Raw genomic sequence first — 45,217 nt, forward strand, 5'->3', positions numbered from 1 at the left:
GAGCCCGCCGGCGACGTCGCGCAGCAGCGCCCAGCCGACGACGAGGATGACGGCCGTGCTGAGCGCGACGGTGTTGATGACGACCCGGGTGCGCAGCGAGCGCCGCCACAGGCCGATCAGCCGGCGCATCAGGCCGACGCCGGATCGATCGCCTGGTAGCCGACGCCGCGCACCGTACGGATGACGCGCGGGTTGTCGGCGTCGTCCTCGATCTTCTGGCGCAGGCGGGTCATGTGGACGTTGACGAGCTTGGTGTCACCGGGATGGTGGTAGCCCCAGACCTTCTGCAGCAGCACCTCGCGACTGAAGACCTGCTCGGGCGCCGAGATGAGGCACGCCAGCAGGTCGAACTCGAGCGGAGTCAGCGAGACCGGACGACCGTCGCGAGTGACGGTGTGGGCCTGCGGGTCGAGCACGATCGTGCCGAACTCGATCCGGGCCCCCAGTGGGTCGCTGCGACGCAGCCGTGCCTTGATCCGCGCCAGCAGCTCGCTGTTGCGGAACGGCTTGGTGATGTAGTCGTCCGCCCCCACCTCGAGACCGTCGACGATGTCACGCGTGTCGCCCTTGGCGGTCAGCATGATGATCGGGACGCCCGAGACCTCGCGGATCTGACGGCACACGGCCATCCCGTCCATGCCCGGCAGCATCCGGTCGAGCAGGACGACATCGGGCTTGAACTCCAGGAACGCCGCCATCACGGCATCGCCGGTGCGACAGACCTGCGTGCGGAAGCCCTCGCCCTCCAGCACGATCGCGAGCATCTCGGCCAACGAGGCGTCGTCGTCGACGACGAGCACGCGATCGTGCTTGGGGCGGCGCTGGGACATGTCAGTAGCGGTAGTGGTCCGACTTGTAGGGGCCGGCCACATCGACGCCCAGGTAGGCGGCCTGCTCCTTGCTGAGCTCGGTCAGCTCGACGCCGAGGGCGTCGAGGTGCAGGCGGGCGACCTCCTCGTCGAGGTGCTTGGGCAGCACGTGGACGCCCAGCTCGTACTGGTCGGCCTTGCTGAACAGCTCGATCTGCGCGAGCACCTGGTTCGTGAAGGAGTTCGACATGACGAACGACGGGTGGCCGGTGGCGTTGCCGAGGTTGAGCAGGCGGCCCTCGGACAGCACGATGATCTTCTTGCCGTCGGGGAAGATCCACTGGTGGACCTGGGGCTTGATCTCGTCCTTGACGATGCCGGGGATCTTGGCCAGGCCGGCCATGTTGATCTCGTTGTCGAAGTGGCCGATGTTGCCCACGATCGCCTGGTGCTTCATCTTCTCGAAGTGCTCGACCCGGATGATGTCGAAGTTGCCGGTCGTGGTGATGAAGATGTCGGCGGTCTCGACGACCGACTCGAGGCGCTTGACCTCGTAGCCGTCCATCGCCGCCTGGAGCGCGCAGATCGGGTCGATCTCGGTGACGATGACGCGCGCACCCTGTCCACGCAGCGACTCGGCCGAGCCCTTGCCCACGTCGCCGTAGCCGCACACGACCGCGACCTTGCCGCCGATCATGACGTCGGTGGCGCGGTTGATGCCGTCGATCAGCGAGTGGCGGCAGCCGTACTTGTTGTCGAACTTGCTCTTGGTGACCGAGTCGTTGACGTTGATCGCCGGGAAGAGCAGCGTGCCCTCGCGGAAGCGGTCGTACAGGCGCAGCACGCCGGTGGTGGTCTCCTCGGAGACACCCTTGATGTCCTTGGCGATGTTCGTCCAGTGCTGCGGCTTGGTCTCCAGCGAGCGGGCCAGGACGCGCAGCACCTCCTTGAACTCCTCGTTGTCGGTGCTGTCCTGCGGCGGGACGGCACCGGCCTTCTCGTACTCGACGCCCAGGTGCAGCAGCATCGTGATGTCGCCGCCGTCGTCGAGCAGCACGTTGGGCCCGCCCTCGGCGAAGTCGAAGACCTTCTCGGCCTCGTCCCAGTACTCGGCGAGGGTCTCGCCCTTCCACGCGAAGACCGGCGTGCCCTGCGGGTCGTCCGGCGTGCCGTTCGGGCCGACGACGACCGCGGCAGCAGCGTGGTCCTGGGTGGAGAAGATGTTGCAGGTCGCCCAGCGGACGTCCGCGCCCAGCGCGGTGAGGGTCTCGATGAGGACCGCCGTCTGGACCGTCATGTGCAGCGAGCCGGCGATGCGGGCCCCGGCCAGCGGCTTGCTGTCGCCGTAGCGCTCGCGCATGGCCATGAGGCCCGGCATCTCGTGCTCGGCGAGGTCGAGCTCCTTGCGGCCGTACTCGGCGAGGGACAGATCCTTGACGCGATAATCCATTCCACCAGAGTACCGGCGAGTACCGCGCGTCACCGAATCGACGCGACAGTCAGCGGACACCGGGTGGCAGGGCCGGGGGGAAGCGCAGGAACGGGCGCAGACCCCACATCCGGTCGAGCAGCGCGTAGGTGCGATCCGTGCCGTTCGGTCCGGCCTTGCCGAGCATGACCGCGTCGTGCAGGAACGCCGCCTCGGTGGCCAGGCGCTGGTAGCGCCTGACGGCGTCGACGGCCTCGGGGCCGAACTGCTTCGCATGGCGGCGGCACTGGCTGCGGCGGCCGAAGCGTACGAGCCATGGGACCTCGGCGGGGTGGATCCAGCCCCGTGCGGCGATGTCGGTCAGCGCACGAGCCAGCGTGGCGGTCTGGCGCAGGCGCAGGACGATCGCCATGACGACCAGCACGATGAGCATCAGCGACAGCACCGCGTACGCGAGCAGGAACCCGGCGGCGCCGACCATCACGATCGATCCGTTCCACAGGGCGTGCAGCCCCACGCTCACGAGGTAGCCCAGCAGCACGAGGCCCCAGCGCTGGAGGGCCGACGAGCGACCGACGGCCAGGCCCATCGCGATGCCGATCGCTGCCGTGAACAACGGGTGCGCGAAGGGACTGAACAGTCCGCGGATGACGAAGGTGGCCGTGGCCATCTGAGGGCCGGCGAGACTTGGCATGTCCGAGTCGAGGCCGAGGTAGCTGACGGCGTAGTAGCCGACGTTCTCCATCGCGGCGAATCCGATGCCGACCAGGCCCGACACGATGAGGCCGTCGAGCACGCCGTCGATGATCCGGCGCATCCGCACCAGCGTGAGCACGACGAACAGCCCCTTGGCGAACTCCTCGGCCACGGGAGCACCGATGCTGATGAGCCAGTCCTCGCTCATGCCCAGCGCGGACATCGCGATCTCGAGCGGCAACGCGATGCCGACCGCGATCACCGCGCCCCACACGAAGGCCGCGGCGGTGTACCGGAACGGCTCGGGCTCGACCCGGTCGAGCCACCAGTAGGCCAGCAGCACGAACGGCAGCGGGATCAGGGCGTAGACGATCGCCAGGGACGCGCCGGCGACAGACCCGGACCGGGAGGCGATGAACACGGCTCCGGCCGCACCGACCACGGCCGCGATCCACACGAGGACGACCAGCAGCGTGCGCCCACGCTGGCGCAGCGGGTCCACGTCAGAGGGCAGCACACGGGTATCGGTCATCGTCACGCGGACAGCCTAGGGCGCAGGCCCGACACCGCAGTCCGGGCGCAGAACCCACCGATAGTCTGACTCCCGAGGCGCCCGTAGCTCAGCTGGATAGAGCAAGAGCCTTCTAATCTCTAGGTCGCAGGTTCGAGTCCTGCCGGGCGCGCTGTTCCCACCGAAGGAGATCGTCATGGACCTGTTCGAGACCGACCAGACCCAGCGCCTCTCGCGCGAGGACGCAGCCGCGAAGCTGCGTGCCCTCGCCGACGCGCTCTCGCGCCACAACTCCGTGGAGTTCCAGAAGAACGGCCACCGCATCACGGTCGACGTCCCCGACGAGGTCGAGCTCAGCGTCGAGATCGAGATCGGCGACGAGAACGAGCTCGAGATCGAGCTGCGCTGGTGAGCTGAGCTTCCCCGCCAACGACAGACGACCGGCCGCTCGCATCGCGAGCGGCCGGTCGTCGTGGTGCTGGGTCAGGCCTTCTTGGCCGCGTCGATCGCCTTCTGGATGCTCGCGGGCGAGACGTCCTCGATCTTCTTGTCGGCGACGAAGACGGTCGGCGTGCCGGTGACCCCGCGGTCCTGGGCGGCCTCGCGGGCCTCGCCCAGCCACGGCACGTACTCGCCGGAGCGGATGCACGACTCGATGTCGGCGACACCCGACTCCTCGGCGACGGCGCTCAGCTCGGAGGCCGACGGCGAGCCGCCGCCCTCGTAGTACTTCTCGGCGAACAGGGCCGAGTGCATCGACCAGAACGCCGCGGGATCCTCCTGCTCGGCAGCGCAGACGGCTGCGTTCATGACGTCGTGGGCCGGGCCCTCGGACGCCTGGCCGTCCATGATCGTCATCGGCATGAAGCGCAGGACGATCGCACCCGCGTCGGCCTGCTGCTTGAGCAGCGCACCGGTCGAGCTCTCGAACTCACCGCAGTGCGGGCACAGGAAGTCCTCGTACACCTCGACGACCGGCGCGCCGTCGGCCGCCGGGGTTGTGGCCGGGAACTCGAAGCCGCCGTTGTCACCCTCGCTGAGCGTCTTCGGCACCACGACGTCCTGCTGCTTGGCGTTCGAGTTGGACATCGACTTGATGCCCCACCCGGCGGCGCCGATCAGGATGACGACGACCGCGACGATCGCCACGGTGATGAGGTTGCGCTGGCGCTTGTCGGCCTTCTCGCGCTCCTTGCGCATCTGCTCGGCGCGGGCGGCGCGGGCCTGACGGTCGTTGGTCACGTGGGTGCTCCTCGAACGGGGTGGGTCAACCAGCGGAAGCCTACCCGTTGCGGGCCAACGCTCAGTCTCGTCGGCCCGCAACGGGAGCGTGGCCTACGCCTCGTCGACCTTGGTCTGGGTCCACGCGATCGGGTTGGGAATGCTCCCGTTGCTCGCGTTGCCGTAGGAGACGCTGTAGGTGACCCGCGAGCCCTCGGGGAGCTCGAGATTGCGCGTCGTCTTCTCACCCTTGCCCTTCGAGTTGATCAACCACGACGACTTCACCACCGAGGTGTACGTGACCTGGACGGACTTCCCGTCAGCAGCGCGGTCCCACAGCGTGAAGACCTCTCCCGCGGCGGCGAACGACGCTTCCGCGCGAGTGCTTCCGCTGTGCGAGAGCTTCACGGTGGACGAGGCGTTGGCAGTTCCGGGAAGCGTCACCACGAGAGCAACGGACGCGAGGACCACTCCTCCAGACCGGACACCATGCAAGATCTTCATGAAACCCTCCGATTCGAACCTGTTGAACTCGGTGTTCAACTGCGAGTTACGCACACTATCGTGAACTCGTGCCTCCCGAGTACCTCCCTGACGACAGCCGGATCCGGCGCGAAGCGCGTCAGCGCGCAGCCGCCCAGCGCCGCGCCGCTGCCGAGACCAGCGAACGGCGCACGCGGCGGGCTCGCAGGCTCGGCCTGCTCGTCGCAGGACTGTCGGTCGTCGCCGCCGGCGTGATCCTTCACCCTCGGCTCGGACCGAGCACGACGGAGGACTTCGTGGCGGACGTCCGCTCGACCGGCCGAGCAAGCATGTCGCTGGGCGGGTCGGGCGATTCGCGACGAGAGATCGTCATCATCGAGGACTTCGGGTGCGAGGGATGCTCCACCCTCGCCGCATCGACGCGCTCGGACCTTCGTCGCGAGATCGCTGCCGGCACCACATCCGTCACGTTCCAGCCACTGACGTTCCTCGACGAGCTGAGCTCCAGCGCCTGGTCCACACGGGCCGCCAACGCCGCCTTCTGCGCTGCGGAACTCGGTTCGCCGGAGTCCTACGAAGCTGCACGTGCATCCCTGTTCGCGTTGCGCTTCGAGGGCTCACGGGACGAACCTCACGACGACGAGCTCGCGGCAGCGATCGATGCTGTCGTCGGCGACGGAAAACAGGACGAGGTCCGTGCGTGCATCAGCGCCCGACCGTGGAAGGCCGCTCTCGACCGGGCCACGACGACCTGGAAGAGCGAGGACCGACTTCACACCGTTCCTGCTGTGATCGTGGACGGGAAGGAGCTGCAGGGCCCGATCGACCCGCAGACGGGAGAGCCAACGGTCCCCGACCGTGACGCGCTGCTCGAAGCGCTCGCGCATAGGGTGGCGGGGTGAACGACAAGCTGGTGTGGGTCGACTGCGAGATGACCGGGCTGTCCCTGCAGGACGACGCCCTGATCGAGATCGCCGCCCTCGTGACCGACTACGACCTCAACGTCCTGGGCGAGGGGGTCGACCTCGTGATCAAGCCCCCGCAGGCCGCCCTCGAGCAGATGAACGAGGTCGTGACGCAGATGCACACGACCTCGGGGCTGCTCGACCGGCTGGCCGACGGCATCAGCGTGCGCGAGGCCGAGGAGCAGGTCCTCGAGTACGTCCGCGAGCACGTCACCGAGCCCCGCAAGGCCCCGCTGGCCGGCAACTCGATCGGTACCGACCGTGGCTTCCTGGCCCGGGACATGGTCGAGCTCGAGGCGTTCCTGCACTACCGCGTCGTGGACGTGTCATCCATCAAGGAGCTGGCGCGCCACTGGTTCCCGCGCGCCTACTTCGCGGCTCCCGAGAAGGGCGGCTCCCACCGCGCCCTGGCCGACATCCGCGAGAGCATCGACGAGCTGCGGTACTACCGCCGCGCCGTGTTCACCGCCGACCCGGGCGTCGACTCCGAGACCGCACGCGCGATCGCGGCCGAGATCGCGGCGGGCACCCCCTCCGAGTAGGAGCCGCGCGCGGCATCCGGTAGACTCGTCGCGCTGTGCCGCGAGGCGCACATGGTGGGTGTAGCTCAGTTGGTAGAGCACCGGCTTGTGGTGCCGGTGGCCGCGGGTTCAAGTCCCGTCATCCACCCCATGCTCGGCCCGGAATCTTCGATTCCGGGCCGATTGCACTTTCTGGGAGCGCCGCCCGGCTCGGTTGTCGTTGGAGTGGACCATCATGGGTCCATGGCCGCGAACACGACCCAGCCCACCGATGCCGACGTCGACGCGTTCCTCGACGCGGCCACCCCCGCCCGACGCCGCGAGGACGGTCGTCGCCTCGCCGAGATCATGCGCGACGTCACGGGAGTCGACCCGGTGATGTGGGGCCCGTCGATGGTCGGCTTCGGCAGCTACCGGTACATCTCGCCCTCGGATCCGCGCCGCCGGGATGACTGGCCCAAGGTCGCCTTCTCGCCGCGCAAGGCGCAGCTCTCGCTCTACGGCCTCAAGGACCTGCCCGAGGGTGCCGCCCTCCTTCCGCAGCTCGGCACCTACACCGAGGGCGCCGGATGCGTGTACGTCAAGAAGCTCGATGAAGTCGACCTCGACGTCCTGCGCAAGCTGGTGGAGATCGCCTGGAGCCGCGAGGACGACCCCGAGCCCTGAGCCGTCACGCCAACTCGTCGCGCAGCCAGTGCCCCAGCAGGCGTGCGCAGGCGTCGACCACGGCCGGCCACTCCAGCGCGGAGTCGTCCGCCGCGTCGCTGACGACCTTGACCAGCCGGAACGGCACCTGCGCCAGCTGACAGGCGCGCGCCACGGCGAAGCCCTCCATGTCGACCAGGTGCGCACGCTCGGCGATACGGTCACGCGCGCCCGGGTCGGTCACGAACAGGTCGCCGGTCGCGAGCACGCTCCCGTCCCCGCCGGGTACCGCGATCTCGTCGACGGCCTCGTGGCCCAGCGCGCGGATCGCCTCGGCGGACAGGTCGTGGTTCACGACGGTCGACGGCAGGAACACCCCCGTCAGGCCGGGACGCAACGCGCCCGCCGTGCCGATGTTCAGGACGACGTCCGGCCGGGACTCGGCGATCGCCGCCGCCGTCAGTGCGGCCGCCTCGACCTTGCCGATGCCCGTGAGCACCAGCCGCACGCCGTCGGGGACGTGGGCCGCCTCGGCCTTGGTCGCCGCGACGACGAGCACGCGGGAGGGGTCCGGACTCATCCGTGCGCCACCGGCACGACGTCGGGGGCACCCATGCGGGCGGCGTCGGCGGTCTCGTCGTCGGGCATCGTCTGGCTCTCGCGCTCGGCCTCGACGCGCTTGAGGTAGTGGTCGACCTCGCGCTCACGCTGCTCCTGCGACCAGCCGAGCACCTCGGCCATCAGCGAGGCCGCCTCGTCGGCGGACTCCGTACCGCGGTGGAAGGTCTCGATCGAGATCCGCGTGCGCCGCGCCAGGATGTCGTCGAGGTGCCGGGCGCCCTCGTGGGTGACCCCGTAGACGACCTCGGCGCGCAGGTAGTCCTCGGTGCCGGCGAGCGGCTCGGCCAGGTCGGGGCGCTCCGCGATCAGGCCCAGCACCTCGGAGGTCAGGGACCCGTACCGGTTCAGCAGGTGCTCGATCCGGCCCACGCCCACGCCGCTGACCTCGGACAGGGCGTGCCGCTGGTTCCACAGGGCGGTGTAGCCGTCGGCGCCGAGCAACGGGATCTCGTCGGTGCAGCTCTGCGGCACCCGCCGGTCGAGCAGCGTGCCCATCTGCTGCACGGCGGCGTCGATCGCGTCCTTGGCCATCACGCGATAGGTCGTGTACTTGCCGCCCGCGATCACGACCAGGCCCTTGACCGAGGTCGAGACGGCGTGCTCACGCGACAGCTTGCTGGTGGCCTCGTCCTCGCCCGCCAGCAGTGGCCGCAGGCCCGCGAAGACGCCCTCGACGTCCTCGGGCACCAGCGGCTCGAGGAGCACCTGGTTGACGTGGTCGAGCAGGTACTGGATGTCCTTCGCGCTGGCCGCCGGATGGTCCTTGCTGAGCGACCAGTCGGTGTCGGTCGTGCCGATGATCCAGTGGCGGCCCCACGGGATGACGAACAGGACCGACTTCTCGGTGCGCAGGATCAGGCCGGACTCGCCCCGGATGCGATCGCGCGGGACGACGAGGTGGATGCCCTTGCTCGCGCGGACCTTGAACTGGCCCCGCTCCCCCGCGAACGACTGGGTCTCGTCGGTCCAGACGCCGGTGGCGTTGACGACCTGACGGGCGCGGACGTCGATCTCGCGGCCGGACTCGAGGTCCTTGACCCGCGCGCCGACGACACGGTCGCCCTCGCGCAGCAGGTCGATCACGCGCGTGCGGCTGGCGACGTGCGCGCCGTAGGCGGCCGCCGTGCGCGACAGGAACATCGTGTGGCGCGCGTCGTCGACCTGTCCGTCGTAGTAGTGCAGGGCCCCGACCAGGGCGTCCTTGCGCAGCGCCGGCATGATCCGCCGCGCGCCGGTGCGAGTGAGGTGGCGGTGGCGCGGCACGCCGCGCGAGCGACCGGACAGCAGCGCCATCGAGTCGTACAGCGCGACCCCCGAGCCGGCGTAGAACCGCTCCCACACGCGGTGCGTGAGCGGGTACAGGAACGGGACCGGCTTGACCAGGTGCGGGGCCAGCGTGTCGATGAGCAGGCTGCGCTCGCCGAGTGCCTCGGCGACGAGCCGGAAGTCGAGCATCTCGAGGTAGCGCAGGCCGCCGTGCACGAGCTTGCTCGAGCGGCTCGAGGTGCCGGAGGCGAAGTCGCGCGCCTCGACGAGCCCGACCGACAGGCCGCGGGTCGCCGCGTCCAGTGCGGCGCCGCCGCCGACGACGCCACCACCGATCACGAGGACGTCGAGGGTCTGGGAGGCGAGCGCGTCGAGCGCCTCCTCACGATGCTGCGGGGACAGGGCTACCGATCGCATGCCGCCCAGTCAACCAGTCTCAGGCCACCGCCGCCTCGATCGCCCGCGCGATGCGGATGGTCGCCTCGCGCGCCGGGCGACTCACGCCCGTCACGTTGATGAAGGCGTGGATCAGCGAGCCTTCGCGTGCCAGCTCGGTGGGCACGCCCGCCTGCTCGAGGCGACGGGCATAGGCGATCCCCTCGTCGCGCAGCGGGTCGAAGCCGGCGACCGCGACGAAGGCGGGCGCCACGCCGCCGAGGTCCTCGGCCAGCAGCGGCGAGGCGCGCGGGTCCAGGGCGTCGGAGGGGTCGGCGAGGTACCGCTCGCGGTACCAGTCCATGTGCTTCTCGGTGAGGAAGAAGCCGTCGGAGAACTCGCGGTACGACGGGTGCTTGGTGGACAGGTCCGTCACCGGGAAGAGCAGCACCTGCAGGACCGGCGTGACGTCACGGCCGCGCAGCTGCTGGGCCAGCACGGCGCTGATGTTGCCGCCCGCGCTGTCACCCGCGACCACGATGCGCGAGCGGTCCAGGCCCCAACCCGGCGCCCGGTCCACGGCGAAGTCCCACGCAGCCATGGCGTCCTCGATCGCCGCGGGGAACGGGTTCTCGGGAGCGAGCCGGTAGTCGACCGACAGCACGTCGACCCCGGCCTCGCGAGCCAGGAAGCGCACGGCCGAGTCGGTGCTGCGTCGGTCCCCCAGCACCCAACCGCCACCGTGGAAGTAGACGACGAGTCCCTTCGAGTCGGTCGCCGCGCGGTACCGCGTGGCCGGGATCGGGCCCGCGGGACCGGGGATGACGAGGTCCTCCTCGACGGCGAACGGTGGATGCACGTCGGCGAAGACAGCGGCCTCGTCCAGCAGCATGTGCCGAGCCTTCTCGACCGGGTGGTCGCTGAAGTCACCACCCGGGATGCGATTGAGCACCGACAGCGCGACCGCGATCTCGGGCGCGAGCCGCTCGCCGTCGGCATTGACCGGAGCCCGGCGGCCCAGTCGCTCGACGAGGCTCTCAGGCAGCCGGGCGAACCCGCGGATCACGGCGCGCTCGAGCCGCAGCGCCGGTGCGAGCCGGTGCGTCGTCGCGGCGCTCACTCGACCCAGCCCAGCGTGCGCTCGACGGCCTTCTTCCAGTTGCGGTAGCCCTCGGTGCGCTGCTCGTCGTCCCACGCCGGCGACCAGCGCTTCGACTCGGACCAGTGCGCCGCCAGCTCGTCGGTGCTGGACCAGAACCCGACGGCCAGCCCGGCCGCGTACGCGGCGCCCAGGCACGTCGTCTCGGCGATCGTCGGCCGGCTCACCTCGATGTCGAGGATGTCGGCCTGGATCTGCATGCACAGCTCGTTGGCGGTGATCCCCCCGTCCACCCGCAGCACCTCGAGGTCGATGCCGGAGTCGGCGATCATCACGTCGACGACGTCCTTGCTCTGGTAGCAGATCGCTTCGAGGGCGGCCCGCGAGACGTGCGCGACGGTGTTGTAGCGCGAGAGGCCGACGATCACGCCGCGGGCGTCCGGACGCCAGTACGGCGCGAACAGTCCGCTGAACGCGGGCACGAAGTAGACGCCGCCGTTGTCGTCGACTGTCTCGGCGAGCGACTCGGAGTCGGCCGCTTCGTCGAACACCTGCAGCTGGTCGCGCAGCCACTGGATCGCGGAGCCCGTGACGGCGATCGAGCCCTCCAGCGCGTACACGGGGTCCTCGTCGCCGAAGCGATACGCGACGGTCGTCAGCAGTCCGCGCTCGGACCGCACGATCTCGGTCCCGGTGTTCAGGACCAGGAAGTTGCCCGTGCCGTACGTGTTCTTGAGCATCCCGGGCTCGAAGCAGGCCTGGCCCACGAGGGCCGCGTGCTGGTCGCCCAGGTTGCCGGCGAGGACCACCTCGGCGCCGAACGCTCCGTCGGCGGTCGTGCGGCCGAACTCCTGCGACGAGGACGTGATCTCGGGGAGCATCGCACGAGGCACGTCGAAGATCTCGAGCAGCTCGTCGTCCCAGTCGAGGTCCTCGAGGTTCATCAGCATCGTGCGGCTGGCGTTCGTCACGTCGGTGACGTGGATGCCGCCGTCCGTACCGCCGGTGAGGTTCCAGATCAGCCACGTGTCGATCGTCCCGAAGAGGGCGTGCCCCGCGTCCGCGTCAGCGCGGACGCCGTCCACGTTCTCGAGGATCCAGTGCAGCTTCCCGCCCGCGAAGTACGCCGCGGGAGGGAGGCCGGCCTTGGCGTGGATGACCTCGCCCTTGCCGGACTCGTCGAGCTGCTTGGCGAGCTCGGCGGTGCGGGTGTCCTGCCAGACGATCGCGTTGAAGTACGGCTCGCCCGTGCGCCGGTCCCACACGACGGTGGTCTCGCGCTGGTTCGTGATGCCGACGGCGACGAGATCCTCGGCCGTGATCCCGGCAGCCTTCAGCCCCTCGGCGACGACGGTCTCGGTGTTGCGCCAGATCTCGGTCGCATCGTGCTCGACCCACCCGGCCTTCGGCATGACCTGCTCGTGCTCCACCTGGTGGCGACCCACCTCGGCGCCATCATGGTCGAACACCATGAACCGCGTGCTGGTCGTGCCCTGGTCGATCGCTCCGACGTACTGCGTCATGCGCGTCACCCTAACGGCGGAGGGCGTTGCCGTGTCATGCGAAGAGGTGGTCCGGACCGCCGCTTCGTATGAGGAATGCCCCGCCTGTGGAAGGGCGTTCGACGTCCGGCGGCGGACGACGTCACGCTCACCCCATGGATCGGAGCCTGCTCGCCCTCGCCCAGCTCCAGGAGCAACTGCTCAGTCGTCGTCAGCTGTTCGCCGGCAGCGTCACCCGCGCCACCCTCGGAGCCCACCTCAGCGCCGGCCGCTGGCGCAGCTGGGGCAGGCACACGATCGCCCTGCACTCGGGACCGCTGCCGGAGCGCGCGCTGTGGTGGCGCGCCGTCATCGAGGCCGACCGCGAGCGATGCTCGACGGTGTGTCCGCGCTCCAGGCAGCGGGGCTGACCGGCATCGAGGCCAACACCGTGCGCGTCTCCGTCCCTCGGGGCGCGCGGGTCCCGAAGGTGGCCGGCGTGACCGTGCGACAGACCCGGCGATTGTCCCGCGGGGACCTCGCGGGACCCGGCCTTCCACGGGTCAGACCAGACCTCGGCCTGCGAGTCGCCCCCTCCCAGTTCCTCGCCCAGGTCCGGCAGGCACTGATCGACGGCGGTTGGCAACCGACCGCCTGACGTCATGCGAAGCGGTCGCTGGGACCACCGCTTCGGATGACATGTCAGTCGGACCTCCCCGCGGCTTAGGCTGAGGCATGGCCCAGCGCGTCGTCATCGTCGGAGCAGGACACAACGGACTCGTGGCGGCGGCCCTGCTCGCCCGCGCGGGCGTGGAGGTGCTCGTGCTCGAGCGGCTCCAGCGGGTCGGTGGCGCCGCGGTCAGCGCCCCGGCGTTCGACGGGCACGACGCGCGGCTCTCGCGCTTCTCGTACCTCGTCAGCCTGTTCCCACAATCCCTCATCGACGACCTCGGACTCGACCTCGAGCTCCGCTCCCGCGACACCGCGTCGTTCACTCCGTGGCGGCGCGACGGACGCGCCGGTGGGCTGCTCGTCGAGACCGAGGCCGGCGAGGCCACCCGCGCGAGCTTCGCCGAGCTGACGGGCGGTGACGAAGAGCTCGCCGCGTGGGAGCGGTTCTATGCCGAGGTCGGCACGGTGGCCGAGACGATCGCGCCGACGCTGCTCGAGCCCCTCCCCCACATCGGCGACCTGCGCGACCGGGTCGAGATGGCGATCTGGACCGACCTGGTCGAGCAGCCGATCGGCACCGCCATCCGGCGACGCTTCGCCGACGACGTGGTCCGTGGCGTCGTGGCGACCGATGCCCTCATCGGGACGTTCGCGTCCCTCGACGAGCTGTCCCTGGTGCAGAACCGGTGCTTCCTCTACCACCTGATCGGCAACGGCACGGGCGAGTGGCGCGTGCCGGTGGGCGGGATGGGCGCCGTGACGGCGGAGCTGGCGCGGGTCGCGACCGAGGCCGGCGCGACGATCCGGCTCAACTCCGAGGTCGACGGCATCGACGTGAGCGACGTGGACGTCACGGTCTGCGGGGACGGGTTCGTCGAACGAGCCGACCACGTGCTGTGTGGCGCCGCGCCCCACGTGTTGGAGAGGCTGCTGGGGCACTCCCCGGCCTCGAAGCCGGCGGGAGCGCAGCTCAAGCTGAACATCCTGCTGTCGCGCCTGCCCGCGCTCGCGTCCGGTGCCGATCCGCGCGTCGCGTTCGCCGGGACGTTCCACCTCGACGAGTCCTACGACCAGCTGGAGCGGGCTCACCGCGCCGCCGCCGAGGGACAGCTGCCCCCCGCGACCGGCGAGTTCTACTGCCACACCCTCACCGACCGCTCGATCCTGGGCGCCGAGCTGCGCGACTCCGAGGCCCAGACGCTCACCTACTTCGGGTTGCACACTCCTCCCGGCGTACTGGACGTGCCGGGTGCGAAGGACGAGGCGGTCGCCCGGGTGCTCGCGGCCCTGGACTCCCACCTGGCCGAGCCGATCGAGCCGCTCATCCTCGGGCTCGAGGCCAAGACCCCGACCGAGATCGAGCACGAGCTGGCCATGCCGGGCGGGCACATCTTCCACGGTGACCTGGCGTGGCCCTGGTTGGAGGAGGGCGAGCACCCTCGCACGCCCGCCCAGCGGTGGGGTGTCGCCACGGCCCACCCGCGGGTCCTGCTGTGCGGCAGCGGCGCTCGTCGCGGAGGCGCGGTCAGCGGGATCGGCGGCCACAACGCGGCCCGGGCGCTGCTCGCCACGTTGGTGGCGGATACCGCTGCAGGATGATGCGGCCGAGCGAGCACATCGGCCACACTGAGGCATGACCATCGACGACACCGCTGATGTCACCGTCCCTGCCGGGTCCCTCGCCGTCCATCGAGTCGGCCCGGACGGCTCGCCCACCGAACGGATCGCGGTCGCTCGACCCGTGACCTCGAGCGCCGCCCTCATCGAGCCGGACGCCGACGACACGACGGACCCGCCCGGCTTCCTGGACCATCGCCCCGTGCCCCCGGCGCTGCCGCTGGTCCTCGTCGACGACGCGGGTGTCGCCGTTCCCGTGCTGGAGGTGCACACCTCCGATCGCAGTCCCTCGATCGCCCTCGAGACCGAGGAGCCGGTGCTCTCGGTCGTGCCGTCCGACGATGACGAGCCCGACCCCTTGCCCGGTCGGTCGGTCTGGTGCACCATCTTCCCGCGCATGCGGGGCTGCTGAGCGCGTGCGTCGCCACGCGGTGGCGGCTGCCTGCGTGGCCGTCCTCGTCGCCGTCGAACTGCTGGTCTGGGACGGCGACACGTCAAGCCGCTTCGGGGGCACAGTCCCGGCCACCCTGCTGATCGCGCTGGCCTTCGTGAGCGCCGTGGCCGCCGTCGCGACGTGGCGGTGGCCGGTTCCCGCCTCGCTCGTCGTGTGGGCCTGTGCGCTGGTCGCGATCCCGGTCCCGGCGTGGCAGCCCTTCGGTGCCGTCCTCGTCGCCCTGTACGTCGTCGCGCGCACCACGTCGGCCGAGGTCTCGAGGCCGGCCTTCGCGCTGGCGCTCGTCCCACTCGGGGTGAACGCGTGGAACAGCGCCGGATGGCGGTCCGAGGTGACCGCCGCGACGCTCGCGCCGGTCGCCGGCATCTGGCTCCTGGTGGCCTTCGCAACCTGGTGGGCCGGACGGGCGGGCCACCGGTCCGCCTCACGAGTCCAAGACCTCGAGGAGACGCTGCGCAGGACCGAGGCCGAGGTCCGGGCTCAGGAGCGCCGCGCCATCGCTCGGGACCTGCACGACATCGTCGCGCACGCCGTCACCGCGATGGTGCTGCGCTCGGCAGGAGCCCGTGCAGCGACGACCGATCCCGACCTCACGCGCGCCCTGCAGGACGTCGAGGCCTCGGGTGCCCAAGCGATCCGCGAGCTCCACCGCCTGCTGCACACGATGCACGGCACGGATCCCAGCGACGCGGACCGGCGATCCGGACTCGCGGACCTCGGCGTGCTGGTCGACCGGACCCGCGCCAGCGGCCTGGTGGTCGAGTTGATCGAGCACGGCCCGAGGCGCGCCCTGGACGCCTCCGTGGACCTGGCCGCCTTCCGCTGCGTGCAGGAGGCCCTGTCCAATGCGATGCGCCACGGCGGCGCCGGGACCGTGGTCGAGATCGTCCTGCGCTGGGACACGGACCTGCGGATCGAGGTGACCAGTCACGGCGGGTGGGGTGTCGCCCCCGACCTGCCACGGTCCGGCGGGTTCGGGCTCGTGGGCCTGTCCGAGCGGTTGGCCTCGGTGGGCGGAGCGCTCTCGAGCGGGCCGACCCGCGAGGGGTTCCGCGTCGACGCCACCCTGCCGGCCGCGGACGCGGCGGTCCCATGAGTGCTATCCCGGTCCTGGTCGTCGACGACCAGCAGGTCGTGCGGGCGGGCCTGATCATGCTGCTGCAGTCGAGTGCGGGGATCCGGGTCGTCGGCGAGGCCGGGGACGGCGCCGAGGCGGTCCGCCTCGTGGCGGACACGAACCCCTCAGTCGTCCTGATGGACCTGCGGATGCCGGGGACCGACGGCGTCCGGGCGACGGCTGCGATCACGGCGCAGGAGGGCCCCCGTGTGTTGGCTCTCACGACATTCGACGACGAGTCGCTCATGTACGACGCGCTGCGCGCAGGCGCCAGCGGTTACGTGCTGAAGGCGGCGGCCCCGACCGAGCTCGTGGAGGCCATCCGGCGCGTGCACGCCGGTGAGTCCTGGATCGATCCGACGATGGCCGGCGCGGTCATCGCGGCGTTGCGGGAGCGGGTGGTCACCGACGGCGGAGACGCCCACGCCATCACCGGAGTCTTGACACCGCGCGAGCAGCAGGTGCTACGCCTCGTGGCCCTCGGATTGTCGAACCGCGACATCACCGAGAGGTTCGTGCTCTCGGAGGCGACCGTGAAGACCCACGTCGCACGGATCCTGATGAAGACGGGGTCGCGCGACCGCGCCGCGGCCGTCGCGTTGGCGTGGCAGACGGGTTTCGTCCGGCAGGGCGAAGGCCTCGAACCCTGAGCGGGATCGAGGCCTTCGCGCACCTGCGGATCGGTCACCGAGGCAACCAGTCCTGCCAGTCGTCACAGCCGGCGTACGGGCATGGACCCGGAGGGTAGTCCCGGGGCCACTGGACCGCCTGCGCGGACGTGACGCCCACTGCCATGAGGCCGGCGACCATCGCGCCGACCATGGCGGTCCGGCGCCTCACTGGACCGCCTGGCACGCGATGTCGACCCGGTGGCCCAGGAACGAGCTGCTGATGATCGTCGCGCCGGTGCGGGCGTTCGTGTACGTGTGTGTGCCGTTGGCGTTCGCGCTCGTGTGGATCAGGGTGTCGGCGGCGGCGAGCCCGGCACTGGCGAAGATGGCCGAGCCGGCGAGCACGGTGGCGGCGATGCCGCGTCGAATGCTGGTCTTCATGATGTCCCCGTTTCGTTGCGAGGCCGGGCTGTCCGGCCGGTGACACCCACCCTTCCCCGATCCACTGAGCGGGACATCAGCCTCGCGCGGCAAGTTGAGGTACCGCCGTGGGATGACGTCTCGAGCTCGCTCACGGGTGGGCCGATTTCGCGGCGTGCGGGGGTGTGCGCTAATGTTGTCCACGCGTTAAGCGCAAGCACCCCTAGCTCAATTGGCAGAGCAATTGACTCTTAATCAATGGGTTCTCGGTTCGAGTCCGAGGGGGTGTACCAGCATCACGACAGGCCCCGGTTCGCCGGGGCCTTCGTCGTCTCAGCGCACCTCGAAGCCCCTGGTTCCGGTCGGCGACGCCTCGGTGACGTCCGTCCCGTCGACGCTCGCGCCCGGCGGCCCCTGCGCCATCCATGCCAGCACCTGGTCCACCTGCTCGGACGGCCCTTCGAGCTCAGCCTCCACCGTTCCGGCGGGCCGGTTTCTGACCCAGCCGCCGACGCCCGCGCGCTCGGCCACCACGCGCATCGAGTCGCGGTATCCCACGCCCTGCACACGGCCGCGGACGGTCACGTGTACGCGCCTCGCGTCCCGGGTCGCCTGCACCGCAGGACCTGTCAGCCCGGACCGTGCTGCTTGATCGCGCGACTGATGCTGGTGTGCGAGACACCCACCTCGTCCGCGATCTCCTGGTACGACATCCCCGCCTCGATCGCGACCGCGAGGGCCTCGGCCCAGTCCTTGCGCGCCTTCTCCATCGCCCGCTCGTACTCGGACGTCGCCTCGTCGTAGGAGGCGCGTGCCTCGCGCAGTGCGCGCGGCACCGACTCGTCGTACTCACTACGGTGCCGGAACGCCATGTGCCCAACTTACGACCCCGATCGACGATTTGGTGAGGGCACGAATGATCAGTAGGCTCACGATGTGGAACACCGCAACCCCCTCTCCCTCGACGAGCAGGTCTGCTTCGCCCTGTCGGTCGCTTCGCGGGCCGTCATCGGCTGTTACCGCGACGTGCTGGCGCCGCTCGGACTGACCCACCCGCAGTACCTCGTGATGCTGGCACTGTGGGAGAACGACGGCCTCACCCTGCGTGCGCTCAGCGACGTCCTGCGACTCGAGCCGGCGACCGTGTCGCCGCTCGTGAAGCGGCTCGAGGAGGCCGGGCTGCTGCGTCGCGACCGCCGTGCCGGCGACGAGCGCGCCTTCTGCCTGACCGTCACCGACCAGGGCCGTGAGCTGCGCGAGCGCGCCCTCGCCGTGCCCACCACGATGCTCGAGCGGTTCGAGATGGAGCCCTCCGAGCTCGTGCTGGTGAACCGCTGGCTGCACCAGCTGATCGACCGGGCCGACCGCGCCCAGGAAAGGACCCCCGCATGAGTACCCGGATGCCGGATTCGTCGGAGGAGTCGCTCAACATCGTCCGCCGCCGCATCCTGGCGATCACCTGGGTCGTCACCGCGATCCACGGACTGTTCGGCGCGATCGGCGCCGCCTACGCGCTGGGCCCCGACCGACGAAGCGACCAGGTCATCCTGCTGGTCGTCTCGGTGCCCCTCGCGCTGATCATCTACGGCGTGACGGTCGTGATCCTGGACAAGCCCATCATCGGCTGGAGGACCACCCCATGGCTGGTGCTGCTGCTCGGGTTCTGCGTCGCCGGGTTCGTCTGGGTGCTCTGAGTCACCGCTGGAACGCGTCGGGGATCCCGTCGGCGTCGTCGTCGCGGGACTCCTGCTCCTGGACCAGCCGGTAGTGCCGGTTGCGCGACCGCAGCACGACCGCTGCCAAGGTGGCGGCCAGCAGTGAGCCGACGAGGACACCGATCTTCACGTAGTCCTCGAGGTCCTCGCGGACGAACGCGAGCTCGCCGATCAGCAGCGAGACGGTGAAGCCGATGCCGGCCAGCATCGCGACACCCGTGACGTCGATCCAGCGGATGCTGGGGTCCAGCTGGGCGCGGGTCGTCGCCGACAGCAGCATCGAGCTGCCGACGATGCCGATGGGCTTGCCCAGCACGAGACCCGCGACGATCCCCCACGTGACGGCCGATCCGAACGCACCGGAGAGCACGTCCCCCGACACCGCGACTCCCGCCGCGAAGAAGGCGAACAGCGGCACCGCGATCCCGGTGGAGATCGGCCGGACCGCGTGCTCCATCCGCTGGGCCTCGCTCGCGTGACCCTTCGCGGGGACGGTGAACCCGAGCAGGACGCCGGCCACGGTCGCGTGGACGCCGGACTCGTGCATGAAGACCCACGTCAGCACCGCCAGCGGGATCAGCAGCCACCACCAGCGGGGCGCACGACGCACGACGACCGCGAAGACTGCGAGCGGGACGAAGGCCGCCGCGAGCATGACCAGGTCGAGCGAGGCGGTGTAGAACACCGCGATCACCGTGATCGCCAGCAGGTCGTCCACGACCGCGAGGGTCAGCAGGAAGGTGCGCAGGGCGGCCGGCAGGGAAGTTCCCAGGACGGCCAGCACGGCCACGGCGAAGGCGATGTCGGTCGCCGTCGGAATGGCCCACCCTTCCGTCGTACCGTTCCCGCGGTTGATCGCGACGAAGATCAGGGCCGGGACGACCATGCCGCCGACGGCGGCGACGACCGGCAGCATCGCGCGACGCGGGTCGCGCAGGTCCCCGGCGACGAACTCGCGCTTGAGCTCCAGCCCGACGACGAAGAAGAAGATCGCCAGCAGGCCGTCGGCGGCCCAGTGGGCGACGGTGAGGTCCAGGTGCAGGGACTCGGGTCCGATCCGCGTGGCGGCGAGGTCGAAGTACTGCTCGGACCACGGCGAGTTCGCCAGGACCAGCGCGGCGACGGCCGCGACCAGCAGGATCGACCCGCCGACGGTCTCGCGACGCAGGACGTCGGCGATGCGGGCCGTCTCGGGCCAGCTTCCTCGGGAGAACAGGCCAGGAGTGCTCATGGGCTTCCTTCAGGGGTCGGTGGCAGGACGCCGACCAGACTTCCCGGCACACCAGCCTCCACCCTACCGGGCAGGGCGCCGGGGTTCAGGAGTAGATCATGCAGGTGGTCGTGCCGTGCGCGACGAGCTTGCCGTCCGGATCGTGCACCTTGCCCTCGGCCGTGGCCGTGCTGCGCCCCACGTGGATGATCGAGCCCGTGCCGACGAGCGTGCGGCCGTCCACCGGAACCGTGCGGATGTAGTTGACCTTCAGCTCCAGCGTCCCGTAGCCCACGCCGGGTCCGAGCTTCGTGTGCACCGCGCAGCCCATCACCGAGTCCAGAAGCGTCGCGCACGCCCCTCCGTGCAGGGTGCCCAGCGGGTTCGCGGCCGTCGGCAGGGACTGGATCGAGAACGAGACCTCGCCGTCGCCGAGCGAGAGGATGTCCATCCCGAACAGGTCGCCGATGACGGGCGGGCGCTGCTCGCGCGGAAGCGAGAAGGCCCAGCGCAGGAACTCCAGTCCCGACATCTGCGAGACCGCGGCCAGTTGCTCGTCCGAGAGCGGCATGTTCGTCATGGTCGCCACTGTAGACCGATCGGTCTATAGTCGTCGACATGGGGACCCCGGGACCGCGTGAGCGCCTGCTCGACGCCACGATCACGTCACTGCGACGCGACGGCGTCGAGGGCACCGGGATCGCCGGGGTGCTGGCCGCGAGCGGGACCGCGCGTCAGTCGATCTACCAGCACTTCCCGGGCGGGAAGGCGGAGCTCGTGGCCGCCGCCGTCCGGCGCGCGGGCGACTTCATCGCGCGGCGCGGAGCCACGGAGCCGCACGCGCACGTCGACGACCGGATCGACTGGTGGATCGGACAGCTCCGGCGGCACGACTTCGCCCTGGGCTGCCCCGTCGCCGCCGGGGCGCTCGCCGGTGCCGACTCCCCCGACGTCGTCACGGCCGCGGCCGAGGTGTTCGCCCGGTGGGCGGCCCAGTTCGGCGCTCACCTCGTGGAGGCCGGGGCCGATCCCGAGCGCTCGGCCGCTCTGGGCCGCTTCCTCGTCAGCTCGCTCGAGGGCGCGATCATGACGGCTCGGGCCCTGCGCTCGGTCCAGCCACTGGAGGACCTGCGTCCCGTGCTGCACCGACTCATCGATGACCTGCTGCCACACTGATCACATGTGGGTGGGATGGATCGAGTTCGACGTCCGGCTCGGTGACGTGCACTCCCTCAAGGAGAAGCGCAGCATCGTCCGCCCGATCGTCAACGAGCTGCGGCGCCGGTTCTCGGTGTCGGCGGCCGAGACCGACTCCCTCGACCTCTACCGCCGCGCCGGCATCGGCGGGTCCCTGGTCTCGATCGACCGCGCCCACGTCGTCGAGGTGCTCGACGAGGTCGAACGGTGGATGGCCGAACGGCCCGAGGTCGAGATCCTGCAGGCGCATCGCCACATCGGGTCCAGCAGCGACGACGAGGGCGAGCAGGACGAGCTTCCGTTCGCGTGACCCGCGCGCACTGCTTACGCTGACGTGACCCTGGTCACCGACCGCAGGAAGCAGTGCCATGAGCGAGGATGAATCCCGGCCCACCACGTACCGCACGTTCGACGAGGTCCAGGAGACCCTCAGCCCGGCGGAGCAGCGTTTCGAGCGCATTCGTCGCACGACCGGCCTGTTCGCCGGCCCGCTCGTGGGCATCGCGGCCTACTTCGCCTGCAGCTCGCTCGACGAGCCCGCGCAGCGCCTCGCGGGCGTCCTGGCGTGGGTCGCCGTGTACTGGATCTGCGAGGCCATCCCGATCCCGGTCACGGCGATGCTCGCCATGGCCCTCGTGATCGCGCTGGGCATCGCCTCCGCCGACGACGTGTTCGGCTCGTTCGGCAACAGCACGATCTTCGTGTTCATCGGCGGCTTCATCCTGGCCGAGTCGATGAGCAAGCACGGGCTCGACCGGCGCTTCGCGTTCGGGATCCTGAGCCTGCCCGGCGTGGCGACCTCGATGGTCCGGATCATCGTGGCGTTCGGGGTCATCACCGCCGTGCTGAGCGGATTCGTCTCGAACACCGCGACCGCCGCCATGATGATGCCGATCGGTGCGGGCATCGTCGGGTTCATGGCCTCGGCGATGCGCCGCGCGAGTGGCGGGGACGCCCAAGTGCGTCCCGAGCGACTGCAGTTCGCCACCGCGCTCATGCTGATGGTCGCGTACAGCGCCAGCGTCGGCGGCCTGCTGACGCCGGTCGGCAGCCCGCCGAACCTGATCGGCCGCGCCTACCTCGAGCAGGAGCTGGACGTCACGATCCCGTTCTTCCAGTGGATGCTGCTGGCGGCTCCCCTGGTCCTGCTGATGTTCCTCGTGCTGTGCGTCCTGCTGGTGCGCCTGAACAAGCCCGAGATGAAGCACGTGGAGGGCGTGGAGGGCTACATCGCCGAGGAGCGGTCGAAGCTGGGACGCATGGGGGTCGGCGGGCGCAACACGCTGATCGCCTTCGGCACGGCGGTCACGCTGTGGGTGCTGCCGGGCGCGGTGGGCCTGGTCACCGGAGGTGAGTCGGCGACGTACGACTGGCTGCTCGAGCACCTCGACGAGGGCGCCGTGGCGATCTTCGCCGCGTCGCTGCTGTTCCTGCTCCCGCTGGACTGGCAGAAGCGCGAGTTCACCCTGAACTGGAACGACGCGGTGAAGATCGACTGGGGCACGATCATCCTGTTCGGCAGCGGCATCGCCCTGGGCGGGCTGCTGTCCTCGACCGGCCTCGCCGAGACGATGGGCACCTCGCTGGGCGACCTGCTGGGCACCTCGTCCCTCGTGGGCATCACGATCCTGGCCACCGTCATCGCGGTCATCATCAGCGAGACGACGAGCAACACCGCCAGCGTCGTCGTGGTCGCTCCGATCGCCGCCCAGCTCGCGCTGGCGGCCGACCTCAACCCGACGATCCCCGTGCTAGCGGCGATCTTCGGCGCTTCCTTCGGCTTCATGCTGCCGGTGTCGACGCCGCCGAACGCGATCGTCTACGGCACGGGCATGGTGCCCATCACCAGGATGCTGCGCTCGGGCATCGTGTTCGACGTCATCGGCATCGTCATCATCGTCACCGGCGTGACGTTCATGGCGAACCTGCTGGGCCTGGCGTGACCCCGGGCGGGTTGAGCGAGAGCAGTGAGTCAGCGTCCGTTCCCGGCCAGGAATGGACGCTGAGTCACCGCTCACACCGGCCACCGGACCGTCAGGTCGAGGCGGTCCGCTTCGACCTGATGCCCCACTGGGAGAACGCGCACGCGGCGAGCGCCACGATCATCAGCAGCACGAGGCCCACGGTGTAGCTCTGGTCCTCGGCGTTGTAGGTCGCGCCCATCACCAGCGGCGGGAAGAACCCGCCGAGGCCGCCGGCCGCGCCGACGATGCCCGTGACGCTGCCGACCCGCTCGGGCGGGGCCAGCTGCGCCACCCAGGCGAACACCGAGCCGGTGCCCAGGCCCAGGAACAGCGCGAGCAGGATGAACGCCGCGCCGGCCGGGATCTCGGGGACCGGCTGCAGGGCCACGACTCCGGCCATGACGACGGTGCCGAGCAGCGAGACGCCCGTGACGAGCTTCGGCCCGACCTTGTCCGAGAGCGTGCCGCCCAACGGCCGCGCGGCCACGGCCGCCAGGGCGAAGCCGGCGGTACGGGTGCCCGCGGCGGCGAGGTCGAAGTCGTAGACGTCCTTGAGGTACGTCGGCAGGTACGTCGAGAAGGCCACGAACCCGCCGAAGGCGACGGCGTACAGGAACGACAGCTGCCACGTGATCGGCAGCTTCGCGGCGCCGACCAGCTTCGGCACGACCGGATCGTGGTTCGGCGCCCACAGCGGCGAGTCGCGCATCATGAACCACGAGAGTGCTGCGACGGCGACCAGTGCCGCGGCGACCAGGACGTGGGTCATCCCGTAGCCGAACCACTCGACCATGCGCGGGGTGAAGAACGAGGACAGCGCGGTGCCGCCCATGCCGGCGCCGAACACACCCGTGGCGAACCCGCGGCGCGGCTTGTCGAACCAGGCGTTGACGAACGGGATGCCGACCGCGAAGGTCGTGCCCGCGATGCCCAGGAAGAACCCGAACACGAGCAGGAGCGGATAGGACCCCCGGTCCCCCGCGAAGGCGACCAGCAGCACGAAGGGCGCCGACACCAGCATCAGGACGGGGAACATGACGCGGCCACCGAAACGGTCCGTCAGCGCGCCGGCCAGGATGCGGCCGACCGAGCCCACCAGCACCGGCGTCGCCACCAGGAGCGACTTCTCGCCGGCCGTCAGGTCGAGCGCTTCTGCGTACCGCACGCCCAGCGGGGCGATGACGTTCCACGCCCAGAAGCTGATCGCGAATGCGAGGGTGGCCAGGGCGAGGTTGCGGCCCCGGCCTGCCTCGAGAGCCTGCTGATGATCGCTCACCGGTTTCTCCTTCTGCCCGCGTTGTCGCGGGTGCCGACGGGTTCCCAACCGCGCCTCGGGGCGCGAGCGCCGGCCCCGTGGGCCGCGTCTCGGCTGCGGTAGACGATGTAGGGACGGAAGAGGTAGTGCAGGGGCGCCGTGAAGGCGTGGACGAGCCGCGTGAACGGCCACATGGAGAACAGCAGGAACGCCACGAGCACGTGGATGTGGAACTGGATCGGCGCGGCCGCCATCGCGTCGACGTCGGGCCGCAGGGTGAACAGGGAGCGGAACCACGGCGACACCGTCTCGCGGTAGTCGTGGGCGTCGTGACCGGCGCCGACCGCGACCAGCGTGGTCCACAGACCCAGGATGATCGCGGAGACCAGCACGACGTACATGGCCTTGTCGTTCTTGGTGGTGGCCATGAAGACCGGGCCGGTCGTGCGGCGGCGGTAGATCAGCAGCGCCAGCCCGCCGAGCGTGGCGATGCCCGCCAACGTGCCGAAGAAGAGCGCGTTGAAGTGGTAGAGCCCTTCGGAGATGCCGAGCGCCTCGGTCCAGCTCTTGGGCACCACGAGGCCACCGATGTGGCCGAACAGCACCATCAGGATGCCGAAGTGGAACAGCGGTGATCCGATGCGCAACAGGCGCGACTCGTACAGCTGCGAGGAACGCGTCGTCCAGCCGAACTTGTCGTAGCGGTAGCGCCACACGGTGCCACCGACCAGTACCGCCACCACCACGTAGGGCAGAACGCCCCACAGCAGGAAGTTCATCGTCGTGCTCCTTCTGCCAGCGGCAGCAGCCGCGCATCGAACGGCTCGAGTCCGACGGACTCGACGGGTTGGACGGGGCCGGCCAGGGCCATCGCCTCGGTCCGGGTGCGCGGGGAGGCACCGGGCAGGGTGGCGCAGACGGCGCGGACGGCGCCGGCCCACGGGGAGCGATCGTCCTCGAGCTCGATGCGCAGCAGCTCCAGGCTCGCGCGGTACTCCTGCAGCAGCTCGGCACCACGCGCCGGATCGACCATGGCCGCGAACTCCAGCACGACCGGGAGGTGGTCGGGCAGTTCGCCGCCGAGGCTCACGACCTGGCCGCTGTCGCGGTAGACCTGCTTGAAGGCTCCCAGCACCTCACCCCGGCGCCGCGTGTCACCTTCGGTCCAGTAGGACAAGTGCAGCGCATGGCGCCTCGTGAGGTCGAACGTGTCGACGTACATCTGGCGCAGCTTCTCCGGCGTCTCCTGCAGGAGGAGCTCGATCACGTCGAGCAGCTCCCGGACCGCCTCGGTGGGCTTCTGCTCACGCAGGGCCGCGGCCAGGTCCGGCAACGCCTCGACGACGTCGTCGTGCGGGTACGACAGCACCCAGGACGCGACCTGGTGGACGATCGGGGTGCTCATTCGTCCGCACCCCGTTGCGGGAACATGCCGGACGGCGTGCCGTTGCCGTCCCAGTTCAACAGGTTGACCCGACCTCGCAGCTGCTCGTCGCTGGCCAGCGTGTTCCCCTCCTGGCGGTTCTTGAGGGCCTGGAACGTCTCGACCGCGACCGGGACGGGACCACCGCTCGCCTCGCCGAACGGACCCGAGCCGCCCATGCCCGGGCCGTCCTCGAAGTCGAGCGAGCAGCCCATCTCCTCGAGGTTGTGGGCGTCCTCGGCGTGGGCCTTGGGGATGACGTAGCGCTCGTCGTACTTGGCGATCGCCATGAGGCGATACATCTCGTACATCTCCTCCTCGGTCATCCCGACGGCCTCGGGGATCGACGCGTTGCCCTCGCGACCCAGGCTCACGTCACGCATGTACGAGCGCATCGCCGCGAGCTTGCTGAGCACCTCCGAGATGATCGTGGTGTCGCCGGCGGTGAACAGCTCCGCCAGGTACTCAACGGGGATGCGCAGCGAGTCGATCGCGCCGAAGAGGTTCTCGGGCGCCTCGGCATCGTGGCCCTGCTCGCGCAGGAGGTCCACGATCGGCGACAGCGGCGGCACGTACCAGACCATCGGCATCGTGCGGTACTCCGGATGCAGCGGCAGCGCGACACGGTACTTCTTCGCCAGCGCGTACACGGGCGACTTCTGGGCCGCCTCGATCCAGTCCTCCGCGATGCCCTGCTCACGCGCGGCCCGGACGACCTCGGGGTCGCTCGGGTCGAGGATGACGTCCATCTGCGCCTCGTACAGGTCCTGCGGATCCGGCGTCGACGCGGCCTCGGTGACGGCGTCCGCGTCGTACAGGAACAGTCCCAGGTAGCGCAGCCGTCCGACGCACGTCTCGGCACAGACGGTGGGCAGGCCCACCTCGATGCGCGGGTAGCAGAACGTGCACTTCTCGGCCTTGCCCGACTTGTGGTTGAAGTAGATCTTCTTGTACGGGCACCCGGTGATGCACTGACGCCAGCCGCGGCACTGGTCCTGGTCGACCAGGACGATGCCGTCCTCCTCGCGCTTGTAGATCGCGCCCGAGGGGCACGACGCCATGCACGAGGGGTTGAGGCAGTGCTCGCAAATGCGCGGCAGGTAGAACATGAAGGTCTGCTCGAACTCGAACTTGATCTTGTCCTCGCTCTCGCGGCGGACCTTCTCGACGATCGGGTCCAGGTGACCCATCTCACTCGTGCCGGCGAGGTTGTCGTCCCAGTTGGCCGACCACGAGATCTTCGTGTCCTCGCCCGTGATGAGCGACTTCGGGCGCGCGACCGGGAAGTCGTCGCCCAGGGGCGCCTCGATGAGCGTGGAGTAGTCGTACGTCCACGGCTCGTAGTAGTCGCTCAGCTCGGGCTGGACGGGGCTGGCGAAGATGCCGAACAGCTTCTTGAGCCGGCCGCCCGCCTTGAGCTTGAGGTGGCCGCGCTTGTTCAGCTCCCACCCGCCCTTCCACTGCTCCTGGTCCTCGTACCGGCGGGGATACCCCTGACCGGGACGCGTCTCGACGTTGTTGAACCACACGTACTCGGTGCCGGCCCGGTTCGTCCACGCCTGCTTGCACGTGACCGAGCACGTCTGGCAGCCGATGCACTTGTCCAGGTTCATCACCATGCCCATCTGGGCCATGACCTTCATCAGTACGTCACCTCCTGCGAACGGCGACGGATCGTCGCGATGATGTCTCTCTGGTTGCCCGTAGGGCCGAGATAGTTGAACGCGTAGGACAGCTGCGCGTACCCACCGATGAGGTGGGTCGGCTTGACCAGCACGCGGGTGACGCTGTTGTGGATGCCGCCGCGCTTGCCGGAGAACTCCGACTTCGGCACGTCGATCGTGCGCTCCTGCGCGTGGTAGACGTACGTGACGCCCTCGGGCAGGCGATGCGTGACGATGGCCCGGCACACGAACACGCCGTTCGCGTTCGAGCACTCGATCCAGTCGTTGTCCTTGACCCCGATGGCGGCCGCGTCCTCCTGGCTGAGCCACGCGGTCGGACCGCCTCGCGAGAGCGACAGCATCAGCAGGTTGTCCTGGTACTCGGAGTGGATGGACCACTTCGAGTGCGGCGTCAGGTAGCGCACGGTGATCTCGCGATCGCCGTTCTCACCCAGTCGCGGACCACCGAACAGCTTGCTCATGTCCAGGGGCGGGCGGTAGATCGGCATCACCTCGCCGAGGTCACGCATCCAGTCGTGATCGAGGAAGAAGTGCATGCGCCCGCTGAGCGTGTGCCACGGCTTGAGGCGCTCCACGTTGACCGTGAACGGCGCGTACCGGCGGCCACCGGTCTCCGAGCCCGACCACTCCGGGGACGTGATGACCGGCATCGGCGCCGCCTGCGTCTGCGCGAAGGTGATCCGCTTCTCCTCCGACCCTTCGGCCAGATCCGCGAGCCTCTTGCCGACGCGCTTCTCGAGCGTGTGGAAGCCCTGCGTGGCCAGTGCCCCGTTCGTCGTGCCCGAGAGCGTCAGGATCGCCTCGGCGAACTTCGCGTCGGTGTCGATCGCCGGACGGCCAGCGGCCGGACCGGAGTCGAGCACGCCACCGGACTGGGCGAGGATCTCGAGTGCCTCGGTGACGTCGAACGGCACGTTCTTGACGCCCAGGCCCAGACGATCGGCCAGCGGGCCGATCGCCTTGAGCTTGTCGGCGACCGCCGTGTAGTCACGCTCGATCATGTGCAGCGCCGGCATCGTGCGGCCGGGGATCGGCTCGACGTCGCCGCGCTTCCAGTCCAGGACCGTGCCGCTGGGCTGGGCCATCTCGCCGGGGGTGTCGTGCTGCATCGGCACGGCGACGATGTCCTGGCGGACCCCCAGGTGCGTCTTGGCCAGCTCGGAGAACTTCTTCGCGACGTGGTGGAACATCTCGAAGTCGGTCTCGGACTCCCACGGCGGGTCGATCGCCGGCGTGAACGCGTGCACGAACGGGTGCATGTCCGTCGAGGAGAGGTCGTGCTTCTCGTACCAGGTCGCCGCGGGGAACACGACGTCCGACAGCAGCGTCGTGGACGTCATGCGGAAGTCGGCCGACACGAGCAGGTCGAGCTTGCCCTCGGGTGCCTCCTCATGCCAGACGACGTCCTTGGGGCGCACCGCGGGCTCGCCGTCGACTGCCTTGGCGTTGGAGTGCGTCCCCAGCAGGTGCTTGAGGAAGTACTCGTTGCCCTTGGCGGAGGACCCGAACAGGTTCGACCGCCACAACATCAGGGTTCGCGGCCAGTTCTCGGGCGCGTCGACGTCCTCGATCGCGAACTTGAGCGACCCGTCCTTGAGCCGCTGCACCACGAAGTCATTGACGTCCGTCGCGGTTCCGGCCTCGACCGCCGCGGCGGCCTCGTCGGCGAGGTCGAGCGGGTTGCGGTCGAACTGCGGATAGAACGGCATCCAGCCCATGCGCGCCGACTGGGCGATCGTGTCGGCCGTGTGCATGCCGGTCAGGTGGCCCTCCGCCAGCGGCGACGCGAGTGCGTCGGCCTGGTAGCCGTCGGAGCGCCACTGGTCGGTGTGCATGTACCAGTACGAGGTGCCCGTCATGGTGCGCGGCGGCCGGGCCCAGTCGAGGTTGTTCGCCAGCGAGATCCACCCGGTGATCGGACGGCACTTCTCCTGGCCGACGTAGTGCGCCCAGCCGCCGCCGTTGCGACCGATGCAGCCGGTGAGCATCAGCATCGACATGATCGCTCGGTACGTGGCGTCGGCGTGGAACCACTGGCAGACGCCCGCGCCCAGGATGATCATCGAGCGACCGTTCGAGTCCTCGGCGTTCTTCGCGAACTCCCGCGCGACGCGCACGCAGGCCTCCGGGGTCACGCTGGTGACCTCGGCCTGCCACGCCGGCGTGTACGGGGACGTCGCGTCCTCGTAGCCCGCGGGCCACTCGCCCGGCAGGTCGGGGCGGCCCACTCCGTGCTGGGCCAGCATGAGGTCGAACACCGTGGTGACGAGGTGATCGCCGACGCGAGTGACCGGCACGCCGCGACGGATGATCTCTCCCGTTCCGTCGACTCCGGCGAACGACGGCAGCAGCACCTCGGCCGATTCAGGATCGACCTTCGCGTCGCGCAGCGACAGGGCCGGGGTGACGCCCTGCAGATCGAGGTTCCACTTGCCCTCGCCCGACTCGGAGTAGCGGTCGCCCAGCGTGCCGTTCGGGACGACGGGCTCGCCGGTGGCGGCGTTGACCAGGACCGTCTTCCACGCACCCTCGGGCGTCTGGTCGCCCAGGTCGCGCGACGTCAGGAACTTGCTCGGCACGAGACCGCCGTGCTCCTCGTTCTGCTTCAACGTGATGAGCATCGGAAGGTCGGTGTACTGCTGGACGTAGTCCACGAAGAACGGCACGCGCCGGTCGACGAAGAACTCCTTGAGGATGACGTGGGTCATCGCCATCGCGAGCGCGCCGTCGCTGCCGGCCTGGGCGGGCAGCCACTCGTCGGCGAACTTCGTGTTGTCGGCGTAGTCGGGACTGATCGTGACGACCTTGGTGCCGCGATAGCGGACCTCCGTCATCCAGTGCGCATCCGGTGTACGGGTGACGGGGACGTTCGAGCCCCACATCATCAGGTAGGTCGAGTCCCACCAGTCGCCCGACTCGGGGACGTCGGTCTGGTCGCCGAAGACCTGGGGGCTGGCGACGGGCAGGTCGGCGTACCAGTCGTAGAACGACGTCATCGCGCCGCCGAGCAGGTGGGTGAAGCGGGCGCCCACGGCGTGGGACACCATCGACATCGCCGGGATCGGGCTGAACGTCGCGATGCGGTCGGGCCCATGCTTCTTGATCGTGTGGATCTGGGCGGCCGCCGTGATCTCCACGGCCTCCTGCCAGTTCGTGCGGACGAAGCCGCCCTTGCCGCGGGCCTGCTGGTAGCGGCGACGGCGCTCGGGGTCGGCCATGATGTCCGCCCATGCGAGCACGGGATCACCCAGGCGCTTCTTGGCCTCGCGGTACATCTCCAGCAGCACGCCGCGGGCGTACGGGTAGCGCACCCGGGTCGGCGAGTAGGTGTACCAGGAGAACGCCGCGCCGCGCGGGCACCCGCGCGGCTCGTACTCGGGACTGTTGGGTCCGACGGACGGGTAGTCGGTCTGCTGGGACTCCCATGTGATGATCCCGTCCTTGACGTAGACCTTCCATGAGCACGAGCCGGTGCAGTTCACGCCGTGCGTGGACCGGACCACCTTGTCGTGGCTCCAGCGATCTCGGTAGAAGACGTCGCCCTGGCGGCCGCCTTCGCGGAACACCGCCCGCCCGTCGTCCGACTCGTCCCAGCGTGTGAAGAAACGGCCGGCCCGCAGCACTGCTGCGGTCGCGGGCCCGTCTGGAGGATTGGCCATGGGTCAAACACAAACTGGTACCGGGGGTCACTCGCAACCGCACTGGTCCCACCAGGTGCAACGATGAGGGCATGCGCCCGGTCCACGCCATCGTGCTCGCAGGCGGTCGTTCCAGTCGTCTCGGCGGTCGGGACAAGCTGCTGGTCCGCGTCGGCGGCCAGGCCCTCCTGACACGGGTCGTGTCGGCCGTCACCGACGGCGTGGACGGCGTCGTCGTCGTCGGCCCCCCGCGCGACGTCCCGCTCCCCCGCACCGTGCGGTGGGTGCGTGAGGATCCGCCCTTCGGGGGACCCGCCGACGCCGTGGCCACCGGGTTGGCCGCACTGGAGCCGAGGCGGGACGACGAGGTGCTGATCCTGGCGGGGGACCTCGTCCGGCCCGACCTGGTCGTCGACGCGCTACGGTCCGGTGAGGGCAACCGTGTCGGTGTCGATCCCTCCGGTCACCGCCAGTGGGCGTGCAGCTGCGTCCGCGCCGGCGACCTGGCCGCGGTCATCCGCGGCGTCGGTACCGCCGGCAGCCCGCTGAAGGCCCTGATGGGGCCACTCGAGCCCGTCGAGGTCCCGCTGAGCGAGGCCGCCTGCGCGGACCTCGACACCCCCGACGACGTGAAGGAGTACGCCGATGAGCAACCCCGATGAAGTCCTCGGGCGGTGGTGGCAGGCCCTGTGCACCGAGCTCGGCATCGCACCGGACGCCGACCCCGAGGCGCTCCTCGACCTGGCCGGCACCGCCGCGCACTCGATCGTGCGTCCCGCGGCTCCGCTGACCACGTTCCTCGTCGGCTACGCCGCTGGTCTCGCCCAGGCAGACCGCGACGGACTCGCCTCCTTGGTCGAGCGCGCCGAGCGGGCCGCCGAGGACTTCGGGTGAGCGACCTGCCCTGGGCCGCGGCGCGTGAGCGCGCTCGGACCGCGTGCGCACCGGGACCGGTGGCGCTCGTCGCGGTGAACGATGCGCTCGGCGACACGACCGCGTCGGACCTGCTCGCTCTGGGACCTGTGCCGCACGCCGCGACCTCCGCCATGGACGGCTGGGTGGTCGCGGGCGAGGGCCCGTGGAAGCTGGACGCCGGGTCGGGCCCCCTGCCCGACGGCCACGCGCGGGTCATCGTCACCGGTGGCGTGCCACCCGAGGGCGCCGATTCCGTGTTGCCCGTCGAGCACGGCGACGTGTCCGGCGACCGGCTCAGTGGTCCCACTCCCCCGCCCGGGCGGCACATCCGCCCGGCCGGAGAGGAGGCCCGGACCGGTGATGTCATCGTCGCCGGCGGTCGCGTCCTGACGCCGGCGCGTCTGGCCGTGCTGGCCACCACGGGTCACGATGAGGTCCCGGTGCGCCGTGCACCCCGGGTGCTGCTGCTGGTCACCGGCGACGAACTCGACTCGACGGGCATCCCCGCCGTGGGCCGCGTGCGTGACGTCATGACCCCGATGCTCCCGCCGATGCTGGAACGCCTGGGGGCCCGGGTCGTCCGGGTCGAACGGGTCCGCGACGACGCCTCGGACGTGGCCGAGGCGGCCGAGCTCGAGGAATCCGACCTCGTGGTCAGCGCGGGTGGCACGGGGCGATCCGCAGCCGACCCGATCGGCTCGGCCTGGGAGAAGCTGCGGGCCGATGTGCGCTTCCGCGGAGTCGACATGCGCCCGGGCCATCCTGCGTCCCTTGCGGTCCTGCCGGACGGACGCCCGTGGCTCGCGCTCCCGGGCAACCCGCTCGCGGCCGTGGTGACCGCCTTGTCGTTCGTCCCCGCGTTGGTGGCGGGACACACCGGCGCACCGCTGCCGGAGGCGTCGGTCGCCACAGCGGGCGCGTCCTTCTCGGGCCGGGCCGGCACCACGCTCGTGCCCGCCGAGCACGGCCCGGAGGGACTCGTCCCGGCGACCACCAGCCGGCCCCACATGCTGCGCGGCCTGGCGGAGGCCGACGTGGTCGCGATCGTTCCGGCCGGCGGGGTCGAGCCCGGCCAGGCCGTGGCCGTGCTGCCACGCGTCTGGTGAGTAGCGTCGGGCCCATGGACGCGACGATCTACCACCTCCCTCGCTGCTCGACCTCACGCAAGACGCTGGACCGCCTGCGCGATGCCGGGATCGAGCCGACGGTCGTGAAGTACGCCGACGAGGGCTGGACCACCGAGCAGCTGCGCGAGCTCTTCGCCGCCGCCGGGCTGACCCCCTCCGAGGCGGTACGCAGGCGCGAGAGGCTCTACGACGAGCTGGGGCTGGCGGACGCGACCGACGACGCGATCCTGTCCGCGATGGTCGAGCACCCGATCCTCGTGGAGCGTCCCTTCGTCGTCACCGCCAAGGGCACCCGCCTCGCGCGCCCCGTGGAGTCGGTCGACGAGATCCTCTGACCGCCGATCGCCCGCCCCCTCCACTTTTGGAACGAGATTCCGCCCCAAACGCCCATCCGGCGGTAAACGTGCTCCAAAAGTGGAGGGCAGTGGCGGTCGGACCGCGCCCCCGTCCACCAGGCGACGCCCGGTGAGACCCTCCACGAGGGGCGCGACATACTGGCCCCGACCCTGAACCTCCACGGAAGAGAGTCCCCGTGCGCAATCCTCGTGCTTTCCTTCGACCGCTGGCCGTCGGGGCCCCGAAGCCCAGCGCCGACGTCCCGTTCCGCCCGAGCCGGATGATCCACTTCTTCGATCCGAGCAACGAGAAGATGGCCGCCAAGGTCCCCTCGATCGCCGCCAAGGTCGACATCATCCTGGGCAACCTCGAGGACGCGGTGAAGACCGAGAAGAAGGAGGCCGCGCGCCAGGGCCTCGTCGACATCGCCAAGGCGACCGACTTCGGGGACACCCAGCTGTGGACCCGCGTCAACAGCCTCGACTCCCCGTGGGTGCTGGACGACCTGATCACGCTGGTGACCGAGATCGGCCACAAGCTCGACGTCATCATGGTCCCCAAGGTCGAGGGCGCCCAGGACATCCACTACATCGACCGCATCCTGGCCCAGCTCGAGGCGCGCGCCGGGCTCGACCGCCAGATCCTCGTGCACGCGATCCTCGAGACCGCCGAGGGCGTCGCCAACGTCGAGGAGATCGCCGCGGCCAGCCCGCGCATGCAGGGCATCAGCCTCGGCCCGGCCGACCTCGCCGCCAGCCGCCGCATGAAGACCACCCGCGTCGGCGGCGGACACCCCGGCTACCTCGTTCGCCAGGACCCGACCGGCGAGGACCTCGCCGTCGGCCGCGAGACCTACCAGCAGGACCTGTGGCACTACACGATCTCGCGCATGGTCGACGCCTGCGCGATGAACGACATCCTCCCGTTCTACGGCCCCTTCGGCGACATCAAGGACGTCGTGGCGTGCGAGGACCAGTTCCGCAACGCCTTCCTGCTCGGCTGTGTCGGCGCGTGGAGCCTGCACCCGGTCCAGATCGACATCGCCAAGAGGGTCTTCTCCCCCAGCCCCGAGGACGTCGCGCACGCCAAGCGCGTCGTCGAGGCCATGGGCGACGGCTCCGGTGCGGTCATGATCGACGGCAAGATGGAGGACGACGCCTCCTGCAAGCAGTGCCTCGTCATGCTCGACCTGGCCAAGTCCCTCGCCGAGCGCGACCCCGAGCTGGCCGCGGCCTACGACCTCTGAGGAGCCACCATGACTGAGATCCGCCCCCGCCGCTCCGTCCTGTACATGCCGGGCGCCAACGAGCGTGCGCTGGAGAAGGCCAAGTCGATCGACGCCGACGCGCTGATCCTCGACCTCGAGGACTCCGTGTCACCCGACGCCAAGGAGGCGGGCCGTGCCAACGTGTGCGCCGCCGTCGCCTCGGGCGAGTACGGCCACCGCGAGCTGGCGATCCGCGTCAACTCGATCGGCACGCAGTGGCACGACGACGACGTCGCCGCCGCGGCGAAGGCCGGCCCCGACGCGATCCTGGTGCCCAAGGTCGAGTCGGCCGAGCAGGTCCGCAGCCTGGTCGCCGCGATCGAGGCCGCGGGCGCGCCCGACAGCACCGCGCTGTGGGCCATGATCGAGACCCCGCAGGCACTCCTGCACGCCGAGGATATCGCGGCAGCCCACGAGCGCCTGACGGTGATCGTGATGGGCACCAACGACATCGTCAACGAGACGTACGGGCTGCACGTCCCGGGTCGCAACCCGCTCGTGCTGACCGCCTTGTCGTGGACCCTGCTGGCCGTGCGCGCGGCGGGCAAGGTCGTGATCGACGGTGTCTACAACGACGTCAAGGACGCCGAGGGCTTCGCCGCCGAGGCCCGTCAGGGTCGCGAGATGGGCTTCGACGGCAAGACGCTCATCCACCCCTCGCAGGTCGACCCGGCCAACGAGGCGTTCGCGCCCAGCGAGGGCGACGTCGAGCGTGCCCAGGGCATGATCGCCGCGTTCGAGGAGGCCACCGCTGCCAAGAAGGGCGTCGCCACCTTCAATGGCAAGATGATCGAGGAGCTGCACATCCGCGACGCGAAGCGCATCCTCGCCTACGCCGAGGCGCTGCAGAGCCGCTGAGCCGAACGACGCGAGGCGCGTGCCGAGAGAGATCTCGACACGCGCCTCGCGCGTTTCGTGCGGTGGTCACCGGTTGGCGCGAATGCCCCAGACCTGGCTGTAGACGGCCGACGCCTGGCGTTCAGCGCGCCGGCGCTGCTTGACCTGCTCCAGGACCACGAGTCGATCGAGGTCGGCGCGCAGTCGCGGGCGGGGTCCGAGTCCGAACAACGACATGGAGGTCACCTCCTCTCCCGTGGTCGCTTCCGTCTGAGGGGTCCCGAAGTTCGGGACGGGTGTCGGAAGTGTGGTGTTCGCGGGCATGAGGTGGGGGAATGTCGTGGTCATGACGCGCCTCCTTTCTGATTCGTGGGGATGGATGGACAAAGAAAAACCGCCTCAGACGAGCGTCCGAAGCGGCGGGTGATACAGGCGAGGGTGAGCCAGTTACAACAACGACACTGCGGAGGCGGTTCCGAGAGCGAACGCAAACGTGGTGTTCTTCATCGGGGCTCACCTCCTGTGGTCGTGGGCGTCACTCGAGCGAGCGACCTTTGAACCTTAGGGCACGGAGGATGCCCGTGTCGAGCATCACTTTGCGCGCCTGTCGTCAGTCGATGTCGAGCAGGTCGTCGAGGGCCGACCGCGGGACCCCTCCGGCCATCAGCAGGTCGGCCGCCAAGGACCGCACCTGCGCCGCGATCGACGCGGTGTTGACCGTGAGCCGGACGGCCATCGCGTGCATCGCCAGGTCGGAGGCCTCGACGAGGCGCGCGTTCGCCCGCTCGAGGTCGACCGCGGAGGCGAACTCGTCCGCGTAGATGCCGACGGCCTCCTCCAGGGTCTCGACCGCGGCCGTGAGCCCCTCGGGCGGCTGCTCGTCGTGTCGCAGCATCGAGGCGACCCGGCGAGCCAGCACCCGAGCGTCACGCATCGCGTTGTCGAGGTCGTTCACGCTGCCGGTGTACCGCTCGACCTCGGCGCGCTGGCTCCACCGCATGGGCGCGAGGCGCACGATCTCGCTGACGCTCATGGCCGTGGCCTGCAGCGACTCGAGCGTCGCCTGCGCGTCGCGCGCCTCCTCGAGGGCGCGATCGGCCGGCCCCGCGTCGCCGGTCCGCATGGCCTCGCCGATGCCGGCGAGCACCTCGCGCAGTCGGTCCAGCAGCTTCTGGAGGCTCTCGTCGATGTCGCGCTGGGTGTTGCGTGGCAGCAGGAGCATCATCACGAAGCCGCACAGGCCCCCGATCAGGGCGTCGAGGAACCGCGTCATCGCGGGATTCGACGAGCCCGCCAACGGCACCACCGCCGCCAGCAGCACTCCGGAGTTGATCGCCTGGGTGAGCGCCATGCCCGTCAGGTTGAACAGCATCGCCCCGATCGCGGTCAGCGCCGCGACGAGCGCCATCTGCCACGCGCCACGCCCGATCGCGAGGATGAGCAGCTCCCCGACCAGAACGCCGAAGGCCACGCCGAGCACCAGCTCGAAGATGACGCGCTGGCGCCGGCCCGCGCCCGCCATCATCGTGATGACAGCGGCGATCGGCGCGAAGAACGCCTGGGTGTGGCCGAAGACGTGGGTGGCGATCGCGAAGGCGGCACCCGTCGCCACGACGAGCCGCAGCAGCAACCGCCAGCTGCGACGGACCCGGATCACCCGGTCGCGCAGCGAGACCTCGGAGCGAGGCAGCCGCAACCGGCGGAACGGCAGCCGGTCGCCGGTGCTCACAGGTAGAGGCCGGTCTGGCCCTCGTCGATGCGCTCGGACGCGACGGCGTGCAGGTCGCGCTCGCGCAGCAGGATGAAGCTCTCGCCGCGCACCTCGACCTCGGCGCGGTCCTCGGGGTCGAACAGGACCCGGTCGCCGACCTCGACGGCCCGGACCTGTGAGCCGACCGCCTCGACCCGCGCCCATGACAGGCGGCGGCCCATCGCGGCGGTCGCGGGGATGACGATGCCGCCCGACGACCGGCGGTCGCCGGCTTCGGTGTCGAGCGAGACCAGGAGCCGGTCGTGCAGCATCCTGATCGGCAGCTTGCCGTCCATCACTTCAGCAGGCGGCGCAGCACCACGATGCCCACGATCGTGCCGACCACACCGGTCACCACGGGGACGATGTGCTCGAACCTGGGTCCCGTCTCCTCGTCGACGAAGTAGTCCTTCACGGCCTGGACCTGACGCTTGGCGACGTTGGCCGGCTTGACCCGATCGACCAGCTCGTCGACGTTGCGGCTGAGCCGGCCCAGCAGGACCTCGAGCTCGTCGACGATCTCGTCCGGGGACGCCTGGGCGGGGTCCGTCTGCGTTCGTGCCACGGGAGTCCTCTCGATGGATGCGGGGATGCCTTGTCAGGATAGTGCCCATGACGACCCGACTGCAGCCCGGCGACCAGGCACCCGACTTCACCCTCCCCGCGGACGACGGCAGCGAGGTGTCCCTCTCGGACCTGCGCGGCCGCCGCGTCATCGTGTACTTCTACCCCGCGGCGATGACCCCGGGGTGCACGAAGCAGGCGTGCGACTTCAGCGACTCGATCGACCGGCTGAAGGCCGAGGGCTTCGACGTGCTCGGCATCAGCCCCGACCAGCCCGAGAAGCTGGCGAGGTTCCGCGAGCGCGACGGACTCACGATCACGCTGCTGTCCGATCCCGAGAAGCAGGTCCTCGGGACCTACGGCGCGTTCGGCGAGAAGAAGCTCTACGGCAAGGTCGTCGAGGGCGTCATCCGCTCGACGTTCGTGATCGATGCCGAGGGCCGGATCGAGCTGGCGCAGTACAACGTCAAGGCCACCGGTCACGTCGCCAAGCTGCGCCGCGACCTGGGCCTCGAGGCCGCCTGAGCCGACGCGCGTCCTAGGGTGGGGCCCGTTGCCGGTGTGGCGGAACGGTAGACGCGCCAGGTTTAGGTCCTGGTGTCCTCACGGGCGTGCAGGTTCGATTCCTGTCACCGGCACGGCGTCTCGGGTGTCCGGGGGGGGTCAGTCCCGCGGCTCCAGCACGAAGACGGGGATCCGGCGATCGGTCTTCTTCTGGTACTCGGCGTAGTCGGGCCACACGTCGACCGACCGCTGCCACCAGGTGGCGTACTCCTCGCCTTCGAGCTCGCGGGCGGTGTAGTCGCGCTTCACCTCACCGTCCTGGAGTTCGACGTGCGAGTCGGCCTTGAGGTTCCAGTACCAGCTGGGCTGCTCGGGGTGGCCGCCCTTGGAGGCCACCACCGCGTACTTGCCCTCGTGCTCGACGCGCATGAGCGCGGTCTTGCGCAGCTTGCCCGACTTCGCGCCGACGCTGGTCAGCACGATGATCGGCACGCCCTTGAGCAGGTTCGCCTCGCGACCACCGGTCGCCTCGTACGTCTCGGCCTGCTTGCGGGCCCACCCGGACGCGCTGGGCGCGTACTCACCGGTCAACGGCATGGTCTCTCCTCGCGATCGATTTGCTCCAGCAAAGCACGCCCGGATGACCTGCGCGAGACACACCTGTGGATGGCGGGAGGCGGCTGTCGGTGGCCGTCCCTACCGTCAGGTCCCATGACTCGTCGCCACCTGCGCCTCGTGCCCGCCGCGCCTCCAGCCTCCCTCGTCCCCTCGAGCCGCCTTCTCGACGAGACCCGTCTCGCGGCCCACGAGTTCCTGCGCAAGCCCCGCTCGCGGGACTACCCCTACGACGTGTGCATCGAGCTGCTCGAGGGCGCCATCGAGCACCACGTCCGGCGCGGCCAGAACGTGTGGCGCTGGACCGATGACGACGTCGCCGACCTTCTCTCGAGCTGGTTCCCCGAGCCGCCGCTCGACGACCCCGAGCGGCTGCGATATCTCCCCGACCTGATCGGCGACTTCATCGCCTTCGCCCATCGCGACCGCGTGCCGCCACACGTCACGGCCGCGATCGCGACGACGATCGACCGCGTGCGTCCTGAGTTCCTGTGCATCGTGGGCGCCTTCGACTGGAAGACCCCGCCGTACCACCGGCCCCCGGAGCCGGCCGAGGCGACTCATCCCCTCCAGGACCTGGCCGACCTGGTCGGCGGGCTCGTCGCACTCGAGCACCTCGACACCACACCGCTGCCCGACGAGTCGTTCGCCTGGACCGAGGTGCCCGACGAGCTGGCCCCCGGGCTCGAGGACCTCCTGCCCCTGCTCGACGCGTGCGCGGATCAGCTGCTCACCCGAGAGCACCGCACCGCGATGCGCCGGTTCACCGCCACTGTCGCCCGGCGCGACTCCCGACCGTTGCGCCGGGGCACCGTGGCCAGGCGCGCCGCGGCCGTCGCCTGGGGCGTCCTGCGCGCCAACGACGATCTCGGCCCGGGACGCGGTCGCCTGCTGACCGCCAAGGAGCTGGCGACGTGGTTCGGGCTCGATCGCGAGCTCACGAGCGTGGGACGCACGATGGTGGAGGCCGGCGGGGGGTCGTTCCAGTGGTCCGCGGCCACCCGGGACCGCGTCAGCGTCGGGGACGCGCGGGTGCTCACGGCGCAGCGTCGGGCCGCGATCATCGCCGACCGCGATCGGCGCGACCTGGGCGCCGGGAGCGAGCCGGAACCGCGCTGGCCCTTCTCCTGACGATTCACCAGAGGGCTCTGCAGCGCCGTGGCCCACCGCCCGATGTCGTGTCCGGCCGCCCGGCCGGAGGCCGGCCGCGTAGGGTCGGACCGTGAGTGAGACCGCCCCCGGGCCCCTGACCTACCTGCTGGTGGACGGCGAGAACATCGACGCCACGCTCGGCATGTCGATCCTGGGCCGACGCCCCCAGCCGCAGGAGCGGCCGCGTTGGGACCGGCTGCTGCGGTTCGCCGAGGACGTGTGGGACCAGCCCGTCCGGGGCCTGTTCTTCCTCGCCGTCGACACCGACCTGCCAATGCCGTTCGTCCAGGCCCTCACCTCGATCGGCTTCCGCCCCATCCCCCTGTCGGGGACGCCCGACCAGAAGGTCGTCGACCTGGCCATCCAGCGCACGCTGGAGGAGATCGCCCGTCGCGAGAACGACGTCATGCTGGCCAGCAACGACGGCGACTTCGTCCCGCAGGTCGAGGCCCTCGTCAGCGGCCGTCGACGCGTGGCCGTCCTCGGGTTCGAGGAGTTCCGCAACTCGCGCTTCAGCGCACTCGTGCCCCGCGGGCTGGAGTGCTTCGACCTCGAGCACGACGTCGACGCCTTCACGGTGCAACTGCCGCGCATCAAGGTCATCCCGATCGACGAGTTCGACCCCCGCGACGTGCTCTGACGACGCCGGCCTGAGGTCCTGCCGTGGGGCCGGTGACCCCGATCGGCCCGCTCAGGCGGCGGTGGGAGCGGCGATCGGCTCGTCGCCGTCCAGCTGCTCCCAACCGGGGCGGCCCAGCAGGTCGATCTCGACCGGCCACGAGTCGACGACCTCGACGTCGTCGGGCAGGAGCTGCTCGAGCCCCAGCAGGACGTCGCCGTGGGCGTCGGCGATCCAGCGCGCCCGCTCCGAGTGCGTGAGCACCGCGTCATGGAGCCCCAGCCGGACCCACGGGGCCGGCAGCCCCGTCCGCGCGTCCATGAGCTCCGCGAGCCGGCTGGAGCCGATGGGCTGCGAGACGGCACTGACGACGAAGACCTCTCCGTTCTCCTCGAGGGAGATCAGGTCGCCCGCCCGCAACTGCGAGACCGGGCGGCGGATCGCCTCCGTCATCGTGGTGCCTCCGTACGTGTGCTCGAAAATGTCCGGCATCCAGTACGCCACAGGCCCGGCCATCGCGCATCTTGACGGCTCAGGAGACCGAGCTGCGCAACAGCCGGCGGACCGCACTCACACGGGCGGCCCGCCGACCCGCTATCGCCGCAGGACCTTGCGGGCCAAGGTGTTGCCGAGCAGCTGCCCGAGCTGGACGAACGCCACGATGATCAGCACGACGGTCCACGTCACGACGGTGTCGAACTGGCGGTAGCCGTACAGCTGCGCGAACGCGCCCAGGCCGCCGGCACCGATCACGCCGGCGATCGCGCTCATGTCCACGATCGCGACGAAGGCGAAGGTGTAGCCCAGGATCAACGGGCCGAGCGCCTCCGGCACCACCACGGTCAGCAGGATGCGCAGGCGGCTCGCGCCCATCGACCTGGCCGCCTCGATCACTCCGGGCTCGACCGTCACGAGGTTCTGCTCGACGATGCGGGCGATGCCGAACATGGCCGCGAGCGTCATCGCGAAGATGATCGCGCGGTTGCCGATGCCGATGCCCACCACGACACGCGCCAGCGGCTGGACCGCCGCGATGAAGATGACGAACGGGATGGGCCGGAAGAAGTTCACGAAGAAGTTGACGAGCCCGAACGCGGCGCGGCTCGCGAACAGCCCACCCGCACGCGTGGCGTACAGCGCCAGACCCAGGCCGAGGCCCAGGACGCCGCCGATCGCCACGGTGATGGCGACCATGTACATCGTCTCCCACGTGGCCTCGCCGACGAGCGGCCACAGCTCGGGCAGCTGGGTGTCCGTGCGGATCATCCGAGCACCTCCACGCCGTCGAGGCGACCGATCTCGGCCACCGCCTCGTCCACGCCCTCGCCACGCACCGCGAGCGTGACGTGGCCGAACACCTCGGCCCCGACCCGGTTCACGCCACCCTGCACGACCTCGACCGAGAGGCCGCGGCTGCCGAGCGCCGTGAAGACGTCGGACTGACTCGTGTGGCCCTCGACGTCGACCACGACGAGGCGCCCGTCGAACTGCCGGCGCAGCGCCTCCAGCTCGGCCCCCTGCGGCACCTCGTCGACGATGGTGCCGACGAACCGTCGGGTCACCTGCTCGCGCGGGCGGGCGAAGATGTCGATGACGGACCCGCTCTCGACGACGCGCCCGTTCTCCATGACGCTCACGCGGTGGGCGATCGTGCGCACGACGTCCATCTCGTGCGTGATCACGATGATCGTGATGCCGAGGTCCTCGTTCACCTTGCGCAGGAGCCCGAGCACCTCGCGCGTCGTGTCCGGGTCGAGTGCGCTGGTCGACTCGTCGGCCAGCAGGATCGACGGGTTCGTCGCCAGGGCGCGGGCGATGCCCACGCGCTGCTTCTGGCCTCCGGACAGCTGCTCGGGATAGGCGTGCGCCTTGTCGGCCAGGCCGACGAAGTGCAGCAGCTCCGAGATCCGGCGCTGGCGCTCGGCCTGATCGATCCCCGCCAGCTTGAGCGGGAACTCGAGGTTTCCCCACACGGTGCGCGACCGCATGAGGTTGAACTGCTGGAAGATCATGCCGATGCCCTGGCGGACCTTGCGCAGCTCGCGCTCCCCCAGCTGGTCGAGCCGCGTGCCGTCCACCGTCACGCTCCCGGACGTCGGCTGCTCCAGCGCGTTGACGAGTCGCACCAGGGTGGACTTGCCCGCGCCTGAATAGCCGACGATCGCGTGGATCTCTCCGGCTGCGACGTCCAGGTCGACACCGCGGATGGCCTCGACGGGCTCGCCGCCGCGTTTCGTGGGCGCGTACGTCTTGTGGACGTCACGCAGCTCGACCAGTGCCATGCGATCAGCCCCGGGCGCGGGTGTCCGCCTCGACGTCGGCCAGCGACGCCTGCAGGTCGGCAGCCGGGGTCTTGAGCAACTGGGCAGTGCCACCGGAGACGTCCTGGACGCCGTCGAGCACCTTCTGGCTGTTCTGGTAGATCTCGATCAGCTTCGCGTACGTCTCGTTGTCCTTGTCCTCGGCGCGGACGGCGAAGACGTTGATGTACGGCACCGCGTTCGGGTCGGAGGGGTCGTCCTGCGCGATGGCGTCCTCGAACTTGAGGCCGGCCTTCTCGACGAAGTCGTTGTTGACGATCGCCGCGGTGACGTCGGGCAGCGACGTCGGCGTCAGGTCGGCCTTGATCGCCTTGACCTTGACCTTCGAGGCGTCCTCGTCGACGTCCTTGAGGGTCGAGAAGATCGAGCCGCCGTCCTTGAGCTTGATCAGGCCGGCCGACTGCAGGATCAGCAGGCCGCGGGCCTGGTTGCTGTCGTCGTCGGGGACGATCACGGTGTCGCCGTCCTTGATCTCGTCGACCGAGTCGACCTTCTGCGAGTACAGGCCCAGCGGGTAGATCGCGGTGGCGCCGACGGGCACGAGGTCCTGGTCATTCGCGACGTTGTAGTCCGCGAGGTACACGATGTGCTGGAACTGGTTGATGTCGATCTCGCCCTCGGTCAGCGCCGGGTTGGGCTGGGCGTAGTCGGCGAAGTCGATGACCTCGAGGTCGATGCCCTCCTTCTCGGCCTCCTCGGTGAGCGTCTTCCAGTACGGATCGCTCGCGCCGACGGTGCCGAGCCTGACCTTGGTCAGGTCGTCGCCGGCGCCGCCGCCGCGGGTGAAGGCGAAGACCAGCAGGCCGGCAACCACGGCCAGGACGACCACGGCGATCGCGATGGCGCGGCCGCGGCTCTTGGGGGCTTCGATGAGCGGGGAGTTCGTGTCGGACACGGGTGGTTCCTTTCCGGGGGAAGGGCCCTTCCTCGTGAGATGGGCCGACTCGACATTAGGCAGGCGCCACCCAACGCCTCCCACCCGTCTCAGAGTGCAGGAACGGTCACTCAGGCATCATCGGCCGTGTTAGCGAGGCGCAGATCGGCCACGAGGTGCTCCAGCTCGGCGTCGTAGTCGCCGTGGTCACGCAGCCGCAGCAGTGCCGAGGGGTGCGTCGTGACGACCACGCGGCGCTGCGCCAGCTCCTCGATCACCCGGCCGCGCTCACGACCGATCGTGACCGGCCGTCCGAGCACGGAGCGACCCGCCGTGGCGCCCAGACAGACGATCGTGTCCGGATCCACCACCTCCACCTCGGCCTCCAGCCAGGGGTGACAGGCCTCGATGTGACTGGCGGCGGGCTTCTGGTGAATCCGGCGTTTTCCCCGTCGTTCGAATCGGAAGTGCTTGACGGCGTTGGTGAGGTAGACGTCCTCGCGCGCGATCCCCGCCCGCTCGAGCGCCTCGTCCAGCACCCTCCCCGCCGGCCCGATGAACGGCGTACCGTCGCGATCCTCCTGGTCGCCGGGCTGTTCGCCGACGAGCATCAGGCGCGCGCCGCGGTCGCCGACCGAGAACACCGCCTGGGTCGCGTCGCGGTACAGCTCGCACCGACGGCACTGGTCGACGTCACGGCTCAGCTCGGCGAGGCGGTCCACGTGCGGGAGGTACCCCGGCCGTGACGAACGACACGCATGGAGCCGGCTGCTGGGGGAACCTGATCGACGTGACCACGGACAACTCCCTCGCCCCCACCGCGTCGTTCGGCTCCGATCGGACCCTCTCGCTGCTGCGTCACGGCTACCGCTTCTGGGAGGTGATGCGCGAGCGCCTAGGCTCCGAGATCGTCCGGGCCCGGTTCGCCCACGAGCGGGTCACCGCCGTCCGCGGCTCCGCGGCCGCCGAGTTCTTCTACGAGCAGCCCGGGACCGAGCGCTCGAGCGCACTGCCGACCGTCCTCGTGGGCCCCCTCTTCGGCTCGGGACCGGTCCATCTGCTCGACGGCGACCCGCACGCCCATCGCAAGGCGATGTTCACCGGCCTCCTGGACGGCGTCGCGTCCGCGGACGTCGCGGCGCGGGTCGGCCGGCTCTGGGACGAGCGCGTGCCGGCGTGGCGCGGCTCGCCCGACGTGTTCGAGAGCACGACTCGCAGGGTCATGGTCACCTCCTA

The 45,217-nt window shown here is 70.1% G+C and carries 52 protein-coding genes, 4 tRNA genes and 1 pseudogene; 28 read left to right on the plus strand and 29 right to left on the minus strand.

Annotated elements, in window-relative coordinates; all coding sequences use genetic code 11:
* Window positions 1-128: 128 nt before the first annotated feature.
* The 3 genes from mtrA to RT323_RS08140 are packed head-to-tail and all read right to left on the minus strand — an operon-like array spanning window position 129 to window position 3,466.
* Window positions 129-830: an MtrAB system response regulator MtrA gene (gene mtrA / locus RT323_RS08130; protein ID WP_313406881.1), complete on the minus strand. Its 702-nt coding sequence runs from the start codon at window positions 828-830 to the stop codon at window positions 129-131.
* Between the two features lies 1 nt (window position 831).
* Entirely contained in the window at window positions 832-2,259 is a 1,428-nt protein-coding gene (gene ahcY, locus RT323_RS08135; protein WP_313406884.1) for an adenosylhomocysteinase, read from the minus strand.
* A gap of 49 nt (window positions 2,260-2,308) precedes the next feature.
* Window positions 2,309-3,466 (minus strand): PrsW family intramembrane metalloprotease, encoded by a 1,158-nt coding sequence (locus tag RT323_RS08140; RefSeq protein ID WP_313407000.1) that lies wholly within the window; start codon window positions 3,464-3,466, stop codon window positions 2,309-2,311.
* 77 nt (window positions 3,467-3,543) lie between these two features.
* On the opposite strand from RT323_RS08140, the gene RT323_RS08145 reads away from it, so the two are divergent.
* Both RT323_RS08145 and RT323_RS08150 read left to right on the plus strand, forming a co-directional pair.
* Window positions 3,544-3,617, plus strand: a tRNA-Arg gene (locus RT323_RS08145).
* 24 nt (window positions 3,618-3,641) lie between these two features.
* Window positions 3,642-3,857, plus strand: coding sequence for an amphi-Trp domain-containing protein (locus RT323_RS08150; RefSeq protein WP_313406887.1), 216 nt, complete (start codon window positions 3,642-3,644; stop codon window positions 3,855-3,857).
* A gap of 71 nt (window positions 3,858-3,928) precedes the next feature.
* Here the strand turns inward: RT323_RS08150 and RT323_RS08155 are convergent, their stop codons facing one another.
* On the minus strand, window positions 3,929-4,687 hold the full coding sequence (locus RT323_RS08155; RefSeq protein ID WP_313406890.1) for a thioredoxin domain-containing protein: 759 nt from the start codon (window positions 4,685-4,687) through the stop codon (window positions 3,929-3,931).
* Between the two features lie 93 nt (window positions 4,688-4,780).
* Entirely contained in the window at window positions 4,781-5,170 is a 390-nt protein-coding gene (locus RT323_RS08160; RefSeq protein ID WP_313406892.1) for a hypothetical protein, read from the minus strand.
* A gap of 68 nt (window positions 5,171-5,238) precedes the next feature.
* On the opposite strand from RT323_RS08160, the gene RT323_RS08165 reads away from it, so the two are divergent.
* From RT323_RS08165 to RT323_RS08180, 4 genes are all read left to right on the plus strand, one after another.
* Entirely contained in the window at window positions 5,239-6,051 is an 813-nt protein-coding gene (locus RT323_RS08165) for a thioredoxin domain-containing protein (RefSeq protein WP_313406894.1), read from the plus strand.
* Window positions 6,048-6,656 (plus strand): oligoribonuclease, encoded by a 609-nt coding sequence (orn, locus tag RT323_RS08170; RefSeq protein ID WP_313406896.1) that lies wholly within the window; start codon window positions 6,048-6,050, stop codon window positions 6,654-6,656. The genes RT323_RS08165 and orn overlap by 4 nt, the downstream gene beginning before the upstream one ends.
* A 54-nt stretch (window positions 6,657-6,710) precedes the next feature.
* Window positions 6,711-6,786, plus strand: a tRNA-His gene (locus RT323_RS08175).
* 92 nt (window positions 6,787-6,878) lie between these two features.
* Window positions 6,879-7,301: a DUF1801 domain-containing protein gene (locus RT323_RS08180; protein ID WP_313406899.1), complete on the plus strand. Its 423-nt coding sequence runs from the start codon at window positions 6,879-6,881 to the stop codon at window positions 7,299-7,301.
* A 4-nt stretch (window positions 7,302-7,305) separates the two neighbouring features.
* On the opposite strand, the gene RT323_RS08185 is transcribed toward RT323_RS08180, so the two are convergent.
* The 4 genes from RT323_RS08185 to glpK are packed head-to-tail and all read right to left on the minus strand — an operon-like array spanning window position 7,306 to window position 12,164.
* Window positions 7,306-7,860: a nucleosidase gene (locus RT323_RS08185; protein WP_313406901.1), complete on the minus strand. Its 555-nt coding sequence runs from the start codon at window positions 7,858-7,860 to the stop codon at window positions 7,306-7,308.
* A complete protein-coding gene (locus RT323_RS08190) occupies window positions 7,857-9,584 on the minus strand; it encodes a glycerol-3-phosphate dehydrogenase/oxidase (RefSeq protein WP_313406904.1) in 1,728 nt (575 codons plus the stop codon). Before RT323_RS08190 ends, RT323_RS08185 begins: the two co-directional genes overlap by 4 nt.
* Before the next feature lie 19 nt (window positions 9,585-9,603).
* Window positions 9,604-10,662, minus strand: coding sequence for an alpha/beta hydrolase (locus RT323_RS08195; RefSeq protein WP_313406906.1), 1,059 nt, complete (start codon window positions 10,660-10,662; stop codon window positions 9,604-9,606).
* A complete protein-coding gene (glpK, locus tag RT323_RS08200) occupies window positions 10,659-12,164 on the minus strand; it encodes a glycerol kinase GlpK (protein WP_313406908.1) in 1,506 nt (501 codons plus the stop codon). The genes RT323_RS08195 and glpK overlap by 4 nt, the downstream gene beginning before the upstream one ends.
* A 134-nt stretch (window positions 12,165-12,298) precedes the next feature.
* On the opposite strand from glpK, the gene RT323_RS08205 reads away from it, so the two are divergent.
* The 5 genes from RT323_RS08205 (at window position 12,299) to RT323_RS08225 (ending at window position 16,632) form a co-directional block, all read left to right on the plus strand.
* Window positions 12,299-12,553, plus strand: coding sequence for a hypothetical protein (locus RT323_RS08205; RefSeq protein ID WP_313406910.1), 255 nt, complete (start codon window positions 12,299-12,301; stop codon window positions 12,551-12,553).
* Between the two features lie 304 nt (window positions 12,554-12,857).
* Window positions 12,858-14,393, plus strand: a complete 1,536-nt coding sequence (locus RT323_RS08210; RefSeq protein ID WP_313406912.1) for an NAD(P)/FAD-dependent oxidoreductase — start codon at window positions 12,858-12,860, stop codon at window positions 14,391-14,393.
* A 34-nt stretch (window positions 14,394-14,427) separates the two neighbouring features.
* Window positions 14,428-14,823 carry a hypothetical protein gene (locus RT323_RS08215; protein WP_313406914.1) on the plus strand — a complete coding sequence of 132 codons (396 nt, stop codon included), beginning with the start codon at window positions 14,428-14,430 and terminating at the stop codon, window positions 14,821-14,823.
* Between the two features lie 34 nt (window positions 14,824-14,857).
* Window positions 14,858-15,961 (plus strand): histidine kinase, encoded by a 1,104-nt coding sequence (locus RT323_RS08220; protein ID WP_313406916.1) that lies wholly within the window; start codon window positions 14,858-14,860, stop codon window positions 15,959-15,961.
* Window positions 15,958-16,632 (plus strand): response regulator transcription factor, encoded by a 675-nt coding sequence (locus tag RT323_RS08225; RefSeq protein ID WP_313406919.1) that lies wholly within the window; start codon window positions 15,958-15,960, stop codon window positions 16,630-16,632. The genes RT323_RS08220 and RT323_RS08225 overlap by 4 nt, the downstream gene beginning before the upstream one ends.
* Before the next feature lie 186 nt (window positions 16,633-16,818).
* On the opposite strand, the gene RT323_RS08230 is transcribed toward RT323_RS08225, so the two are convergent.
* On the minus strand, window positions 16,819-17,034 hold the full coding sequence (locus RT323_RS08230) for a hypothetical protein (protein WP_313406920.1): 216 nt from the start codon (window positions 17,032-17,034) through the stop codon (window positions 16,819-16,821).
* Between the two features lie 196 nt (window positions 17,035-17,230).
* Here RT323_RS08230 and RT323_RS08235 point away from each other — a divergent pair.
* Window positions 17,231-17,306 (plus strand) — tRNA-Lys (locus tag RT323_RS08235).
* Between the two features lie 40 nt (window positions 17,307-17,346).
* On the opposite strand, the gene RT323_RS08240 is transcribed toward RT323_RS08235, so the two are convergent.
* A complete protein-coding gene (locus RT323_RS08240) occupies window positions 17,347-17,598 on the minus strand; it encodes an acylphosphatase (protein WP_313406923.1) in 252 nt (83 codons plus the stop codon).
* Window positions 17,599-17,642: 44 nt separating this feature from the next.
* Window positions 17,643-17,885: a helix-turn-helix domain-containing protein gene (locus RT323_RS08245; RefSeq protein ID WP_313406926.1), complete on the minus strand. Its 243-nt coding sequence runs from the start codon at window positions 17,883-17,885 to the stop codon at window positions 17,643-17,645.
* A 64-nt stretch (window positions 17,886-17,949) separates the two neighbouring features.
* Between RT323_RS08245 and RT323_RS08250 the strand changes: the two genes are divergently transcribed.
* Window positions 17,950-18,405, plus strand: a complete 456-nt coding sequence (locus RT323_RS08250; protein ID WP_313406927.1) for a MarR family transcriptional regulator — start codon at window positions 17,950-17,952, stop codon at window positions 18,403-18,405.
* A complete protein-coding gene (locus RT323_RS08255; protein ID WP_313406930.1) occupies window positions 18,402-18,707 on the plus strand; it encodes a hypothetical protein in 306 nt (101 codons plus the stop codon). The genes RT323_RS08250 and RT323_RS08255 overlap by 4 nt, the downstream gene beginning before the upstream one ends.
* Window position 18,708: 1 nt before the next feature.
* On the opposite strand, the gene nhaA is transcribed toward RT323_RS08255, so the two are convergent.
* Together nhaA and RT323_RS08265 are read right to left on the minus strand one after the other, a co-directional pair.
* Window positions 18,709-19,959: a Na+/H+ antiporter NhaA gene (gene nhaA, locus RT323_RS08260; RefSeq protein ID WP_313406933.1), complete on the minus strand. Its 1,251-nt coding sequence runs from the start codon at window positions 19,957-19,959 to the stop codon at window positions 18,709-18,711.
* Between the two features lie 85 nt (window positions 19,960-20,044).
* Complete coding sequence (locus RT323_RS08265; protein ID WP_313406936.1) at window positions 20,045-20,518, minus strand: PaaI family thioesterase; 474 nt, start codon at window positions 20,516-20,518, stop codon at window positions 20,045-20,047.
* A gap of 38 nt (window positions 20,519-20,556) precedes the next feature.
* Between RT323_RS08265 and RT323_RS08270 the strand changes: the two genes are divergently transcribed.
* From RT323_RS08270 to RT323_RS08280, 3 genes are read left to right on the plus strand one after another with little or no spacing between them, the layout of a single operon-like run.
* Window positions 20,557-21,114: a TetR/AcrR family transcriptional regulator gene (locus RT323_RS08270; RefSeq protein ID WP_313406939.1), complete on the plus strand. Its 558-nt coding sequence runs from the start codon at window positions 20,557-20,559 to the stop codon at window positions 21,112-21,114.
* Between the two features lie 4 nt (window positions 21,115-21,118).
* Window positions 21,119-21,445, plus strand: coding sequence for a DUF503 domain-containing protein (locus RT323_RS08275; protein WP_313406941.1), 327 nt, complete (start codon window positions 21,119-21,121; stop codon window positions 21,443-21,445).
* Between the two features lie 58 nt (window positions 21,446-21,503).
* Window positions 21,504-23,078 (plus strand): DASS family sodium-coupled anion symporter, encoded by a 1,575-nt coding sequence (locus tag RT323_RS08280; protein ID WP_313406943.1) that lies wholly within the window; start codon window positions 21,504-21,506, stop codon window positions 23,076-23,078.
* A 91-nt stretch (window positions 23,079-23,169) separates the two neighbouring features.
* Here the strand turns inward: RT323_RS08280 and RT323_RS08285 are convergent, their stop codons facing one another.
* The 5 genes from RT323_RS08285 to RT323_RS08305 are packed head-to-tail and all read right to left on the minus strand — an operon-like array spanning window position 23,170 to window position 31,121.
* Window positions 23,170-24,375, minus strand: a complete 1,206-nt coding sequence (locus RT323_RS08285) for an MFS transporter (protein WP_313406945.1) — start codon at window positions 24,373-24,375, stop codon at window positions 23,170-23,172.
* Window positions 24,372-25,133, minus strand: coding sequence for a respiratory nitrate reductase subunit gamma (gene narI / locus RT323_RS08290; RefSeq protein ID WP_313406947.1), 762 nt, complete (start codon window positions 25,131-25,133; stop codon window positions 24,372-24,374). Before narI ends, RT323_RS08285 begins: the two co-directional genes overlap by 4 nt.
* Window positions 25,130-25,759 carry a nitrate reductase molybdenum cofactor assembly chaperone gene (gene narJ / locus RT323_RS08295; protein ID WP_313406950.1) on the minus strand — a complete coding sequence of 210 codons (630 nt, stop codon included), beginning with the start codon at window positions 25,757-25,759 and terminating at the stop codon, window positions 25,130-25,132. The genes narI and narJ overlap by 4 nt, the downstream gene beginning before the upstream one ends.
* Window positions 25,756-27,420, minus strand: coding sequence for a nitrate reductase subunit beta (gene narH / locus RT323_RS08300; RefSeq protein ID WP_313406951.1), 1,665 nt, complete (start codon window positions 27,418-27,420; stop codon window positions 25,756-25,758). Before narH ends, narJ begins: the two co-directional genes overlap by 4 nt.
* Complete coding sequence (locus RT323_RS08305; protein WP_313406953.1) at window positions 27,420-31,121, minus strand: nitrate reductase subunit alpha; 3,702 nt, start codon at window positions 31,119-31,121, stop codon at window positions 27,420-27,422. The genes narH and RT323_RS08305 overlap by 1 nt, the downstream gene beginning before the upstream one ends.
* A gap of 71 nt (window positions 31,122-31,192) precedes the next feature.
* Between RT323_RS08305 and RT323_RS08310 the strand changes: the two genes are divergently transcribed.
* From RT323_RS08310 to RT323_RS08335, 6 genes are all read left to right on the plus strand, one after another.
* A complete protein-coding gene (locus RT323_RS08310; RefSeq protein WP_313406955.1) occupies window positions 31,193-31,762 on the plus strand; it encodes an NTP transferase domain-containing protein in 570 nt (189 codons plus the stop codon).
* Window positions 31,746-31,994: a DUF6457 domain-containing protein gene (locus RT323_RS08315; protein WP_313406957.1), complete on the plus strand. Its 249-nt coding sequence runs from the start codon at window positions 31,746-31,748 to the stop codon at window positions 31,992-31,994. The genes RT323_RS08310 and RT323_RS08315 overlap by 17 nt, the downstream gene beginning before the upstream one ends.
* Window positions 31,991-33,121 carry a molybdopterin molybdotransferase MoeA gene (locus RT323_RS08320; RefSeq protein WP_313406959.1) on the plus strand — a complete coding sequence of 377 codons (1,131 nt, stop codon included), beginning with the start codon at window positions 31,991-31,993 and terminating at the stop codon, window positions 33,119-33,121. Before RT323_RS08315 ends, RT323_RS08320 begins: the two co-directional genes overlap by 4 nt.
* Window positions 33,122-33,135: 14 nt before the next feature.
* Window positions 33,136-33,477 carry an arsenate reductase (glutaredoxin) gene (gene arsC, locus RT323_RS08325; protein ID WP_313406962.1) on the plus strand — a complete coding sequence of 114 codons (342 nt, stop codon included), beginning with the start codon at window positions 33,136-33,138 and terminating at the stop codon, window positions 33,475-33,477.
* A 197-nt stretch (window positions 33,478-33,674) separates the two neighbouring features.
* Window positions 33,675-34,724, plus strand: a complete 1,050-nt coding sequence (locus RT323_RS08330; protein WP_313406964.1) for a CoA ester lyase — start codon at window positions 33,675-33,677, stop codon at window positions 34,722-34,724.
* A gap of 9 nt (window positions 34,725-34,733) precedes the next feature.
* A complete protein-coding gene (locus RT323_RS08335) occupies window positions 34,734-35,603 on the plus strand; it encodes a CoA ester lyase (RefSeq protein ID WP_313406967.1) in 870 nt (289 codons plus the stop codon).
* Window positions 35,604-35,669: 66 nt separating this feature from the next.
* Here the strand turns inward: RT323_RS08335 and RT323_RS08340 are convergent, their stop codons facing one another.
* The 4 genes from RT323_RS08340 to RT323_RS08355 form a co-directional block, all read right to left on the minus strand.
* On the minus strand, window positions 35,670-35,819 hold the full coding sequence (locus tag RT323_RS08340; RefSeq protein WP_313406970.1) for a hypothetical protein: 150 nt from the start codon (window positions 35,817-35,819) through the stop codon (window positions 35,670-35,672).
* Window positions 35,820-36,192: 373 nt separating this feature from the next.
* Window positions 36,193-37,311 (minus strand): FUSC family protein, encoded by a 1,119-nt coding sequence (locus RT323_RS08345; protein WP_313406972.1) that lies wholly within the window; start codon window positions 37,309-37,311, stop codon window positions 36,193-36,195.
* Window positions 37,308-37,628, minus strand: coding sequence for a co-chaperone GroES (locus RT323_RS08350; protein ID WP_313406973.1), 321 nt, complete (start codon window positions 37,626-37,628; stop codon window positions 37,308-37,310). Before RT323_RS08350 ends, RT323_RS08345 begins: the two co-directional genes overlap by 4 nt.
* Entirely contained in the window at window positions 37,628-37,897 is a 270-nt protein-coding gene (locus RT323_RS08355; RefSeq protein WP_313406975.1) for a DUF3618 domain-containing protein, read from the minus strand. Before RT323_RS08355 ends, RT323_RS08350 begins: the two co-directional genes overlap by 1 nt.
* Window positions 37,898-37,944: 47 nt before the next feature.
* On the opposite strand from RT323_RS08355, the gene bcp reads away from it, so the two are divergent.
* Window positions 37,945-38,421 carry a thioredoxin-dependent thiol peroxidase gene (bcp, locus tag RT323_RS08360; RefSeq protein WP_313406977.1) on the plus strand — a complete coding sequence of 159 codons (477 nt, stop codon included), beginning with the start codon at window positions 37,945-37,947 and terminating at the stop codon, window positions 38,419-38,421.
* 30 nt (window positions 38,422-38,451) lie between these two features.
* Window positions 38,452-38,534 (plus strand) — tRNA-Leu (locus RT323_RS08365).
* Between the two features lie 25 nt (window positions 38,535-38,559).
* On the opposite strand, the gene RT323_RS08370 is transcribed toward RT323_RS08365, so the two are convergent.
* A complete protein-coding gene (locus RT323_RS08370; protein ID WP_313406979.1) occupies window positions 38,560-38,997 on the minus strand; it encodes a nitroreductase family deazaflavin-dependent oxidoreductase in 438 nt (145 codons plus the stop codon).
* A gap of 114 nt (window positions 38,998-39,111) precedes the next feature.
* Here RT323_RS08370 and RT323_RS08375 point away from each other — a divergent pair, with 114 nt between their 5' ends.
* Both RT323_RS08375 and RT323_RS08380 read left to right on the plus strand, forming a co-directional pair.
* A complete protein-coding gene (locus RT323_RS08375; RefSeq protein ID WP_313406982.1) occupies window positions 39,112-40,146 on the plus strand; it encodes a DUF6398 domain-containing protein in 1,035 nt (344 codons plus the stop codon).
* Window positions 40,147-40,237: 91 nt separating this feature from the next.
* Window positions 40,238-40,807: an NYN domain-containing protein gene (locus tag RT323_RS08380; protein WP_313406984.1), complete on the plus strand. Its 570-nt coding sequence runs from the start codon at window positions 40,238-40,240 to the stop codon at window positions 40,805-40,807.
* 51 nt (window positions 40,808-40,858) lie between these two features.
* Here the strand turns inward: RT323_RS08380 and RT323_RS08385 are convergent, their stop codons facing one another.
* The 5 genes from RT323_RS08385 to RT323_RS08405 form a co-directional block, all read right to left on the minus strand.
* The gene (locus RT323_RS08385) at window positions 40,859-41,302 is read right to left on the minus strand and encodes a hypothetical protein (RefSeq protein ID WP_313406986.1); all 444 of its coding nucleotides are present in this window, start codon (window positions 41,300-41,302) and stop codon (window positions 40,859-40,861) included.
* 78 nt (window positions 41,303-41,380) lie between these two features.
* A complete protein-coding gene (locus tag RT323_RS08390) occupies window positions 41,381-42,052 on the minus strand; it encodes a methionine ABC transporter permease (protein ID WP_313406988.1) in 672 nt (223 codons plus the stop codon).
* Window positions 42,049-43,068, minus strand: coding sequence for a methionine ABC transporter ATP-binding protein (locus RT323_RS08395; protein ID WP_313406991.1), 1,020 nt, complete (start codon window positions 43,066-43,068; stop codon window positions 42,049-42,051). Before RT323_RS08395 ends, RT323_RS08390 begins: the two co-directional genes overlap by 4 nt.
* 4 nt (window positions 43,069-43,072) lie before the next feature.
* Entirely contained in the window at window positions 43,073-44,002 is a 930-nt protein-coding gene (locus RT323_RS08400; RefSeq protein WP_313406994.1) for a MetQ/NlpA family ABC transporter substrate-binding protein, read from the minus strand.
* A 110-nt stretch (window positions 44,003-44,112) separates the two neighbouring features.
* The gene (locus RT323_RS08405) at window positions 44,113-44,703 is read right to left on the minus strand and encodes a UdgX family uracil-DNA binding protein (protein ID WP_313406997.1); all 591 of its coding nucleotides are present in this window, start codon (window positions 44,701-44,703) and stop codon (window positions 44,113-44,115) included.
* 20 nt (window positions 44,704-44,723) lie between these two features.
* On the opposite strand from RT323_RS08405, the pseudogene RT323_RS08410 reads away from it, so the two are divergent.
* A pseudogene (locus RT323_RS08410) lies at window positions 44,724-45,217 on the plus strand (hypothetical protein); the annotation flags it as partial.

Source organism: Aeromicrobium sp. (assembly GCF_032084975.1).
In the GTDB taxonomy this organism is placed as follows: Bacteria; Actinomycetota; Actinomycetes; order Propionibacteriales; family Nocardioidaceae; genus Aeromicrobium.

Excerpts from the sequence above, each read along its gene's own strand:
- mtrA (WP_313406881.1), bottom strand. The coding sequence starts at position 830 with ATGTCCCAGCGCCGCCCCAAGCACGATCGCGTGCTCGTCGTCGACGAC.
- ahcY (WP_313406884.1), bottom strand. The coding sequence starts at position 2,259 with ATGGATTATCGCGTCAAGGATCTGTCCCTCGCCGAGTACGGCCGCAAG.
- RT323_RS08140 (WP_313407000.1), bottom strand. The coding sequence starts at position 3,466 with ATGACCGATACCCGTGTGCTGCCCTCTGACGTGGACCCGCTGCGCCAG.
- RT323_RS08150 (WP_313406887.1), top strand. The coding sequence starts at position 3,642 with ATGGACCTGTTCGAGACCGACCAGACCCAGCGCCTCTCGCGCGAGGAC.
- RT323_RS08160 (WP_313406892.1), bottom strand. The coding sequence starts at position 5,170 with ATGAAGATCTTGCATGGTGTCCGGTCTGGAGGAGTGGTCCTCGCGTCC.
- RT323_RS08180 (WP_313406899.1), top strand. The coding sequence starts at position 6,879 with ATGGCCGCGAACACGACCCAGCCCACCGATGCCGACGTCGACGCGTTC.
- RT323_RS08185 (WP_313406901.1), bottom strand. The coding sequence starts at position 7,860 with ATGAGTCCGGACCCCTCCCGCGTGCTCGTCGTCGCGGCGACCAAGGCC.
- RT323_RS08190 (WP_313406904.1), bottom strand. The coding sequence starts at position 9,584 with ATGCGATCGGTAGCCCTGTCCCCGCAGCATCGTGAGGAGGCGCTCGAC.
- glpK (WP_313406908.1), bottom strand. The coding sequence starts at position 12,164 with ATGACGCAGTACGTCGGAGCGATCGACCAGGGCACGACCAGCACGCGG.
- RT323_RS08205 (WP_313406910.1), top strand. The coding sequence starts at position 12,299 with ATGGATCGGAGCCTGCTCGCCCTCGCCCAGCTCCAGGAGCAACTGCTC.
- RT323_RS08210 (WP_313406912.1), top strand. The coding sequence starts at position 12,858 with ATGGCCCAGCGCGTCGTCATCGTCGGAGCAGGACACAACGGACTCGTG.
- RT323_RS08215 (WP_313406914.1), top strand. The coding sequence starts at position 14,428 with ATGACCATCGACGACACCGCTGATGTCACCGTCCCTGCCGGGTCCCTC.
- RT323_RS08225 (WP_313406919.1), top strand. The coding sequence starts at position 15,958 with ATGAGTGCTATCCCGGTCCTGGTCGTCGACGACCAGCAGGTCGTGCGG.
- RT323_RS08230 (WP_313406920.1), bottom strand. The coding sequence starts at position 17,034 with ATGAAGACCAGCATTCGACGCGGCATCGCCGCCACCGTGCTCGCCGGC.
- RT323_RS08245 (WP_313406926.1), bottom strand. The coding sequence starts at position 17,885 with ATGGCGTTCCGGCACCGTAGTGAGTACGACGAGTCGGTGCCGCGCGCA.
- RT323_RS08255 (WP_313406930.1), top strand. The coding sequence starts at position 18,402 with ATGAGTACCCGGATGCCGGATTCGTCGGAGGAGTCGCTCAACATCGTC.
- nhaA (WP_313406933.1), bottom strand. The coding sequence starts at position 19,959 with ATGAGCACTCCTGGCCTGTTCTCCCGAGGAAGCTGGCCCGAGACGGCC.
- RT323_RS08265 (WP_313406936.1), bottom strand. The coding sequence starts at position 20,518 with ATGACGAACATGCCGCTCTCGGACGAGCAACTGGCCGCGGTCTCGCAG.
- RT323_RS08270 (WP_313406939.1), top strand. The coding sequence starts at position 20,557 with ATGGGGACCCCGGGACCGCGTGAGCGCCTGCTCGACGCCACGATCACG.
- RT323_RS08275 (WP_313406941.1), top strand. The coding sequence starts at position 21,119 with ATGTGGGTGGGATGGATCGAGTTCGACGTCCGGCTCGGTGACGTGCAC.
- RT323_RS08280 (WP_313406943.1), top strand. The coding sequence starts at position 21,504 with ATGAGCGAGGATGAATCCCGGCCCACCACGTACCGCACGTTCGACGAG.
- narI (WP_313406947.1), bottom strand. The coding sequence starts at position 25,133 with ATGAACTTCCTGCTGTGGGGCGTTCTGCCCTACGTGGTGGTGGCGGTA.
- narJ (WP_313406950.1), bottom strand. The coding sequence starts at position 25,759 with ATGAGCACCCCGATCGTCCACCAGGTCGCGTCCTGGGTGCTGTCGTAC.
- narH (WP_313406951.1), bottom strand. The coding sequence starts at position 27,420 with ATGAAGGTCATGGCCCAGATGGGCATGGTGATGAACCTGGACAAGTGC.
- RT323_RS08305 (WP_313406953.1), bottom strand. The coding sequence starts at position 31,121 with ATGGCCAATCCTCCAGACGGGCCCGCGACCGCAGCAGTGCTGCGGGCC.
- RT323_RS08310 (WP_313406955.1), top strand. The coding sequence starts at position 31,193 with ATGCGCCCGGTCCACGCCATCGTGCTCGCAGGCGGTCGTTCCAGTCGT.
- RT323_RS08315 (WP_313406957.1), top strand. The coding sequence starts at position 31,746 with ATGAGCAACCCCGATGAAGTCCTCGGGCGGTGGTGGCAGGCCCTGTGC.
- arsC (WP_313406962.1), top strand. The coding sequence starts at position 33,136 with ATGGACGCGACGATCTACCACCTCCCTCGCTGCTCGACCTCACGCAAG.
- RT323_RS08335 (WP_313406967.1), top strand. The coding sequence starts at position 34,734 with ATGACTGAGATCCGCCCCCGCCGCTCCGTCCTGTACATGCCGGGCGCC.
- RT323_RS08340 (WP_313406970.1), bottom strand. The coding sequence starts at position 35,819 with ATGTCGTTGTTCGGACTCGGACCCCGCCCGCGACTGCGCGCCGACCTC.
- RT323_RS08350 (WP_313406973.1), bottom strand. The coding sequence starts at position 37,628 with ATGGACGGCAAGCTGCCGATCAGGATGCTGCACGACCGGCTCCTGGTC.
- bcp (WP_313406977.1), top strand. The coding sequence starts at position 37,945 with ATGACGACCCGACTGCAGCCCGGCGACCAGGCACCCGACTTCACCCTC.
- RT323_RS08370 (WP_313406979.1), bottom strand. The coding sequence starts at position 38,997 with ATGCCGTTGACCGGTGAGTACGCGCCCAGCGCGTCCGGGTGGGCCCGC.
- RT323_RS08375 (WP_313406982.1), top strand. The coding sequence starts at position 39,112 with ATGACTCGTCGCCACCTGCGCCTCGTGCCCGCCGCGCCTCCAGCCTCC.
- RT323_RS08385 (WP_313406986.1), bottom strand. The coding sequence starts at position 41,302 with ATGGCCGGGCCTGTGGCGTACTGGATGCCGGACATTTTCGAGCACACG.
- RT323_RS08390 (WP_313406988.1), bottom strand. The coding sequence starts at position 42,052 with ATGATCCGCACGGACACCCAGCTGCCCGAGCTGTGGCCGCTCGTCGGC.
- RT323_RS08395 (WP_313406991.1), bottom strand. The coding sequence starts at position 43,068 with ATGGCACTGGTCGAGCTGCGTGACGTCCACAAGACGTACGCGCCCACG.